The organism is Pseudomonas sp. P1_A1, assembly GCF_056406935.1.
Genome location: NZ_JBFTZE010000024.1, coordinates 1 through 55,797 on the forward strand (window position 1 = coordinate 1; position 55,797 = coordinate 55,797).

General features: G+C 59.8%; 52 protein-coding genes and 1 pseudogene. 24 read left to right on the plus strand and 29 right to left on the minus strand.

Annotated features, from left to right (window positions below):
* Window positions 1-117 precede the first annotated feature (117 nt).
* Window positions 118-1,092 carry a 2-hydroxyacid dehydrogenase gene (locus tag AC1D2Q_RS26450; protein ID WP_477815107.1) on the plus strand — a complete coding sequence of 325 codons (975 nt, stop codon included), beginning with the start codon at window positions 118-120 and terminating at the stop codon, window positions 1,090-1,092.
* Window positions 1,093-1,231: 139 nt separating this feature from the next.
* Entirely contained in the window at window positions 1,232-1,741 is a 510-nt protein-coding gene (locus AC1D2Q_RS26455) for a DUF2165 family protein (RefSeq protein ID WP_477815166.1), read from the plus strand.
* A 28-nt stretch (window positions 1,742-1,769) separates the two neighbouring features.
* Here the strand turns inward: AC1D2Q_RS26455 and AC1D2Q_RS26460 are convergent, their stop codons facing one another.
* Complete coding sequence (locus AC1D2Q_RS26460) at window positions 1,770-2,672, minus strand: DMT family transporter (RefSeq protein WP_477815108.1); 903 nt, start codon at window positions 2,670-2,672, stop codon at window positions 1,770-1,772.
* Window positions 2,673-2,810: 138 nt separating this feature from the next.
* Between AC1D2Q_RS26460 and AC1D2Q_RS26465 the strand changes: the two genes are divergently transcribed.
* On the plus strand, window positions 2,811-3,686 hold the full coding sequence (locus AC1D2Q_RS26465; RefSeq protein ID WP_477815109.1) for a helix-turn-helix domain-containing protein: 876 nt from the start codon (window positions 2,811-2,813) through the stop codon (window positions 3,684-3,686).
* Between the two features lie 107 nt (window positions 3,687-3,793).
* On the opposite strand, the gene AC1D2Q_RS26470 is transcribed toward AC1D2Q_RS26465, so the two are convergent.
* Together AC1D2Q_RS26470 and AC1D2Q_RS26475 are read right to left on the minus strand one after the other, a co-directional pair.
* Window positions 3,794-4,204, minus strand: coding sequence for an HPF/RaiA family ribosome-associated protein (locus AC1D2Q_RS26470; RefSeq protein ID WP_007936360.1), 411 nt, complete (start codon window positions 4,202-4,204; stop codon window positions 3,794-3,796).
* Between the two features lie 199 nt (window positions 4,205-4,403).
* On the minus strand, window positions 4,404-5,366 hold the full coding sequence (locus tag AC1D2Q_RS26475; protein ID WP_477815110.1) for a LysR substrate-binding domain-containing protein: 963 nt from the start codon (window positions 5,364-5,366) through the stop codon (window positions 4,404-4,406).
* A gap of 135 nt (window positions 5,367-5,501) precedes the next feature.
* Between AC1D2Q_RS26475 and AC1D2Q_RS26480 the strand changes: the two genes are divergently transcribed.
* From AC1D2Q_RS26480 to AC1D2Q_RS26490, 3 genes are all read left to right on the plus strand, one after another.
* Window positions 5,502-6,878, plus strand: a complete 1,377-nt coding sequence (locus tag AC1D2Q_RS26480) for an L-serine ammonia-lyase (RefSeq protein WP_477815111.1) — start codon at window positions 5,502-5,504, stop codon at window positions 6,876-6,878.
* 203 nt (window positions 6,879-7,081) lie between these two features.
* The gene (locus AC1D2Q_RS26485) at window positions 7,082-8,383 is read left to right on the plus strand and encodes a serine/threonine transporter (protein WP_477815112.1); all 1,302 of its coding nucleotides are present in this window, start codon (window positions 7,082-7,084) and stop codon (window positions 8,381-8,383) included.
* A gap of 210 nt (window positions 8,384-8,593) precedes the next feature.
* Window positions 8,594-8,911, plus strand: a complete 318-nt coding sequence (locus tag AC1D2Q_RS26490) for a DUF3509 domain-containing protein (protein ID WP_019581133.1) — start codon at window positions 8,594-8,596, stop codon at window positions 8,909-8,911.
* On the opposite strand, the gene AC1D2Q_RS26495 is transcribed toward AC1D2Q_RS26490, so the two are convergent.
* Window positions 8,908-9,408, minus strand: coding sequence for a phosphate-starvation-inducible protein PsiE (locus AC1D2Q_RS26495; protein WP_018927152.1), 501 nt, complete (start codon window positions 9,406-9,408; stop codon window positions 8,908-8,910). The genes AC1D2Q_RS26490 and AC1D2Q_RS26495 overlap by 4 nt on opposite strands.
* Before the next feature lie 316 nt (window positions 9,409-9,724).
* Between AC1D2Q_RS26495 and AC1D2Q_RS26500 the strand changes: the two are divergent.
* Window positions 9,725-9,964 (plus strand): annotated as a pseudogene (locus tag AC1D2Q_RS26500) (YebG family protein); the annotation flags it as partial.
* 172 nt (window positions 9,965-10,136) lie between these two features.
* Here the strand turns inward: AC1D2Q_RS26500 and AC1D2Q_RS26505 are convergent.
* The 4 genes from AC1D2Q_RS26505 to AC1D2Q_RS26520 form a co-directional block, all read right to left on the minus strand.
* Entirely contained in the window at window positions 10,137-11,246 is a 1,110-nt protein-coding gene (locus tag AC1D2Q_RS26505; RefSeq protein WP_477815113.1) for a dihydrolipoamide acetyltransferase family protein, read from the minus strand.
* A gap of 40 nt (window positions 11,247-11,286) precedes the next feature.
* The gene (locus tag AC1D2Q_RS26510; RefSeq protein WP_477815114.1) at window positions 11,287-12,273 is read right to left on the minus strand and encodes an alpha-ketoacid dehydrogenase subunit beta; all 987 of its coding nucleotides are present in this window, start codon (window positions 12,271-12,273) and stop codon (window positions 11,287-11,289) included.
* On the minus strand, window positions 12,266-13,360 hold the full coding sequence (gene pdhA / locus AC1D2Q_RS26515; RefSeq protein WP_477815115.1) for a pyruvate dehydrogenase (acetyl-transferring) E1 component subunit alpha: 1,095 nt from the start codon (window positions 13,358-13,360) through the stop codon (window positions 12,266-12,268). The genes AC1D2Q_RS26510 and pdhA overlap by 8 nt, the downstream gene beginning before the upstream one ends.
* A 122-nt stretch (window positions 13,361-13,482) precedes the next feature.
* Window positions 13,483-14,502: a Glu/Leu/Phe/Val dehydrogenase family protein gene (locus AC1D2Q_RS26520; RefSeq protein ID WP_428633882.1), complete on the minus strand. Its 1,020-nt coding sequence runs from the start codon at window positions 14,500-14,502 to the stop codon at window positions 13,483-13,485.
* 183 nt (window positions 14,503-14,685) lie between these two features.
* Between AC1D2Q_RS26520 and AC1D2Q_RS26525 the strand changes: the two genes are divergently transcribed.
* Window positions 14,686-15,489, plus strand: a complete 804-nt coding sequence (locus AC1D2Q_RS26525; RefSeq protein ID WP_477815116.1) for a SirB1 family protein — start codon at window positions 14,686-14,688, stop codon at window positions 15,487-15,489.
* A gap of 31 nt (window positions 15,490-15,520) precedes the next feature.
* Here AC1D2Q_RS26525 and maiA read toward each other — a convergent pair whose 3' ends face one another.
* The 3 genes from maiA to hmgA are packed head-to-tail and all read right to left on the minus strand — an operon-like array spanning window position 15,521 to window position 18,784.
* Window positions 15,521-16,156, minus strand: a complete 636-nt coding sequence (maiA, locus tag AC1D2Q_RS26530; protein ID WP_477815117.1) for a maleylacetoacetate isomerase — start codon at window positions 16,154-16,156, stop codon at window positions 15,521-15,523.
* 12 nt (window positions 16,157-16,168) lie between these two features.
* Window positions 16,169-17,476: a fumarylacetoacetase gene (gene fahA / locus AC1D2Q_RS26535; RefSeq protein WP_477815118.1), complete on the minus strand. Its 1,308-nt coding sequence runs from the start codon at window positions 17,474-17,476 to the stop codon at window positions 16,169-16,171.
* 3 nt (window positions 17,477-17,479) lie between these two features.
* Window positions 17,480-18,784, minus strand: coding sequence for a homogentisate 1,2-dioxygenase (hmgA, locus tag AC1D2Q_RS26540; RefSeq protein WP_477815119.1), 1,305 nt, complete (start codon window positions 18,782-18,784; stop codon window positions 17,480-17,482).
* 118 nt (window positions 18,785-18,902) lie between these two features.
* On the opposite strand from hmgA, the gene AC1D2Q_RS26545 reads away from it, so the two are divergent.
* Window positions 18,903-19,694: an IclR family transcriptional regulator gene (locus AC1D2Q_RS26545; RefSeq protein WP_477815120.1), complete on the plus strand. Its 792-nt coding sequence runs from the start codon at window positions 18,903-18,905 to the stop codon at window positions 19,692-19,694.
* Window positions 19,695-19,727: 33 nt separating this feature from the next.
* Here AC1D2Q_RS26545 and AC1D2Q_RS26550 read toward each other — a convergent pair whose 3' ends face one another.
* The 8 genes from AC1D2Q_RS26550 to AC1D2Q_RS26585 all read right to left on the minus strand — a co-directional run bounded on the left by AC1D2Q_RS26550 (window position 19,728) and on the right by AC1D2Q_RS26585 (window position 32,091).
* A complete protein-coding gene (locus AC1D2Q_RS26550) occupies window positions 19,728-22,118 on the minus strand; it encodes a dermonecrotic toxin domain-containing protein (protein ID WP_477815121.1) in 2,391 nt (796 codons plus the stop codon).
* A gap of 167 nt (window positions 22,119-22,285) precedes the next feature.
* Window positions 22,286-24,847, minus strand: a complete 2,562-nt coding sequence (locus tag AC1D2Q_RS26555; protein WP_477815122.1) for a LuxR C-terminal-related transcriptional regulator — start codon at window positions 24,845-24,847, stop codon at window positions 22,286-22,288.
* Between the two features lie 140 nt (window positions 24,848-24,987).
* Window positions 24,988-26,355 carry a DUF1329 domain-containing protein gene (locus AC1D2Q_RS26560; RefSeq protein ID WP_477815123.1) on the minus strand — a complete coding sequence of 456 codons (1,368 nt, stop codon included), beginning with the start codon at window positions 26,353-26,355 and terminating at the stop codon, window positions 24,988-24,990.
* Window positions 26,356-26,378: 23 nt separating this feature from the next.
* Window positions 26,379-28,172 carry a DUF1302 domain-containing protein gene (locus AC1D2Q_RS26565; protein ID WP_477815124.1) on the minus strand — a complete coding sequence of 598 codons (1,794 nt, stop codon included), beginning with the start codon at window positions 28,170-28,172 and terminating at the stop codon, window positions 26,379-26,381.
* A gap of 584 nt (window positions 28,173-28,756) precedes the next feature.
* Complete coding sequence (locus tag AC1D2Q_RS26570; protein ID WP_477815125.1) at window positions 28,757-29,668, minus strand: SDR family oxidoreductase; 912 nt, start codon at window positions 29,666-29,668, stop codon at window positions 28,757-28,759.
* A 109-nt stretch (window positions 29,669-29,777) separates the two neighbouring features.
* The gene (locus tag AC1D2Q_RS26575; RefSeq protein WP_477815126.1) at window positions 29,778-30,680 is read right to left on the minus strand and encodes an alpha/beta fold hydrolase; all 903 of its coding nucleotides are present in this window, start codon (window positions 30,678-30,680) and stop codon (window positions 29,778-29,780) included.
* A complete protein-coding gene (locus AC1D2Q_RS26580) occupies window positions 30,681-31,463 on the minus strand; it encodes a class II aldolase/adducin family protein (RefSeq protein ID WP_477815127.1) in 783 nt (260 codons plus the stop codon).
* 172 nt (window positions 31,464-31,635) lie between these two features.
* Complete coding sequence (locus AC1D2Q_RS26585) at window positions 31,636-32,091, minus strand: flavodoxin (protein ID WP_477815128.1); 456 nt, start codon at window positions 32,089-32,091, stop codon at window positions 31,636-31,638.
* Window positions 32,092-32,194: 103 nt separating this feature from the next.
* Here AC1D2Q_RS26585 and AC1D2Q_RS26590 point away from each other — a divergent pair, with 103 nt between their 5' ends.
* The gene (locus tag AC1D2Q_RS26590) at window positions 32,195-32,671 is read left to right on the plus strand and encodes a PAS domain-containing protein (RefSeq protein WP_477815129.1); all 477 of its coding nucleotides are present in this window, start codon (window positions 32,195-32,197) and stop codon (window positions 32,669-32,671) included.
* A gap of 54 nt (window positions 32,672-32,725) precedes the next feature.
* Window positions 32,726-33,331, plus strand: a complete 606-nt coding sequence (locus AC1D2Q_RS26595) for a hypothetical protein (RefSeq protein ID WP_018927173.1) — start codon at window positions 32,726-32,728, stop codon at window positions 33,329-33,331.
* Window positions 33,332-33,334: 3 nt separating this feature from the next.
* Here the strand turns inward: AC1D2Q_RS26595 and AC1D2Q_RS26600 are convergent, their stop codons facing one another.
* Window positions 33,335-34,294, minus strand: coding sequence for a MerR family transcriptional regulator (locus AC1D2Q_RS26600; protein WP_477815130.1), 960 nt, complete (start codon window positions 34,292-34,294; stop codon window positions 33,335-33,337).
* A gap of 210 nt (window positions 34,295-34,504) precedes the next feature.
* On the opposite strand from AC1D2Q_RS26600, the gene AC1D2Q_RS26605 reads away from it, so the two are divergent.
* From AC1D2Q_RS26605 to AC1D2Q_RS26635, 7 genes are all read left to right on the plus strand, one after another.
* Window positions 34,505-35,074 (plus strand): antibiotic biosynthesis monooxygenase, encoded by a 570-nt coding sequence (locus AC1D2Q_RS26605; protein ID WP_019581151.1) that lies wholly within the window; start codon window positions 34,505-34,507, stop codon window positions 35,072-35,074.
* A gap of 72 nt (window positions 35,075-35,146) precedes the next feature.
* Window positions 35,147-35,857 carry a dihydromonapterin reductase gene (folM, locus tag AC1D2Q_RS26610; protein WP_477815131.1) on the plus strand — a complete coding sequence of 237 codons (711 nt, stop codon included), beginning with the start codon at window positions 35,147-35,149 and terminating at the stop codon, window positions 35,855-35,857.
* A gap of 23 nt (window positions 35,858-35,880) precedes the next feature.
* On the plus strand, window positions 35,881-36,456 hold the full coding sequence (gene folE, locus AC1D2Q_RS26615; protein WP_477815132.1) for a GTP cyclohydrolase I FolE: 576 nt from the start codon (window positions 35,881-35,883) through the stop codon (window positions 36,454-36,456).
* Window positions 36,457-36,458: 2 nt separating this feature from the next.
* On the plus strand, window positions 36,459-36,830 hold the full coding sequence (gene folX / locus AC1D2Q_RS26620; RefSeq protein WP_007942179.1) for a dihydroneopterin triphosphate 2'-epimerase: 372 nt from the start codon (window positions 36,459-36,461) through the stop codon (window positions 36,828-36,830).
* A gap of 68 nt (window positions 36,831-36,898) precedes the next feature.
* Entirely contained in the window at window positions 36,899-37,195 is a 297-nt protein-coding gene (locus tag AC1D2Q_RS26625; RefSeq protein WP_018927179.1) for a DUF1244 domain-containing protein, read from the plus strand.
* Window positions 37,188-37,526: a HopJ type III effector protein gene (locus AC1D2Q_RS26630; protein ID WP_477815133.1), complete on the plus strand. Its 339-nt coding sequence runs from the start codon at window positions 37,188-37,190 to the stop codon at window positions 37,524-37,526. The genes AC1D2Q_RS26625 and AC1D2Q_RS26630 overlap by 8 nt, the downstream gene beginning before the upstream one ends.
* 156 nt (window positions 37,527-37,682) lie before the next feature.
* Window positions 37,683-38,933 carry a 2-aminoadipate transaminase gene (locus AC1D2Q_RS26635; protein ID WP_477815134.1) on the plus strand — a complete coding sequence of 417 codons (1,251 nt, stop codon included), beginning with the start codon at window positions 37,683-37,685 and terminating at the stop codon, window positions 38,931-38,933.
* A gap of 60 nt (window positions 38,934-38,993) precedes the next feature.
* Here the strand turns inward: AC1D2Q_RS26635 and trxB are convergent, their stop codons facing one another.
* Entirely contained in the window at window positions 38,994-39,956 is a 963-nt protein-coding gene (gene trxB / locus AC1D2Q_RS26640) for a thioredoxin-disulfide reductase (RefSeq protein ID WP_018927182.1), read from the minus strand.
* Between the two features lie 314 nt (window positions 39,957-40,270).
* Between trxB and cysZ the strand changes: the two genes are divergently transcribed.
* Entirely contained in the window at window positions 40,271-41,026 is a 756-nt protein-coding gene (gene cysZ, locus AC1D2Q_RS26645) for a sulfate transporter CysZ (protein ID WP_477815135.1), read from the plus strand.
* A gap of 40 nt (window positions 41,027-41,066) precedes the next feature.
* Window positions 41,067-42,266, plus strand: a complete 1,200-nt coding sequence (locus AC1D2Q_RS26650) for a glycosyltransferase family 4 protein (protein ID WP_477815136.1) — start codon at window positions 41,067-41,069, stop codon at window positions 42,264-42,266.
* Window positions 42,267-42,392: 126 nt separating this feature from the next.
* On the opposite strand, the gene AC1D2Q_RS26655 is transcribed toward AC1D2Q_RS26650, so the two are convergent.
* The 3 genes from AC1D2Q_RS26655 to AC1D2Q_RS26665 all read right to left on the minus strand — a co-directional run bounded on the left by AC1D2Q_RS26655 (window position 42,393) and on the right by AC1D2Q_RS26665 (window position 44,726).
* On the minus strand, window positions 42,393-43,496 hold the full coding sequence (locus tag AC1D2Q_RS26655; protein ID WP_477815137.1) for an NADH:flavin oxidoreductase: 1,104 nt from the start codon (window positions 43,494-43,496) through the stop codon (window positions 42,393-42,395).
* A gap of 137 nt (window positions 43,497-43,633) precedes the next feature.
* Window positions 43,634-44,116: a glutathione peroxidase gene (locus AC1D2Q_RS26660; protein ID WP_477815138.1), complete on the minus strand. Its 483-nt coding sequence runs from the start codon at window positions 44,114-44,116 to the stop codon at window positions 43,634-43,636.
* Window positions 44,117-44,240: 124 nt separating this feature from the next.
* Window positions 44,241-44,726, minus strand: coding sequence for an FKBP-type peptidyl-prolyl cis-trans isomerase (locus tag AC1D2Q_RS26665; RefSeq protein WP_064620281.1), 486 nt, complete (start codon window positions 44,724-44,726; stop codon window positions 44,241-44,243).
* On the opposite strand from AC1D2Q_RS26665, the gene AC1D2Q_RS26670 reads away from it, so the two are divergent.
* Genes AC1D2Q_RS26670 through AC1D2Q_RS26680 form a run of 3 tightly spaced genes read left to right on the plus strand, consistent with a single transcriptional unit; the run spans window position 44,695 to window position 48,099 of the window.
* Window positions 44,695-45,033 (plus strand): DUF3565 domain-containing protein, encoded by a 339-nt coding sequence (locus AC1D2Q_RS26670; RefSeq protein WP_477815139.1) that lies wholly within the window; start codon window positions 44,695-44,697, stop codon window positions 45,031-45,033. The two genes, AC1D2Q_RS26665 and AC1D2Q_RS26670, sit on opposite strands and share 32 nt — an antisense overlap.
* Window positions 45,034-45,093: 60 nt before the next feature.
* Window positions 45,094-47,193 carry a phosphate acetyltransferase gene (gene pta / locus AC1D2Q_RS26675; protein ID WP_018927188.1) on the plus strand — a complete coding sequence of 700 codons (2,100 nt, stop codon included), beginning with the start codon at window positions 45,094-45,096 and terminating at the stop codon, window positions 47,191-47,193.
* Window positions 47,194-48,099 carry an acyltransferase gene (locus AC1D2Q_RS26680; RefSeq protein WP_477815140.1) on the plus strand — a complete coding sequence of 302 codons (906 nt, stop codon included), beginning with the start codon at window positions 47,194-47,196 and terminating at the stop codon, window positions 48,097-48,099.
* 84 nt (window positions 48,100-48,183) lie between these two features.
* Here AC1D2Q_RS26680 and cysN read toward each other — a convergent pair whose 3' ends face one another.
* The 3 genes from cysN to AC1D2Q_RS26695 all read right to left on the minus strand — a co-directional run bounded on the left by cysN (window position 48,184) and on the right by AC1D2Q_RS26695 (window position 51,914).
* On the minus strand, window positions 48,184-50,082 hold the full coding sequence (gene cysN / locus AC1D2Q_RS26685) for a sulfate adenylyltransferase subunit CysN (RefSeq protein ID WP_477815141.1): 1,899 nt from the start codon (window positions 50,080-50,082) through the stop codon (window positions 48,184-48,186).
* Window positions 50,083-50,091: 9 nt separating this feature from the next.
* Complete coding sequence (gene cysD / locus AC1D2Q_RS26690; RefSeq protein ID WP_477815142.1) at window positions 50,092-51,009, minus strand: sulfate adenylyltransferase subunit CysD; 918 nt, start codon at window positions 51,007-51,009, stop codon at window positions 50,092-50,094.
* A gap of 146 nt (window positions 51,010-51,155) precedes the next feature.
* The gene (locus AC1D2Q_RS26695; RefSeq protein ID WP_007941267.1) at window positions 51,156-51,914 is read right to left on the minus strand and encodes a Nif3-like dinuclear metal center hexameric protein; all 759 of its coding nucleotides are present in this window, start codon (window positions 51,912-51,914) and stop codon (window positions 51,156-51,158) included.
* Window positions 51,915-52,016: 102 nt separating this feature from the next.
* Between AC1D2Q_RS26695 and algW the strand changes: the two genes are divergently transcribed.
* Window positions 52,017-53,174, plus strand: a complete 1,158-nt coding sequence (gene algW / locus AC1D2Q_RS26700; RefSeq protein WP_477815143.1) for a Do family serine endopeptidase AlgW — start codon at window positions 52,017-52,019, stop codon at window positions 53,172-53,174.
* A gap of 119 nt (window positions 53,175-53,293) precedes the next feature.
* Here algW and hisC read toward each other — a convergent pair whose 3' ends face one another.
* Window positions 53,294-54,346, minus strand: coding sequence for a histidinol-phosphate transaminase (hisC, locus tag AC1D2Q_RS26705; RefSeq protein WP_477815144.1), 1,053 nt, complete (start codon window positions 54,344-54,346; stop codon window positions 53,294-53,296).
* Window positions 54,347-54,348: 2 nt separating this feature from the next.
* Window positions 54,349-55,674 carry a histidinol dehydrogenase gene (hisD, locus tag AC1D2Q_RS26710; RefSeq protein WP_477815145.1) on the minus strand — a complete coding sequence of 442 codons (1,326 nt, stop codon included), beginning with the start codon at window positions 55,672-55,674 and terminating at the stop codon, window positions 54,349-54,351.
* Between the last annotated feature and the right edge of the window lie 123 nt (window positions 55,675-55,797).

Here is a 55,797-nt window from a genome sequence, read left to right on the forward strand (position 1 = left end):
CTTTTGATCTTAAAAATCAAGATCAAAAGATCGCAGCCTTCGGCAGCTCCTACGCACAACAGCGAAAAAGAATGTTAGCTTGCTTGGCAATCTCCACGCCCGACGAGCCCCTCTCCAATGAAAAAAACCGTCCTCGCCTTCAGCCGCATCACCCCACCCATGATCGAACGCCTGCAACAAGACTTCGATGTGATCGTGCCGAACCCGAAAAACGGCGACATCAACGCCCAATTCAACGAAGCCCTGCCCCACGCCCACGGCCTGATCGGCGTTGGCCGCAAACTCGGTCGCGCGCAGCTGGAAAACGCCAGCAAACTGGAAGTGGTCTCCAGCGTCTCGGTGGGCTACGACAACTACGACCTCGCCTACCTCAACGAACGCGGGATCATGCTCACCAACACCCCCGACGTACTCACCGAAAGCACCGCCGACCTGGCCTTCGCCTTGCTCATGAGCAGCGCCCGCCGCGTTGCCGAGCTGGACGCCTGGACCAAGGCTGGCCAATGGCAAGCCACCGTCGGTGCACCGTTGTTCGGTAGCGATGTGCATGGCAAAACCTTAGGCATCGTCGGCATGGGCAACATCGGCGCCGCCATCGCCCGTCGTGGTCGACTGGGCTTCAACATGCCGATCATCTACAGCGGCAACAGCCGCAAGACTGCACTGGAGCAGGAGCTCGGTGCGCAGTTCCGCAGCCTGGATCAACTGCTGGCCGAAGCCGATTTCGTCTGCCTGGTGGTGCCGCTCAGCGAAAAGACCAGGCACCTGATCAGCCACCGCGAACTGGCACTGATGAAACCGAGCGCCATTCTGGTGAACATCGCCCGTGGCCCGGTGGTGGACGAACCGGCGCTGGTCGAAGCGCTGCAAAACAACCGGATTCGTGGCGCCGGGCTGGACGTTTACGAGAAAGAACCACTGGCTGAATCACCGCTGTTCCACCTGAAAAACGCCGTGACCTTGCCACACATCGGCTCCGCCACGCATGAAACCCGTGAAGCCATGGCCAACCGTGCACTGGCTAACTTGCGCAGTGCCTTGTTGGGTGAACGACCGCAGGATCTGGTGAACCCACAAGTGTGGAAAGGCTGATCAAAACGGGCAGGTGTTTTAAACGCCTGCCCTTTCGATACATAACTTGCAATTCAGTCTGCCGCCGAAAAACAGATACACACTATACACTCTCCACTACTTAGCTGCTTACGGAGCCTACTTATGGAGAACCCTTATGTTGAAACACCTGACAACCGACCAGATCATCAGATACAGCAAAGTAACACTGATGGCGTATATCAGTTTTTTTGGCCTGCTGGTGATGTATAGCAACTTCACTGACTACGCAACAAACTACGAATATGTCGCCCACGTCCTGAGCATGGACACGACCGAAAACAACGAAAGAACCAGCTATCGGGCCATCACCTCCCCCTTACTTCACCACCGTATCTACTGGCTCATCATTACCCTCGAAGTGACGTATACCGTTTATTGCCTAATGGGTACATATCAGCTTTTTCGGAATGTTGACGCTTCAGCCAAAAAGTTTCACGAGGCTAAAAAATTCTCCATTATCGGCTTATTGATCGGTTTGTTTATTTATTACGTCTGTCTGCAAGTCGTCGGTGTCGAGTGGTTCAATATGGACAAATCACAAACATGGAACGCCAAAGACTGGGCTCGGCATATTGTTGACTTTATGTTGCCACTATTAATGTATGTGGCGCTGAAGATCGAGCGCTGAGGCAGCCCGTGCTCGACCATTATTCAGCTCAAGCCAACTTACCGTTCCCCTGCGCCATCGGTGCCCTGGGCTTACGAAACACCAGCACATTGCCCAACATCACCAGCACCAACCCCAGCAATGCCGGCGCCGTCCATTGATAGCCCTCGGCAAACGCCGACACATTCAGCGCCACCACCGGGAACAACACCGTGCAATACGCCGCCCGCTCCGGCCCCATGCGGCCCACCAGCGTCAGGTAGGCGGTGAAGCCAATCACCGAGCCCGGTATCACCAGGTACAGCAACGAGCCGATGTAACGGGCGTTCCATTCCATGTCGAAGGGGATGCCTTTGACCAGGCACCACACCGACAACATCGCCGCGCCATAAGCCATGCCCCAGGCATTAGTGGTCAGGGGTTTCAGGCCGGCCCTCTGCTGCAGACTCGACAGCATGTTGCCCGCCGAGAAGCACAAGGTTCCGAGCAGCGCCAGGGCCAAGCCGAGCAAGGTTTCCGGGCTGGCGGTATGACCGGCAAGCTCCGGCCAGAACAACAAGCCAAGACCAAGCAAGCCCAACGCGCCGCCCATCAGCACGTTGCGGGCGATTTTCTGGCCGAAGAACACCCGCGCATTGAAGGCGTTCCACAACGTGGCGGTGGAAAACACCACCGCGACCAAACCGCTGGGGATCCACTGGCTGGCGGTGAGGAAGCACATGAAATTGATACAGAACAGGCACAGCCCCTGCGCCAGGCAAATCAGATGCCCGCGACGGTTCATCACTTGCAGGCGCCGGCTAAGCAACAACATCACGAACAGCACCAGCGCGGCGAGGCCGAAGCGATAGACGATCGACACCGGAATCGCCACCACGCCCAATTGCCATTTCAAGGCAATCCAGGTGGTGCCCCAGATCAACACGGTCAGCAGGTATAACGAGAGGTTCATGGTGAAGACTCCTGAATAGGCCTTCAGTGTCCGGCGCGACACCCTTTTGCACTTGCATAAACTTGCGCTTTTATCGGCCGGCGGGCTGGCAGGCCAGCGTCTACGGAGTAGGATGCAAGGCGTTGGAGAGAACCGATCATGGCCGCACTGGAAACGTTGCAAGTCTTCCAAGCCCTCAACCGCTCGCCCAATGCTCGCCTGGAGCACAGCGCCGAGCTCGGTGACGGCATGGCTGCGGCTTTGTGGAACAACCACCACGATGCCCAGGATTACGAGGCGCCGAGCCATCACACTTTGTCGTGCTACATCGCCGGCGGTACCGGCACCTTTCGTCGCGACCAGCCCGGCACCAAGGGCGGCCCGGACAAGCTGTGCATTCTGCCGGCCGACCACCAGTCAGGTTGGGTGATCAACGGCGACATTCGCCTGGCCCACCTGTATTTCAGCCCCGAACAATTTGCCCTTGGCTGCGTCACGCTGCTGGATCGCGAGCCGCGGGAATTGCAGTTGCGCGAGCGCACGTTCCTCGAAGATCCCCGGCAGGCCCGGCGTTTTCGGCAGTTGATCGCGCTCAACTGGGACGAACCGGGCGAACGCCTGCTCACCAGCAGCCTGGCCCACGAGATGCTCAGCCATGCCTTGCTCAGCCAGGTTGGTGTGCGTCAGGGCTTGCGCCTCAAGGGTGGATTGGCGGCGCATCAGCGGCGGCAGTTGGTGGAGTTCATCGACAGTCAGTTGGCGGAGGCGATCAGCCTTGGGCAATTGGCGAGCTTGTGCGCGCTGTCGGAATATCATTTTGCGCGGATGTTTCGCGTGAGCTTCGGCTTACCGCCGCATCAGTATGTGTTGGCGCGGCGTCTGAGCCGCGCGCGGGAGTTGTTGCGCGCATCGTCGCAGCCGTTGGGGGAGATTGCGCTGGCGTGCGGGTTTGCCAGTGCGAGCCATTTCACCAACCGGTTTCGCCAGGCGTTGGGTGGCACGCCTGGGGAGTATCGGCAGGCGTTTTTACGCTAGAACAAAGAGTAAAAGATCACAGCCTTCGGCAGCTCTCGCGCCAGAAACAAAACGGGCCTGCAATCGCAGGCCCGTTTTAATCAGGAAGGTAAAAGGTGAATCAGGCCTCAGCCATTGAGCGCAGCCTGTTCGTTCTCGAGAAACTCATCCTCAAGCAGCGCATCGGCATGAGCGCCCCTATCGAACGGCACCACAGCGGCGCGTGGTTTGCCGCGTAATTTGCCAAACATATGCTCCAGCGCATGTTCAAGTTTTTCGGCTGCCCCGTCGATCGCCAGTTCCAGGGAGGCGGCTTTATGGGTCACGGAAATCGGTTGGTGGCCTTTTGGCCGCGCTTCCAGCTGGCAGCGCATGTCATGGGGACCAGGCTTATCGCCGTTCTCGTCCCGCAGATGGACCTCGACGCGGGTCAGGTCCTCTTCATAACGTTCGAGCGTGCTCTCAATGGTAGTACGTACCCACTCCTCCAGTCGTTTACTGCTTTGAATATGGTTATCGCTATTGACTTGGATTTGCATAGTTCTTCCCTTATTTCAGCTAGCTCGCAAGAGGCGCATCGGCTGGCCCTTGGGCGTCATCACCGCAACCTCTTGGTTACACAATCGGTGTGTGCGCGGAACATTTCAACCCCTAAAAAAAGATAAATATTCATACGCAAAAAAAGCCGGACAACGAGCAAAAGCGCTGTTAATGTCGGGAGTTGGGTCGGCCCTGTCTTCAGTCACAAATGGTCACATCTGCCGCGCCCCCCAGCGGATGCAGGTCACGAAAAATCCCCGCCTCTTCCACCAGCCAGTCATGCACCGCGCGCACGTTCGGATGGCTCAGCGCACCCGGCGCGTAGAGCAGCACGTAGCGCTTGTGATTAGGCACCGCCAGGCCAAACGGCACGATCAGCGTGCCCCGTTCCAGCTCATCGTTAAGCAGCGTTCGCCGCGCAATCGCCACGCCCATCCCGGCAATTGCCGCTTCGATGGTCAGGTGGTTGCGATTGAAGGTATGCCCGCGCCGCACGTCCGCGCCTTCGAAACCGATGGCATTGAGGTAAAACTCCCATTCCGCGTATTCGTAACTGCCGCGCCAGGCGGTGATGTCGTGCAACAACGGAAAGTGCATCAAGTCTGCCGGACCGTGCAGCGGCGGACGCCCTCGCAACAGGCTCGGGGCGCACACCGGAAATATCTGCTCGTCGAGCAAGGCTGTGGATAACAATCCGGGATAGCTGCCGTCATTCAGATCGATCGCCAGGTCGAAATCTCCCTCGTGCAACGGCACGCTGCTGTCCTCCGCCACCAGGCGCAATTGAATGTCCGGAAAGCGCTGCTGCAAACGCGGCAAACGCGGGGTCAGCCATTTGCTCAGGAACGAGGGAATCGAACGCACCCGCAAAATCCCGCTGATCATTCCCGCATCCAGTCGTCGCAATTCTGCGTCGATGCTGCCGTAAGCCTCGTTGACCGTAATGGCCAGGCGCTGGCCTTGCGCACTCAATTCCACGCCACGGGCGCGACGGTGGAACAGGCGAAAACCCAGCCGCTCTTCCAGTTGCCGAATTTGCTGACTGACCGCACCCGGCGTGATGTGCAGTTCTTCGGCACAACGGGTGAACGACAGGTGCCGCGCGGCACAGGAAAACACGTGCAGCCAGACGTAAGTCTGGGCGTGCAATTGACGACTCATCGTTTAGTCCTGCTAAAGGCTGTCTTAGGAAGTTTCGTTGGTCACGTAGGACCGAGGTAGGCAGTATCGCCGACATTGCGCTTGGCCTACAAAAATGGCGGCGATTTCTCTTCCATTGCTTGTATAGGCTTTAGCATGGCTATCAGTGTTTTCGATCTCTTCAAAGTCGGCATCGGTCCGTCCAGTTCCCACACCGTCGGCCCGATGCGCGCTGCAGCGACCTTTGCCCAAGCACTGATTGACCAGCATTTACTGGCCGCCGTCCGTCGGGTCGAAATCCGCCTTTACGGTTCGCTTTCAGCCACCGGCGTCGGCCATGCCACCGACCGCGCCTGTGTCATGGGCCTGATGGGCGAATGGCCGGATAGCATCGACCCGACCACCATCGATTCGCGCATCCTGCACCTGCGGGAAACCGGCAAGCTGTCCCTGGCCGGCAAAGCGACCATCGCCTTCAACTGGCAGCACGATCTTCTGCTGCTCGACGAGAGCCTGCCCTACCACCCTAACGCCATGTCCCTGACAGCCTTCGGCGAAACCGGTGAGCTGTTCGAGCAGACGTACTACTCGGTGGGTGGAGGTTTCATCATCGACGCGGCCGAAGCCGAGTCGGGCATTGCGCCGGCCAGCGACGTCGTGCTGCCGTACGATTTCTCCAGCGCCGCCAAATTGCTCAAGCTCTGCAAACAGCGCGGTCTACGGGTGTCCGAATTGATGATGGCCAATGAATTGGCCTGGCGCAGCGAAGCCGAAGTCCGTCAGGGCCTGTTGCACATCTGGTCGGTGATGCGCGAGTGCGTCGAGCAGGGCTTGCGTCACGAAGGCATCCTTCCCGGCGGTCTGAATGTTCCGCGCCGCGCGGCGAAATTGCATCGCAGCCTGTTGGAAATCGGCAAACCGAACGTCATCAGCTCCACCCTGTCGGCCATGGAGTGGGTGAACCTGTTCGCCCTCGCCGTGAACGAAGAAAACGCCGCGGGCGGACGGATGGTCACCGCACCTACAAACGGGGCGGCGGGGATCATTCCGGCCGTGCTGCACTACTACATGAAATTCAACCCGGACGCGTCGGACGATGACGTCGTGGCGTTCTTTTTGGGCGCGGCCGCCGTCGGCATTCTCTGTAAGAAAAACGCCTCGATCTCTGGCGCCGAAGTCGGCTGCCAGGGCGAGGTCGGCTCCGCCTGTGCCATGGCCGCCGCCGGCTTGGCCGACGTGCTCGGTGCCACCCCGGAACAACTGGAAAACGCCGCTGAAATTGGCCTGGAACACAACCTCGGCCTGACCTGCGACCCGGTCGGCGGTCTGGTGCAAGTGCCGTGCATCGAGCGCAACGCGATTGCCGCGGTGAAGGCGATCAACGCCACGCAAATGGCCCTGCGCGGCGACGGCAAACACTTCATTTCCCTGGACCGGGTGATCCGCACCATGCGCGATACCGGCGCCGACATGCACGACAAATACAAAGAAACTTCACGGGGCGGCCTGGCGGTTAGCTGGGTGGAGTGCTGAGGAGCATTTCCTGACCGTCCCGGCAGGCCGTTTGAAACGTAGCGAGCGAAGACAAGACAAGGCAAAAACAGGCGAGGAAGCGGAGTTTACTGGCTGTAAATGAGCATTCCGAGCCTGTTTTTAACGCAGGATTGTCGAGCGCAGTAGTTTCAAACGGTCTGCCCGCCGTGAGCCCGAGTAAAAACAATAACGAGGCGATACCGATGACCGAAACACGCACATCTGCTGCCGATAATCCCGCTGTAGACCTCACACGCAGTAGCGAAATAACCCACAAAGGCTGGAGTAAACACGATACCACCTGGATGCTTGGCCTCTATGGCACAGCGATTGGCGCCGGCACGCTGTTTTTGCCGATCAACGCCGGCGTGGGTGGTTTCTGGCCGCTGCTGATCCTGGCAGTGCTGGCGTTTCCGATGACATTCTTTGCACACCGCGGCCTGACTCGTTTCGTGCTGTCCGGTCGTTCCGGGGACATCACTGAAGTGGTGGAAGAACACTTCGGCATCGGTGCCGGCAAGCTGATCACGCTGCTGTATTTCTTCGCGATTTTCCCGATTCTGCTGGTGTACAGCGTAGCGCTGACCAATACCCTGAGCAGCCTCATGGAGCACCAGTTGCACATGACGCCACCGCCTCGGGCGATCCTGTCACTGGGGCTGATTCTCGGCCTGATGGCCATCGTCCGTTGTGGTCAGGGCGTCATCGTCAAATGCATGAGTGTGCTGGTTTACCCGTTCGTCGCGGCATTGCTGCTGCTGGGCATCAGCCTGATCCCGAACTGGAACGGCGCGTTCTTCGCCACCGCCAGTGAAGGCATGCCGCTGCCGCTGTTCTTCAAGACCTTGTGGCTGGCGATCCCGGTGATGGTGTTCTCGTTCAACCATTCGCCGATCATTTCGGCCTTCGCCGTCGATCAGAAGCAGCGTTACGGCAAGCAAGCCGAACGCAAAAGCAGCGGCATTCTGGCGATCGCTCACGCCATGATGGTCGTCACGGTGATGTTCTTTTGCTTCAGCTGCGTGCTGGCGTTGTCCCCGGCTGATTTGGCCGCGGCGAAGGCGCAGAACATTTCGATCCTGTCGTACCTGGCCAACCACTTCCAGACACCGGTCATCGCTTACGCCGCGCCGCTGATTGCACTGGTGGCAATTACCAAATCCTTCCTGGGCCATTACATCGGCGCCAGCGAAGGCTTTCAGGGCCTGATCGTGAAAAGCCTGCGTGGCCGTGGTCGAGTCGTCTCTGCCGGCTGGCTGAACCGCCTCACTGCACTGTTCATGATCCTCAGTTGCTGGGCCGTGGCGACCTTCAACCCGAGCATCCTGGGCATGATCGAAACCCTCGGCGGGCCGATCATCGCCTGCCTGTTGTTCCTGATGCCGATGTACGCCATCCGCCGTGTGCCGGCCTTGCGCCAGTACTCGGGCCAGGCCTCGAACGTGTTCGTGGTGTTGGTCGGTCTGATTGCACTGTCTGCGATCATCTATTCATTTATGCCCTGAAACGGGCAGGCAAAAAGAAGGCGGGGCAGAGTGCCCGCCGTTTTTTTGCCGTAAACATTGTCCGACAGTTTTTCCGGCATGCCCCTTGCTATCTCCCTTGTGCGGCACGGAAGAAAGCGCATGAACATGGAAGGCCGGTGGTCTGGTATTGCGAACTAATCCCGATCATGGCCGTCAACAACTGCACGTTCAATCAGGCGGTGACGCATTATGGACAACCCTTTTCAGCTCATTACCGATGCTTTTGCAGCGGATTATCAAATCAACCTGAGCATCCAGGGCCTGGACGGCAGCATCATGCTGACCCTCTCCAACGCTGGCCGCGTGGTGGCCAAACGGATGATCAGCGCCGAACAACGCAATGACCCCAAGCGCCTCAAACGCCTGGTACAAAGCATTCAGTTCGGCATCGCCATCGAACAGGGTGAATGTGCCGTGGCCATCCTCGAAGCCATGACCGACGGCGACAACCGTAAGCTGCCGCCGCCACAGGCCAAAGCCCGGCCCCGACCTGAAATCGGGTTTTAAAGCTCGCCCTTCTCCACTTCGGGATGCTCACCGGAACCCGCACCGATCTTGCGCTGCGGGTGTTCGATCTTCACCGAAGGAAATTGCGACGAGGCATAACGCACCACCAGAATCGAAAACGCCAGCAGCAGGATCCCGCCGCACAGGTAGATGATCCCCAGGTCCGGCGGATTGTGGTGCGAGACGTTGGAGATCAGCAGCCGTGTCAGCGCGGTGATCGCCACGTAGATCAGGAACCGCACCGGCATGTGGTTGGTCTTGAAGTAAATCCCGACCATCGCCCCCAGTTCCAGGTAGATGAACAGCAACAGGATGTCATCGATCTTGATGTGCCCCTGTTCCAGCATCCCGATGAACTCCATGACCGCCGCCCAGGCAGTCACCGCACCGATGGCGAACAGCGCCAGGTAGTGGAAGGTCTCGACGAACAGGTTGCCCAGGGACTCCGCCAGTTGGTGCACGTTCTGCCGCAGGTTCTCGGCCCAGTTGATTTTCACGATGATTGTTCCTTAGCTCGGTTCGAGCGGATGATGCGGGTTGGACGTGACGGTTGTTCTGCATGCAGAAAAAAGGCCAGGGGTTACCTGCCACATGATGGCGAGGTGCTTTAAAACACGCTCCGTGGCGTTTGGTCGCAGGTCAACACCAAACCTGTAGCCGCGAATGGAGCGCCACCGTTCACCTGACAAACCCCGAATCCGGTCTACATTAAAAAGCCACTACCCAAAGCTCAGGGATTCGCTTATCCTTTTCGCTGTATATAGATACAGTAGTCGCAAAGACAACTAAATGTGAAGGCATGTGAGGTGGTGAATGGCCGTCGAAGTGGTATACCGCAGCAGCCGAGATCTGGAGCGCTTGTTCATGGATAAAGCCGAAGCTGACCGTCATGACAAAATGCTCGAACTGGCCGAATTGCTGGCTGAAGTGTTGCAAAAAGCCGTTCCGTCCCTGACCGAACAGCAAGTGGAAGAAGCCGGGATCTATATGGCGAAGAACCGCGATGTGTTCGCCAAGGCGTTCAAGAGCCAGCCGGACGCACTGTCCGAATTGCTCAACGTGCCGGCTGAAGTCGCTAAACCTGTTGAAGTGGCTGCACCTGTTGAAGTGGAGCAAGCTGAGCCGATCAAGCCAGCCAAAGCCGCCAAGACGCCGAAGTAAGCAATGCCCGAATTGAATAGGCCCTGAGTCCAATGGCTCAGGGCCTTTTTCATGCCCGCAAAAATCAGGCGTCAGGTTGCTCCAGCGCTTCGACCAACGCCTTGAAGAACCGCGCCGCCTCGCCGCCGGTGACCACGCGGTGATCGAAGGTCAGGGACAGCGGCAGGATCGGATGCACCGCCACCGCGCCTTCGACCGCCACCGGTTCATCGCGGATCGCCCCGGCGGCGAGAATCGCCACTTGCGGCGGCACCACCACCGGGTTGGCGTAGCGACCGAACAAGGTGCCGAAATTCGACAGGGTCAGGGTCGCGCCCATCATCTCCTTGGGCGGAATCGAGCGCGCCTGCACATCGGCGCGCAGGCGCATCACACCTTCTTTCAAATCCGCCGACGTGCGATTGCCGACATCGCGCAACACCGGCACGAACAAACCGTCCGGTGTATCCACGGCAATGCCCAAGTCGAGCCGATCGTGTTGTTTGAGCGCCAGGGTTTTGCCATCGAAAGCGCTATTGAGCACCGGCTCCACGCCACAGGCGGCCGCCATGGCCTTGGCCAGACGAATCAGCGGCTCCCGTGCCTGCCCCCAACGATGCAGGTCGGCGTCACCGAAAATCGTCACCGGCACCACTTCGGCATGGGACCTGGCCATGTTCAGTGCCATGCTGCGTCGTACACCGCGCAGCTTTTCACCGCCGAAGCGTTCACGTTCCGTCTGGGCCGCATTTTCCACATCGCTGCGGGTGATCAAGCCGTCCTGGCCGGAGCCGACCAAGGCGCTCAGCTCAACGCCAAGCTGCCGAGCCAATTGCCGCACCGCCGGTGTGGCACGGTTCGCCAGGTGTTCGCGGGTCGAAGGCGCGGCGCCGATGAAAAAGGCATCCTCCTGATTCGTGCCGCCGCCCTCAAGCCGTCCGACCACAGTGCCGGCATCCGCTTCGCCCTCGTAACCGAGCAGCGGTTCTCCGACGTGCAGAATGTCGCCCTCGCCGCCGAAGGTTTTCGCCACCACGCCATCGTAAGGCGCGGGAATGTCCACCAGCGCTTTGGCGGTTTCCACCGACACCAGCAGTTGATCGGCCTTCACGGCATCGCCGACCTTGACATGCCAGCGGACGATTTCCGCCTCCTGCAAGCCTTCGCCCAGATCCGGCAGTTTGAAATATTTCATCGCAACCTCCTTGGCCTCTGGTGTCTGTTCAGGGGCTTCTTCAGGCGTGGCGCAGCACGGTGTCGCAGGCGTGCAGAATGTCTTCGACGCCGGGCATGTACAGCGATTCCAGTCGATACAGTGGCGGCGGGATGTCCGGCGCGGTGACTCGCTGGATCGGTGCCTGCAACTCCAGCAACACCCGTTCGTAGAGACTGGCGGCGATTTCCGCGCCGACCCCGCAAGAGCGCGGCGCCTCATGCACGATCACGCAGCGACCGGTCTTGCGCACCGAGGCCTCCATCGTGTCCAGGTCCAGCGGTTTGATGCTGGCGACATCGATCACTTCCGCCGAGATGCCCTGCTCGGCCAACGCTGTGGCAGCTTGCAGGGTTTCCATCACACTGGCGCCCCAACTGATCAAGGTGATGTCGCTGCCTTCGCGCAGGGTGAAACAGCTGTCCAGCGGCAAGCGTTTACCGTCATCCAACAACGCTTGCGGGTTCATGCGATAGAGTCGGGTCGGTTCGAGAAAGATCACCGGGTCCGGGTCGTCGATGGCCGCGAGCAACAAACCATAGGCCCGGGCCGGCGAGGACGGGATCACCACCCGCAACCCCGGAATGTGCGCGAACAGTGCTTCGGTACTTTCGCTGTGATGTTCCGGCGCACGAATCCCGGCGCCCATCGGCGAGCGCAGCACCATCGGGCAAGTGAGCCTCCCGCGCGTGCGATTGCGCATGCGACTGGCGTGGGACACCAGGTGCTCCATGGTGGCGTAGATAAACCCCATGAACTGGATTTCCACCACCGGTTTCAAGCCTTGCGCCGCCATGCCCACTGCCAGCCCGCTGATCATGGTTTCGGCCAGCGGCGAATCGATTACCCGCTTGAAACCAAAGCTGTCGCGCAGGCCCAGCGTGGCGCGAAACACACCGCCGTTCACCCCGACGTCTTCCCCCAGGACGATAACGTTTTCGTCTTCGCGCATGGCCCGATGCAACGCCAGATTCACCGCCTCCAGCAGCGTTACCTTACCGTTACTCATGGCCCGAACCTCCCGTCCGGCGCGCCACTCGTTCGAGGAAGTCTTCACGCTGGTCGGCCAGGGCCGGCGGCCACTGGGCGTAGACATGATCGATCACCGATGCCGGCGCCTGCAGGCCCGCCGCTTCGAAGTTATCCACAGCAACCTGCACCAACCCTTGGCATTCGCTGATCAGCGCCTGCTCGCGGCTTTCATCCCACACGCCCTGCCCGGCCATGAAACGCTGCAGGCGTTTGATCGGTTCTTCGAGCCAGGCCTGCTTGACCTCGTCCGCCGAGCGGTAGCGCGTGGCATCATCGGCAGTGGTGTGATCGCCGAGGCGATAGCTCAAGCATTCAAGCAACACCGGGCCTTTGCCGTGGCGTGCCCGTTCGAGGGCCGCTTGCACGCGGTCATACACGGCGAGTATGTCGTTGCCGTCGACCTGCTCGCCGTGAAACCCGGCGCCAATGGCTTTCTGCGCCAACGTGGGAGCGCCGCACTGAATGCGCCGCGGTACCGAGATCGCCCATTGGTTGTTGTTGACTATAAACACCACCGGCAACTGCCAGGCGCCAGCGACATTGAGGGCCTCGAGAAAATCACCTTTGCTGGTGCCGCCATCGCCGCAGGTGGTGACGGCGACCCGATGCTCGCCACGGATCTTGAATGCGCTGGCAACGCCGCAGGCATGCAGCGCCTGGGTGGCGATCGGCACACATATCGGGAAATCCTGAGCCACCGCCGGGTCGACAAAGTCGCTGCCACGCTCATCGCCGCCCCAATACAACAGGATTTCTTCCATGCGCACGCCACGCATCAGCTGCACGGCGGTGTCGCGGTAATACGGAATCAGCACGTCTTCGGCGTGCATCAGGCTGCCAACTGCGACGCCAATGGCTTCCTGGCCCAAAGTCGGCGCGTAGGTGCCGATGCGCCCGGTGCGTTGCAGGGCGACCGCTTTCTGGTCGAAAAGGCGGGTCAGGACCATCTGCCGATACAGGCGCGTCAACAGATTGAAGTCGTCGGCCCAGGGAGGGAGATCGCAGAGCACCTGGCCGTCAGGGGATAAAAAACGGGTGTAGGGCAGCTCAACCTTGTGAAGCATCACAGGGCTCCTGGCACGCGGGGTCGGCGTGCGATGGTCAGGCCCGACGTTTGTGGCGCAGGGCGCGGGGAGCAAGTTGGCCGGATAGGCGCTCACTCCTTTATCGGTATCGGTTTAACTTTTCACCGGTACAGCACTTTCTCCGCCAATTCATCCGCCACCCTGGCCGGAGAACGTTTTTCCGCCTGAGCATGGGCGAAGACTTCGGTCAGCCGTGAACTGATTTTAGACAGGTGCGCGGTGATGGTCGTCAGCTCTTCCCCACGGTGTTTGAGCGACACGTAGATCAGCCCGCCGGCGTTGATCACGTAATCCGGCGCATACAGAATGCCCCGGCGTTCCAGCTGATCGGCGACTTCCAGATGGGTCAGTTGGTTGTTTGCCGAACCCGCGACCGCCGAGCAGCGCAGCTGCGTCACGCTGGTCCTGTTAAGCACACCGCCCAAGCCACAAGGCGCGAGAATGTCGCAAGGGGTGCTGAGCAGCGCTTCGTTGGCGATCGGATGAGCGCCTAACTGATCCATGGCCAGTTGCACTTTGCCTTGATCGATGTCGCTGACCAACAGCTCGGCGCCGGCAGCGTGCAACTGTTCGGCCAAGGCATAACCGACATTGCCCAGGCCTTGAATGGCAATGCGCAGCCCTTCCAGATTATCGCTGCCCAAACGGGCCATGGCGGTGCTGCGAATGCCGGCGAATACGCCCATTGCGGCATGCGGTGCTGGGTCACCCGCAGCGGTGGTGCTGGTGACGAATTGCGTATGTTGGGCGATGCAGTCCATGTCCGCCACCGAGGTGCCGGCGTCGATGGCGGTGATGTAGCGACCGTCGAGCTGATTGATCCAGCGCCCGAACGCTTCGAACACAGCGGCGCGGTTTTCCACATGGGCCGGGCGAATAATCACCGCAACGCCACCGCCCTGAGCCAGGCCAGCCAGGGCCGCCTTGTAACTCATGCCTTGGGCCAGGCGCACAGCGTCCTCGATCGCGGATTCATCGCTGGGGTAGGCAAGGTAACGACACCCGCCCAAGGCAGGTCCCAGGCGGCTGTTATGGATGGCAATCACCGCCTTCAACCCGGTGACCGGATCGACGCTCAGGTGCAGCGATTCAAGGCGAGTGCTTTGCATGAGAGCGAACATCGTAGGGCTCCCGAATCACTTCTTGTAGTCGCCAGTATAGGCTTGCGCACAAAAATTGCAGAAGCGCGCCGGAATAAGCGGCACCGCTTTAGAGGCTTTTGGACATAACCTGTTACCGCCTGTGTTCAGCACTGGACGAAAGCCTGCGACGGGGCTAAAACGAGGCATTCACCGGAGATTTTGATGACCCCGCGCCAACGCTTTTTCGACTGTCTGCAACGATCACCGCCCGCGCCGTTCGAGGCGGCGTTGTGGATCGCCGCCGAACACGATAAAGAGCTGAATCCCGAAACGGTGCTGGCGGACTTCAAGGACCTGCAACAGCGGGTCAGCTACGGATTACCGATGCTGCCGGTAAATGAGTTGGCGCAACCGTTGTTGCGGCGGATGAATGACCTGGGGTTCGCCCAAGACGACTTCACGCCCTTGCGCCCGCAAGTGGCATTGCTCCATAAAGTGCTGGAACGCCGGCGCGGCCAGCCGCTGGCGCTGGGCCTGATTGCCCTGGAGCTGGCCAGAAAGCTGGAGATTCCCATGGTCGGGGTCAACTTCCCCGGGCATTTCCTGCTGCGGGTGCAAGGCGCCGATCACCTGCTCGACCCGTGCGGCGGGCGCCGGCTGTACCCCAACGATTGCCGTGAACTGCTGCAACGCCAGTACGGCCCGAACATGCAGCTCAGCGCCGAGCATTTGCAGACCGCCGAACCTGCGCAGATGCTGCAACGGCTGTCACGCAACCTGCGTCAGTTGTACCTCACGAACGACGACTACATCGACGCCCTGATCGACGCCGAGCGCGTGCTGGAGCTGGGCAACGCCAACGCCTCCGACTACCTGGCCCGGGCCAGCCTCTATCAACGGCTGGATTGCCCGAATGCCGAGCGTTTTGACCTGGAACACGCGCTGCTGCTCTGTGACGACCCGATTCAGCAGATTCGCCTGACCGAGCGGCTGGGGCACCTTCCGCCCAACGCCATCATCCATTGATCGCCCCCACATTGGGTCGATGTGAAGCCCATTAAGGGGTGTCGGGCTGGTTCGCCGGATGGGCCAGGAAGAAGGCTGGATGTGTCGCCGCAAGCGCCGCCACTCGCCGAATTCGCGGGTAGGCCTCAAGGGAAATATTGAAGCGCTCGGCCGCATACAACTGCGGGATCAAATAGACGTCCGCCAGCCCCGGTTGCTCGCCAAAGCAGTAACCGCTATCACCGATCAACTGCTCCACCGTCGCCAACCCTTGGCTGATCCAGTGACCGATCCACTCCACCACTTGCGGCTCATCGTGCCCCAACTGCCGCAGTTTATTCAGCACGCTGACGTTGTGCAGCGGGTGAACGTCGCAGCCGATCACCGCCGCCACGCCACGCTCGTGGGCGCGGGCGGCGAGGTCTTTGGACAGCAGCGGCACCTGTGGATAACGTTCCTCCAGGTACTCGATGATCGCCGGTGACTGAATCAGCAATTCGCCTTCGTCGGTGCGCAAGGCCGGCACCCGGCCTTGCGGGTTGATGCCCAGGTACGCCGGCTGCCGATGTTCGCCACCTTGCGGCGCGATCAGGTTGATCGGCAGCGCCTGGTAATCCAGCCCCTTCAACGCCAGTGCAATGCGCACCCGGAAAGACGAGGTCGAACGGTAGTAGGTATAGAGTTCCATGACCCGATCCTCTTAACGCGCCGGCAGCACTTTGCCACGGCATTCGCCGAAACCGATGGAGGCAAAACCTTCGCGGCTGCAACGCGCGCGCAGAATGATTTCGTCACCATCCTCGAGGAATTTACGCACCTCGCCCGAGGCCAGTTCGATCGGCTTTTTACCGCCCTCGGTGATTTCCAGCAGGCTGCCGAACTGGCCGCTTTCAGGCCCGGACAGCGTGCCCGAACCGAACAGATCGCCGGCCTGCAATTGGCAACCGTTGACGCTGTGGTGCGCCACCATCTGCGCAACAGTCCAGTACATGTGTTTTGTGTTGCTGAGGGTCAGGCGATGGGCCGGCAGATTTTGTTCGCGCATCGACTCGGTCAACAGCAGCACTTCGAGTTCGATATCGAAGGCACCGGCCGCCTGATCACGTTTGTCGAACAGGTAAGGCAGCGGCTGCGGGTCGCCTTCCGGGCGCGCCGGCTGCGCACGACGGAACGGCTCCAGCGCTTCGGCCGTCACCACCCACGGCGAAATGCTGGTGATGAAACTCTTGGACAGAAACGGCCCCAGCGGCTGGTATTCCCAAGCCTGGATGTCCCGCGCCGACCAATCGTTGAGCAGGCAGAAACCGGCAATGTGATCGGCGGCGTCACCGATGGCGATCGAGTCGCCCATGGCGTTGCCCGGGCCAATCCAGATGCCCAGTTCCAGTTCGTAATCCAGGCGTGCGCACGGGCCAAACGTCGGCTCGGTCTGGCCGGCCGGCAGGGTCTGGCCTTTCGGACGCCGCACGTCGGTGCCGGACGGGCGAATGGTCGAGGCGCGGCCGTGGTAACCGATCGGCACGTACTTGTAGTTCGGCAGCAACGGGTTATCCGGGCGGAACAGTTTGCCGACATTCTGCGCGTGCTCGATGCCGACGTAGAAGTCGGTGTAGTCGTTGATTTTCGCCGGCAGGTGCATCTGGCAATCCGCCGCCAGCGGCAGCAGTTTTGCGCCCTGGGCTTCGATCTTGCCGTGCAGGGTGCTGCCTTCCTTGAACAACTCGATCAAGCGTTCACGCAGGGCGACGCGAGCCTCGCGACCCAGCTCGAAAAATGCATTCAACTGGCCGCCACGGGTGGCTTCGACGGCGGTTCGCGCGGCACCGTCGTCGAACAGCCCGGCATCGAGTGCCGCTCCCAGATCAAAGATATGGTCGCCGATCGCCACGCCACTGCGCGGCGCTCCGCCCTTCACGCCGAACACGCCCAATGGCAGGTTTTGCAGCGGGAAATCCGCGTGGCCGTTGGCGGAGGCAACCCAGCTACGAGTAATGGAAGTCTGAGTCATGGGTTATCTCCGGGTCGGGTCGAAAGTGGCGGGCAACGAAGCCCAGCAGGCGTCGTAATCGTTTTGCAGCTGTGGGCAATCCAGGGCGAACCGGCTCGGGCGCAGCACCTGGCTGGTCTCGAACATGAAAGCCATGGTGTTGTCGATCTTAGCCGGCGCCAGTTCAGCGTTGATCGCCTTGGTGCAGGTCTCGCCATCGGGGCCGTGAGCACTCATGCAGCTGTGCAACGAGGCGCCGCCCGGCACGAAACCTTCGGCTTTGGCATCGTACTCGCCCTTGATCAGGCCCATGTATTCGTTCATCAGGTTGCGGTGGAACCACGGCGGACGGAAGGTTTTCTCGGCCACCATCCAGCGTGGCGGGAAGATCACGAAGTCGAGGTTGGCCAGGCCGTGCACGCTGGTCGGCGAGGTCAGGACGGTGAAAATCGACGGATCCGGGTGATCGAAACTCACCGTGCCAATGGTGTTGAAGCGACGCAGGTCATATTTGTACGGCACGTTATTGCCGTGCCAGGCGACCACGTTCAGCGGCGAATGATCGAGCTCGCAGCCCCACAACTGGCCGAGGAATTTCTGCACCAGGGTGGTCGGTTGCTTGAGGTTTTCGTAATGCGCCACCGGGGTCAGGAAGTCGCGAGGGTTGGCCAGGCCGTTGCTGCCGATCGGCCCCAGGTCCGGCAGGCGCAGTGGCGCGCCGTGGTTTTCGGCCACATAGCCCCGCGCTTGCGGGTCGAGCAGTTCGATGCGGAATTTCAGCCCGCGAGGCAGCACGGCGATTTCCAGCGGCTCCAGTTCCAGCACGCCCAGTTCGGTGGCGATGCGCAGGCGGCCCAGTTCCGGTACCAGCAGCAGTTCGCCGTCGGCGTTGAAGAACACCCGCTCCATGGAACGGTTGGCGCGGTAGTTGTAGATGCTGATCCCGGCCGGTTTATCCGGGCCCGAATTGGCGGCCATGCTCACCAGCCCGTCGATGAAATCGGTGGGCTCGGTCGGAATGTCCAAGGGGTTCCAGCGCAGGCGATTGGGGGTCACTTCACCCAACGGACCACCGGCCAGTTGCCGATCCAGTTTGACGAATGCCGGGTGATTGGCCGACGGCTGAATGCGGTACATCCAGGTCCGGCGTGCTTCGCTGCGGGCCATGGTGAACGCGGTACCGGAGAACAGCTCGGTGTACAGGCCGTAAGGAGCTTTTTGCGGGGAGTTCTGGCCGACAGGCAGTGCGCCGGGCAATGCTTCGCTGCTGAATTCGTTGCCAAAGCCTGACTGATAAGCCAGCGCTGGCGCCGTTGAATCGAGGTTCATGGAGCCTCCTGAACGGGAAGTTATTTTTATCGTAATTCAATTACGCATAACGTAATTTGATTGGTATTGACCGTCAAGCTATAAAGACGCCCATTCGTCCCGGGATCACACCGCCTCCATGACCAGCGAAAGCAACGGTAAACAGAAAGTCCGCTCGGCCGAGGTCGGCACCGACATCCTCAAGGCGCTCGCCGAGCTGTCGCCCTCGACCTCGTTGTCGCGCTTGGCCGAACACGTGCAGATGCCGGCGAGCAAGGTTCACCGTTATCTACAGGCGCTGATCGCCAGCGGTTTTGCCGAGCAGAACACCGCCACCAACCATTACGGCCTCGGTCGTGAAGCGCTTAGGGTCGGCCTGGCTGCTCTGAACAGTATGGACGTGCTGAAAGTCGCCGCCCTGCCCTTGGCCGAACTGCGCGACGATCTGAACGAAACCTGTTTTTTGGCGGTGTGGGGCAATCAGGGCGCGACGGTGGTGCACATCGAGCCGGCAGTGCGAGCGGTGACGGTGGTCACGCAATTGGGCTCGGTCTTGCCATTGCTAAGCTCATCCACTGGCCTGGTCTTTGGCGCTTATCTACCGAAGCGGGAAACCGTGGACTTGCGCGATCAGGAGCTTCACAGCGCCACTGACCACGTCTTGGCGGACGATCAGACCTATGCGGCCTTATGCGAACAGATCCGCGAACGCGGCCTGCATCATGTGCATGGGTTGCTGATGCCGGGAGTGGATGCGTTGTCGGCACCAGTATTCAACGCGGTAGGGAATGTAGCGGCGGTCATGACCATCGTCGGTCCGACCTCACTGTTTCACGCTGACGAAAACGGCCCGGCGGCGCAGCGATTACTGGCAGCGACGCGGGCCGTGAGTTGGCGGATGGGGTATCAGCCCGCCGATGTCAGTCGCTGAACCAGACGCGATACCTGTGCTCAGCCATTGTCCTTACCCGATCGTGGTTTTGCTCGTGATGCTCTCTGGGTCGTCGAGAACCTCCTGAATGACCTCCAGCGCCCGCTCATGCAATCGAGGCTGCCCGGATATTTCGGCAAACAGTTTTTCCACGGTATACACATCACCCAGCAGACCGATCAGGTCTTTCTGCAACTTGGTAACCTGCGACAGTCCTCGAATTCCCTTGGCTAGGGAAGCCAGCTCAATCACCGCCTTGACGTAATGCTTCAGGGCCTTGGTCCGATTGCCCTCGGTATAGGCATGAACACCTTGCACCAGATTCTGAGTAAACAAGGCGACGCTCAATGCGATACCGACGGGGGCATAGACAATGGAGATGACACTCACTGCCGAAACGACGGCGCTGTTCACCAGGCTGATGATGATCTCTTCAAGACTTTGCGTTTTCTCGTCGACGTCAGAGATGACCTTGGTCAACACGTCGTAATAGCACCAATACAAATCCGTGACCCGACTGTTCTTCTCCAATATTGGCGCCTCGGTGAAGTTGGCGACCTGCTCGAGATCCGTCAGGTAAGTACCGACCTGCGGCTGGTATTTCCCAAATGCCCGATTATAGAAGTAATCACCGAGGCCACGGGTTTTCACCGCACTCACGAAATCCTTGAACGGCCGCAGCTCACGTCCATCCGGTGCATCCGGGGTATACAGATACTCCTCGATCTTCCCGGCAACGTGCAGCCTGAAGACGAACGCCCCGACAATCAGGCGCCCCTTGAGATGGAGTTTGAACAAAGCACTGTGTCGCACATTGGCAGGCGATTCGCCCACAGGCCAGTCCGGTTGCGGAGAGTCAAACGCCGTGACAACTTTCATCAACTCATCGAAGTGTTCCCGAACCAGACGGCCTGTGAATAGCGCCTGCAGGATTGCCACACTCATCTGGCGCTGCATGATCCCCATGTATAACCGCTGCTTGAAAAAGCCTTTGGGACGGTCGATGTGCGTTGCACGCAACATGTCGATGTACTTTTCACCCGGGCGCAACGTTCGCGACCAAGCGGCAATGTCGTGAATGGAGAGTTTGGTGAGGAGTGGATGGTCAGTGGCCTCTGTAAAACGCGGGACACCATCGCGGGCTGCGTTGTCAGAATAAAAATGTACCTCGTCGGCGATCAGTCGGGTCAGTGTTATCTGTTGACCCCGTTCGTATTCCACGAAAATCCGGTCAGGGTTGATAGCGACTTTTTCGCCTCTGGACAGTAGAACTTCTTCAATCCGCTGTTTGATCAGTTGATGGCAAAAACGCTCATAACTGATGAACCCGCCTTCACGCACTTCAATGGTTTTCATTGCCCGCAATTCACAGTTCATCCGGGTGAAGTGCTGGCGCTGCTGTGTAGCGGTCCGATAACCATAGGGGGTGTGGCTTTCTTCCTGAGCCACGAGCCAGGCCCGATGATTGAAAACAACGGAGTTCAGCACTTCGGCCCCAGTGTAGGGGGTCGGCGCAAGAGCCACGCCGCGCCACAGATTGGGCAGTTTGGAAACCTGGTTCATGTAGCCGCTGATGGCCTCACGATCCAGCGCGTGGGAATGCCATAGCAGATAGTCGCTCCCCTCGGACGTTGCCGTCCAACCACCGATTTCAAAGCTCAATTGCCTAAGGGAGGGCAATTGATACCAATCCTGACCGCCAGGCGAATCGGGAGCATACAGCAGCCAGTCGTCCAGGCTGGGGCTGCGGCTGCCAATGGCAACCAGTTCCAGGAGTGGGCGAGTATCGTCACGCAGCTGTAAGGGCGCGATCACCAGGTTCGCATTCCCGTCCACCGCCTGTTGCACCCGTTGGAGACTGGTGTCGTCGAGATGCCCCTGTAGCTTCGCGCCAAAGGCACTCAGCAACAATTGATCCCGGGTGATACGGACCATGGTGGTGACCACCTCACTGCGCTGGAACACAGACCGGTATGCAGCACCGTAGGCGGCGCGCACGTCCTCGTTCATCACTTCCTCCAACCATTGCTGGTTTAATCCAGAAGGAAGGCCTTCACCTTCAAACGTGATCGATCCCCGCCGCCCCTCCTCGTGCAGGCCGCACAGCAGCAAATCCGTCAGAGAACGCCTGTCTTCTTGCGTGATTCGCTTCCCGGCCACATCGAAGACGTAACGGCTGATGGTCATCAGGTTGTCGGGGTCCAGCGTGCTGCCAAGCTCCAACTGCAACAACTGGCTGGCCACGCTTTTTGCGTAAGCCTGCACACTGGCATGACTTCCTAGTTGGTTGTCCAGATCGGTTTGACTTGCGATTAACTGTTGTTCCAGTTCGCCAAAGTGCAGTTGTTCGTTAACGCTGGCACGCTCAAGCCATTGCGGACGATTGCCGACATCAATAGGCAGATATTTATTCATCATATTCATGATGTTGTCCTTGGTGATTTGAATAACGTAGAAAAATTTACGCCAGCAAAAGTAGCCCAAGACAACAACGCACCAAAGCAGTTAAGCAATACCAACTATTTACAACTTAAACCCAATGTAACACCGAAACTTTTATAGCAACTTTACTGATCACCTCATTATCAGATTCAATCCCACAACCCTAACAGCTTGGCCTTGGCCACCGCCTGCGTCCTGCGTTCGACCCGCAGTTTTCCGTGTATGCGCCGAGCGTGGGTTTTAACGGTATGTAATGAAATAAACAATGAGTCGGCAATTTCTTGATTGGAATGACCGAGTGCAATCAGCTTCAGCACTTGCAGTTCACGCTGGCTTAATATTTCTGTTGCATCCGCACGATTGCAAAGTTGATCACAAGACAAGAGAGAAGCCTGCGCGTCGCGTAACAATAACGGCTGACGCTGGCGCAACTCACTTAGCACTTGAAGTGTCTGATACCGCGCAACGTTGCGAAGGCCCTCCTGCAACACATCAATGGCCTTCGTAGTGTGACCGTCACACCACAGTACTTCGGCCAGGGCCAGTTGCAATTCGGTGGCGAGCGCGAACATTCCACGCGCCTGCGCCTGTTTTATCAACGCCTCAAGTTGTGGTGCAGCATCGATGGCATCCGGCTCTGCCCGATGCCTGGCAATGATCAACAAATATTCAATGCGCGGAATCAGCTCCAGAGTGGCCGGGGGGGCCTGTCGCGCTTGCGGCCCGCGATAGTGATTGAGCACTCGGCTCAAGGCCTCGCATGCCAGTTCGGCACGCCCCTGTTGCAACCAGAAATGACTGCTGACTTGTAACAGTACGCCACGGTAAACAGTGTCTGGAATCTGCCGCTGTTGCATCAATCGCTCGGCATCGCGCAGCCGGACAAAGGCTTGCCCATAGTCCCCCTGATTGGCCGCCAGTTGTGCTTGACCGAGAAACCCGTAAAGCACACGTTTGTCATGGCTGCGCAGGCAATCCTCCAGCCCGGCCTGGAAGAATTCGGCGGCACGCTCATCTTGCCCCCGGCAAAGGGCCAGCCGACCCCGACGCAACGCGATTCGCCCCAGCAACGGGACCGGCCGCTCAGAACGCTGACATAGCAGCTCATGGATATTGGCGAGCAGGCTTTCCGCGCGCAGGGGAGCGCCGCGCTGCTCCAGCAATTGCGCATGATCAAGCTCCAGCAGCCCTTCTAGCACCAGCGAGCCTTGTGCTCGCGCCAGACACAGCGCCTCACGGTTCAGCGACTGCGCGACATCAAGCTCGCCCCGGAGCAGTGCCTGTTGAGTCAAACCCGACAGGCACATCAAGCGTACGGTCCAGAGGTCAGGACCGAGCTCGCTCAGGGCGTCGAGAAAATGCGCGCGCGAGATTTCCATACGCCCTTGCAAGTGCAGTAACCAGCCTTGCTGAGCCTGCCAGCGGGCAATCAGTTGCCGCTGCAAGAACGCCGACGGTTGAGGGGTAAATCGCGACAGGTGTTCGATGCAATCGGCCGCTTGCTCAAACCGCCCCGCAAACAGCGATGCCGCCGTGATTAGCCCGATCAGTTGCGGCGAGCCGAGCATCAGCTCCTCGCCTTGTTGCTCATGCAGACGCAACAACAGCACCACGGTCTGCTCCTCGAACAGATGCTCGAAACTGAAGTGCTGCAACAGGCTGACCGCCACTTCGTATTCCTCGGCGAGCAATGCCTGTTCGAAGGCGGATTTCCAGTCCTGCTCGGCGCAGAACCACTGGCAGGCACGCCGATGCCAGGAGCGTCCGGCCGGCCATTGCTCATCGCGCAGCAATTGGGTGAACGGGGTGAAAACCTGCAGCCAGTCGGTGGAGTCGCGCCAGGGTTCGATAAAACAACCCAGTGCTTGCAAGGTCCTCAGGTACTGCGCGCCCTCCCCGGCCCCAAACAGGTGATCGCACAGTCGGGCATTGAAGCGTGGCAAGTGGGCCAGCACGCGCCAGGCCTCGCTCAACTCAGGCGTCAGCGAGCTGAACAACTCGTGCTCCAGATAATCGAGCAAGGTGTCCGCCCGTCCCAGGGGTTTGTCCTGACGCGACCAGTCGCACTTGTGCAGCAACGCAATCCGCACACCGGCACACCAGCCGCCGGTGCGCTGGATGATCCGACTGGCCACCTTGTTGGCCTGATCCGGCACCCAGGGACGCAACAGCTGCTCCACTTCACCTGAAGTAAAAGCCAGCGAAGCGCTCTCGCAATCGTACAATTCATCATCAAGCAACAGCCGTGGCCAGTTGCATTGCGGCCGGCGGCGAGTGCCGAGCCACCAGGTCAGCATCGGGCTGCCGATCGCCAACATGCGATCCAGCAACGAGTCCAGCTCGGGGTTCGGCAGACGGCAGTAGTCATCGAGAAACAGCCAGGTTGGCGTCTGCAATCGCGCCAGATAGCTGAGTAGTTCGGTTTCGCCCGACGAGGCCAGCTCCAGCGCCTCAGCCAGACGATGACGAAAATCGGCCACGCTCGACGCTGCGCCAGACAAGGGCAACCAATGCACCCGGCACTGATTCGGCGCCTGCAACAGACACTCGGCGAGCAGCGCACTCTTGCCACTGCCGGCGGGGGCGCAGAGCAATTTCACCCGAGCCGTGGAGGCCAGTAACGGCTCGCTCAAGCGAGCCCGCGACAGGTGATGCGAGGACAGGCGGGGCAGGAATCCAGAACGGTCCAGACACGGGGTCATGGCGGTCATTGCAGCGTGCCTTTTTATAATTGTCCGACAACCCTAACCCTCTCCCACCCGCTTGTTGAGAGGTATTCAGCGCGCTGATTGGCGCCCATAAAAAAGGCGACCCACAGGTCGCCTTTCGTGATGCCAATGTATCAAAACCCTTACCGAACGCCCTCGGCGCGCAGGGCCGACGGTGTGTAGTCGGCAGCCTTGGCGTCGAAGCCAAATACGAAGCTGTGCTTCTCTTCGTTCTTCATTCCCAGGGCAATGTATCGGCCAGCGATGATGTCGTAGAGCGCCTCGAGGGTGTAGGCCGGAGTCTGGTGATCGTAGTAGTACTGGGCGTGACCTTCGGCCACTCGCCACAGTTGGCCGCGACCGTCGTAGTGGTCCACCAGCGCCACTTGCCAGCTGTCTTCGTCAAGGTACATGTGGCGTTTGGCGTAGATGTGCCGCTCACTCGGCTTGACCGTGCCGACCACTTCCCAGACCCGGTGCAACTCGTAGCGGGTCAGGTCCTGGTTGATGTGCCCGGCTTTCACCACGTCATCATACTTGAGGCTCGGCGAGTCGAGTTTGTAGCTGTTGTAGGGAATGTACATTTCCTTTTTGCCGATCAGTTTCCAGTCGTAGCGATCTGGCGCACCCGAGAACATGTCGAAGTTATCCGAAGTCCGCAGGCCGTCAGCGGCGGTGCCCGGTCCGTCGTAGGCCACTTGCGGTGCACGGCGCACACGACGTTGACCAGCGTTGTAGATCCAAGCCAGTCGTGGCTCTTTCACCTGGTCGAGGGTTTCATGCACCAGCAATACGTTACCCGCCAGCCGCGCCGGCGCGGTCACCGACTGCTTGAAGAAGGTCAGCACGTTGGCGGCTTTGTCCGGGTCCAGGTCCTTCATCAGTTGCGGTACGGCGATCTCTTCCTCGAAGCGAATCGGTGTGTAGCTGCCGTTGGTCTGCGGGGTCACCTGGGTGATGATGCGTCGCAGATTACCGCCGTGGTAACGGGTGATGTGGTTCCACAGCACCTCGACGCCATTCTTCGGAATCGGGAACGCGTAGTAGCGATTGCCGGTGAAATTGGCCAGACCGTTACCGTCGTTGATGCTGGTCACGTTCAGCGCGCTGCGCTTGGCCGACTCGTAGATTTCCGACGGCACGGCCACGGTGCGGTGGGTTGGGTAGACCGGAATCTTGTAGGTTTCCGGGTAGCGCTTGAACATCGCCACCTGACCGTCCGAAAGCTTGTCCTTGTATTTATCGACCGTGGCGGCGGTGATGGTGAACAGCGGTTTTTCACTGGCGAACGGGTCGGCCAGGAAGCCTTTGCTGTCGACCGCACCGGCGTTTTTCGGGATGCCACCGGTCCAGGCCGGGATCGAACCATCGGCGTTGCCGGCCTTCTCGGCGCCCAGCGGCGTGAGGGTGGTGCCGAGCTTATTGGCCTCTTCCGGCGAGACTGCAGCCATCACGTTGGCGGCCAGCAGGCTCAGGGCCAGGGCGCCGCATTGCAGAATCATCTTGCGCATTAACATCATCCTTCTCAGCCAGATCAGAAGTTCACGCCGAAGCTCAGCGCCAGGAAGTCGCGGTCGGTCAGGGTGTTGTAATTCCCGCCGAAAAAGTCGGTGTAACTCAAGCTTGCGGTATAGGTGTTGCGGTAGTCGGCATCGACACCGACGCTGATGGCCTTGGCGCCCTCGTTGAACAGCCCGTTGGGGCCGTAGCCGGCGACGTCATGGGACCAGGACAGGTTGGGTTTGAGGTTGATCCCGCCGATCACGTTGGCGTAATCGAGGATCGCCCGGGCGCGGTAGCCCCAGGAGGTCGAGGTGACGAAGCCGTCGGTATCGCCACCGAAACCGTATTGGCCATAGACCGAATCACGGCCGTAACGCAGTTTGCTCCGCGACTCCAGACCACCGACATGGACCATCGCCGCTTCACCGACCAGGGTCAGCCGTTGGGCGCCCAGCACTTGGTCGAAGAAATGCGTCAGGGTGCTTTGCACCTGGGTCACTTCCTTGCGGCGGTAACCGGTATTGTCGGCGCCAGGCCGGGTCGCAACAGGCGATGCCGCGCCGCCGGCGATCGGGTTGAGCAACGCCAGGGTCAGGTCGTTGGTGTTGACCTGCACCGGAGCGTTAGGCCGGTAGCTGATTTCGCCAGTCCAGGCAGTGCCGGTGGGCAACGTGGTGGAGAAACTCGCACCGTACAGGCGAATGTCTTCCGGGTATTCGAGGTAGTACTGGCCGCGCCCGAGCATCACGCTTTGCGCCAGGCCCGAACCGCTGCCCGGGGCCAGACGGTTGGCAGTGCTGACCATGCCCGGCAGGCTGGCCAATGTGGACAGCCCGGCGGTGGTGGTGCCGACGGTCGGTGTGCGACTGTGATAGTTCATGAAGTAGAGGCCGTATTCGGTGTCGTCACCGAGCCAGCGCAAAGCCGCGCCCCACTGCCCCGAATCCCGGGCATCGCGGTCACCGCCACGGGGAACGACCACGCCCTCGCGGGTCACCTGGATCGGTTGACCGAAGGCCGATGCCAAGGGCGCCAGCGGGGCAATCGCCGGACTGCCGACGGTGTAGTTGTTGTTGCAACCGTCCGCCACCACGTCGTTACCGAAGAAGGTGCCGCAGTTGTCGACGACGGTCTGGTCCCATTCCAGTTGGTAGAAACCTTCCACCGTGAGTTGATCGGTCAAGCCCTGGGAAGCGAACAACATGTTGACCGGAATCAGCCCTTCCTTGATCTCGGCGCCGGGGCGACGGAACGCGGAGACGTCGATCGGGTTGATGCTGTTGATCGAATTACCGATGAAGGTACTTTCACCCCAACTGACTACTTGCTTGCCTGCGCGCACGGTGCCCGGCAAGTCGGCGATGGAATAGTTGTGATAAACGAAGGCATCGAGAAGCTCCGCCCCGGAAGACTTGGCGCCTTCCTTGCGACCGCTGTCGCTGATCTGCTTGAACTCCCGGTCTTCGTCCTTCAACTCGAAGTCGTACCAGTACTTGCCACGGACGAACACACCCGTGTCGCCGTACTTCAATTCGAGGTCGTGGATGCCCTTGAAGATCTTGGAGAAGGTTTCGCCTTTCTTGAAGTTCAGGCGTCCGTCATCACCGGTCGAAGACTGGCCTGTCCCGCCATTGACGGTACCCACCAGCGACTTGTCGGCGTCGCGCATGCCCCAGCTCGCGCCGACGGACAGCGAGGAATCGAACTGCCCCTCGATTTCGCCGATGTTGAATGAAACAGCCTGCGCCTGGGCACAGCAGCCCAAGGCCACCGCAGCGGCCAGCGCTTGCGGTTTGAAGATGGCGCGCATTGTTGTTTTTGTCATGCGTCTTCCCCGGTGAGTGACAGAAGGCCCCACCCTACTGCCGCTCGCCGGGAGCGATAAGCGCACCAAGGAGGTATTCGCGATGTACCTCCAAAGGATGAAAGCCCGCATGGGGCGGGGTTTTGCGCGGGGTATGGATGGGCTGGATGAAGGGTTATCAGTGCAGTGCATGGGACATGGTTGAAGTTAGATGTGTAACAGCGCGCAGCCTGCGGCAGCTGTTACAAAAGGTCAGCCGAAGACTGTTGCCAAGACTGTAACAGTGCATGTCTGAAATCGCTATTTTTCCTTTGCGATCAAGACCTTATTCTTGCCTGGCTTTCACGGCAAACGGCCCGAAAGCACAAAGAACGGGGATGATAGACCACCCCGTTGGCGACAGAATCCAGATGATTTGAAGCGTATTTTTTCGACTCATCGCCCTGTGTTCACTGACGTTGATTTGTAGCTCCTGGATCCACGTCTTACTTTGGCCGCTGCGTTTGCAGCGGCCTTTTTTATGGGCGAAAGGTTTTCAGGCAGGGAGTAGTCGGGAGGAGATGACGGGGCTCAGGCAAGCCACGCCAGATGTCGCGCAATCAGCGTCAGAGGGAATGCTTCTGCAAGTTCTCCATCATTTCCTTCAGCGCCTCAATGTTGTCCTTCGGATGCGCCGCGCCTTCGAAATCACAAATCTGCTGCCAATGCGCCGCCACATCCTCCGGCGAGAAACCGACCCGCGGATCGAACCCGGCGCCCAGGCTGCGCTCCCAGCGCACCTTGCCCATCCAGCCACCACCGACCTCGAACAGACCCGACGTTTCCTGGCAATGCTCGCTGGCCAGGTACACCACCAACGGGCTGACCAGTTCCGGTTTGAGTTGCTCGAATACTTGCGGCGGGATCAGGCCTTCGGTCATGCGGGTGCCACCCGTGGGGGCGATGGCGTTGACCAGGATGTTGTTCTTGCGGCCCTCGATGGCCAGTGTGCGGGTCAGGCCGTATAGGCCGAGCTTGGCCATGCCGTAGTTGGACTGGCCGAAGTTGCCATAGATGCCCGAGGTCGACGCGGTGAAGATCACGCGGCCATAGTTTTGCTCACGCATGTGTGGCCAGGCGGCGCGAGTGACCTTGTAGGCGCCTTCGACGTGAACGCGGTAAACCAGGTCCCAATCGCTGTCGTCCATTTTGTGAAAGGTCTTGTCCCGCAGGATGCCGGCGTTGTTCACCACCACATCGATACGACCGAACGTGTCGAGGGCGTGCTGGACGATTTTGTCACCGTCGGTGACGGAGTCATGGTTTGCCTCGGCAATGCCGCCCGCTTCACGAATTTCCGCCACCACCCGATCGGCCGCCGACGCATTGGCGCCTTCACCCTGAGCCGAGCCGCCGAGATCATTGACCAGCACCCTGGCGCCCTGTTTGGCGAACAGCAATGCATGCGCTCGCCCCAAGCCGCCGCCCGCACCGGTGACGATCACGACTTTATCTTCGAAGCGCACAGACTCATTCATGGGGAACTCCAGCAGGCCAGGGACTATTAGTGCGAGTGTCGGGCACGGGGCTGCCAGTCACAATGAACACGGGGGCGGCTGAATGGTGTGCGATAACGCAGCGGGATAGTCAGGAGCACGCCAACTTGAGCGGCGGCGAAATCAACTGATCGCGAAATTCCAGATAGTGCTTGAGCACCTGCGCCGGCGCTTCGATCTGTGGGTAATGGCCGATCTCGGGCAGCAGGACGGTGTCCGGGGCGGGAATCACTTGCCGATAGCGCGCCACCATGTGCGCACCGGAAACCGGATCGACCTCACCATCGATAACGCGCAGCGGCACCTCGCCACGCTGCATGGCGCTGACCCAACGCTCACGCTGGACCCGTCGCTGCGGGATATAACCGATCAATTTATGCATGATCCGCTGCCCGTGATTACTGTCGACCAGGCTCCAGAAATCATCCAGTTCACTTTCGCTGGGCCGGGTCTGCGGACCGAAGACCTGCTTGAAACTCTTCACCAGAGCGTCACGGGTAAAAGCCAGCCCGATCATCCAGCCCAAGGGGCTGAGCAGGAGTTTTTGCATCAACACCGGGCGATGGGTTTCGGGAAACAGTCCACCATTGAGGAACACGCAACTGGCGATATGAGCGCGCGCTTCATAGTGCCGGGCCAAAAGTTCCTGGGCCACGCTGTCGCCATAATCGTGTGCCAACACGTGAACGGGTTGCTCGACGTTCAAGTGCGCCAATAACGCTTGTTGCAAATCGGCCTGCTCCAGCAGGCTGTAGTCGTAATTCAGCGGCTTGGCCGAATCGCCGAAGCCGAGCATGTCGCAGGCAATCACCCGATAGCGCTGCGCCAGCGGCTGCCACAGGTAATGCCAGTCCCAACTGGCGGTCGGGAAGCCATGGATCAGCAACAGCGGCTCGCCCTGCCCCGCTGCCCAATAGCGGATGGTCTGACCGCGGAAGACGAACGTCTGGCCGCGTTTACGCCAGACACACAGAGGAATTTCGGCGAGTGCCATTTAGAGTTTATAACCCGGGTCTTGTTTATCGAGTTTGCGCAGCAGCGCCGGCCAGGCCAGCGCGCCACCCATCCCTTGAGCACTTTTGGTGACGCCGGCGATCATCGCCTTGGCGCCCGCCAGAATCTGCGGTTCGATGGCGATCAGCTCCGCGCCACCGTTCTGCGCCAGCACCTGAATCTCGCAGGCACGCTGGAAGGTAAACATCATCAGGAACGTGTCGGCGATGGTGCCACCACAGGTCAGCAAACCGTGGTTGTGCAGCATCAGGAAATTGTTTTCACCCAGGTCGGCTTGCAGCCGCGCCTTCTCTTCATGGTTCAGCGCCACGCCTTCGTAGGCGTGATAAGCCAGGCTGGACAGGACGAACAATGACTGCTGACTGATCGGCAAAATGCCCTGTTTCTGCGCTGATACAGCCACGCCCGCCGCCGTGTGGGTATGCAGTACACACACGACGTCATGCCGGACTTCATGCACCGCGCTGTGGATGGTGTAACCCGCCGGATTGATTTCGTAGGGGCTGTCCATCAACTTGTTACCGGCCTGATCGACCTTGACCAGGCTCGACGCGGTGATTTCATGGAACATCAGCCCGAACGGGTTGATCAGGAAATCTTCAGTGCCCGGCACCTTGGCCGAAATGTGCGTGAAGATCAGATCGTCCCAGCCGTGCAGGGCGACCAGACGATAACAGGCCGCCAGGTCGACGCGGGTCTGCCACTCGGCGGCACTGACTTTATCCTGGAGACTGTGTGGCGACTGGATGGGGGTTACGCTCACGGCAAGGATCTCTTTTTATTGTTCTGGGTTCTTAATGTTCACTGACGTTACAGCAGTCTAGTCAGCCCCCGGAGATCGGCTAGTTGCATTGGCAGCCAGCTTGGTGGCCGAGCGAGTCAGTGCGCGGGGGAGCCTGGATCCATGTCAGAACACTGCCGCCAATAAAAGCCGGTCAGCCCCGCAGAGCGCTTACCAGATTCGCCAGCCAAGGCTCGGCGTCGGTTTCCGGCGTTACGGTTTCACTGGCGTCCAGACGCAACATCGGCAGCACTTCACGCACGCCCAGTTCGCCGAACAATTCACGCATTTGCTCACCGCCACCGCAGAACGTATCGCCGTAACTCGAGTCGCCCAACCCGATAACGGCACCCGGCAAGCCACGCCAGGCGGCGGGCAATTGATCGCGGATCATCGAATACAATGGTTGCAGGTTGTCCGGCAGCTCGCCCATGCCGGTGGTCGAAGTCACCGCCAGAAAGGCTTCCGGGCCAAAGACCTGAACATCGGCAAGTGTCGCGCGCGGGTTGTGCCAGGTTTCAAAACCGGCGGCGTTCAATAGACTTGCGGCGTGGCGGGCGACTTCTTCAGCCGTGCCGTACACCGAGCCGGAAAGGATGACGACTTTCATCAATTTGATCCTGAAGCTGAGTAAAAGGCCAAGATATTAACAGCACAGCCCTCATTGATCTTTTAGAATGCAGCGTACCCATCAATACGCAAAGGACTCTGCGATGATCAATGCCTCACTGTTGCAAATGGTAATCGAGGCGTCCAACGACGGCATCGTGATTGCCGAAAAGGAAGGCGAACAGGACAACATCCTGATTTACGTAAACCCGGCGTTCGAACACCTGACGGGCTATACCAGCGAAGAAATCCTCTACCAGGATTGCCGTTTTTTGCAGGCAGGAGACCGGGATCAGCCCACCCTCGCATTGATTCGCCAGGCGTTGGGCAATGGCGGTTCCTGCCGGGAAATTCTCAGGAATTACCGCAAGGACGGCACCCCGTTCTGGAACGAACTGTCGCTTTCCACGGTAAAAAACCCGCACGACGGACAAACCTATTTTGTCGGTGTGCAGAAAGACGTCACGGTTCAGGTCAGGGCACAGCAGCGAGTTGCACAGCTGGAAGCGCAATTGGCCGAGGTACAGGCAGAACTTGCTGATCTCAAATCGACGAACGGATCAAACCAATCTGAGAATTAGTGGTCATTTACTACAATCACCGATGACTTTGTAATTATTTCTTTCGAGCAAATCATGCAGCGCGACGCACTCCTGACCCAGGATGAGCTGGACTTTATCCAGACCATGCAACACAACCCGCAACTCAATGTGCGGGATGCGACGTCGAGTTTGCTGGTCAACGGCGGCTCGCAGATCCGTGATTTGCTCACACGCCTGGCCGCTCATGAGCAAGTCACCATCCAGGCCACTTTCGAAAATCAGCAAATGACCTTCCCGCTGCACCTGGTGGAAGATGAGTTTCACGCAATGCATCTACGCCTCGGTGTCCCCAGCATTTATGAAGACGGGCCAATGATTCGGCCATGGCGCCTGGCGCTCGAAGAGCCGGTGGCGCTGGAAAATGCCAAGGGGCAACCCGGCACAATGTGGGTGCACGAAATATCGTTCAAAGGGGTTTTGCTGGAAGTTCGCAACAAGACCAAAGCGCCAAAGCACTTCGCGTTGTGGTTCAGCCCGTCAGGCTATGAGCGGATTGCGTTGCGCGGCACCCTGGAGCGTGAGACCGAGCAAGGTTTCTACGCCTACGAGTTGAGCCAGAGTGACAAGGACGAAACCGAGCGTCTGCGTCAGTACATCCTTCAGCAACATCGCCTGACCCATCCTGCTTTGCATATTTGAATCTCAGGTATCCAGGTTTCCCGCCAGGAACTGTTTCAGACGCTGGCGCATCACCCCCCCCTCGTTTCCAAGGCAACCCACCGACGACCCGGCCAGACTTTCTTGCGCCAGGTCGGACGCATCCCCAGCCAGAAACAGCTGACAGTCCAGGCCCATGGCCAGACGGTTCAAACGTCGAGGCAGTTCGGCAGCCGGCGCGTGATTGGAAATCAGCACCAGCGCCCTGGGCTTGATCTTCTCACAGACCAGGATCAACTCGTCGAAGGGCTGCCCGATCGCCAACAATTGAATAGCCGAATCGACGCTACTCAGATACAGCGCCGTGACCAACACTTCGAGCTCACGACATTGGTCGGCCAAAGCGCAGACAATCACTTGTCGCGGTTGCATGACACGCACCAGCAGCAGGCGTTGCAATACTCGAGACCGCAGAAAGCCATCCAGAAAAAGCCACTCGCTGGTCTGACCGAACGCATCATGGCGTTGTAGCAATAGCTTCCAGATCGGAATCAGGATGTCCTGGAACACAACTGTCAGCGGATAACTGGAAAAGATCTGACCGTAGACGTGTTCCAGCTGAACTTCGTCAAAAACACGCACTGCCGCCTTGACCTGCTGCCGCCATTGGCTGTAGTCGGCTTGAACGAGCTCGTCGGGAATGATCCGCTCCAGCACCTGGAGCGGTTCGGTCTTGGCCAGTATCTTGCCAACCTTGCTGACCGCGACACCGCGCTCGATCCAGCCGAGGATGCTGCGGACACGCTCGATATCGATCATCGAATACAAACGGTGCCCACTTTCGGTGCGGGTGGGCTGTATCAGCCCGTAGCGTCGCTCCCAGGCTCGAAGCGTAACCGGGTTGACCCCTGTCATGCGCGCGACCTCACGAATCGGGAACAGCTCTTCTCGAATCAGGGAGGTGCCGGAGGACAAGCCAGGCGCACGGTCAGTTAGCACAGGCATCTTTGGATTTACGTCCATGTAAAATATTGGATCCCATTCTAACTCTCCTGCCCCGGCAGTATTCAACACGCCGTTGATTTAATTAGCACTGACGTCCAAGACATAATCAGGAATAATCCTTGCTTGTCCCGAGACGCAGCCCACCACCCCGGCGCTGTGCCTGGCGAAACTCCTATCCGGAGCGACGCGTTTGCCCTACGGAGATACACAATGTCTACTTCCCCCGTCACGCTGATGGTCGCGCGTCGCGTCGCCGACGGGCGTTATCAGGACCTGATGGCCTGGTTGCGCGAAGGCGAACAACTGGCCACCGACTTCCCCGGCTATCTCGGTTCTGGCGTGCTCGCTCCGCCGCCCGAGGATGACGAATTCCAGATTATTTTCCGCTTCGCCGACGAGCAGACCTTGCACGCCTGGGAGCATTCCGCGTCGCGTACCGCTTGGCTGGGACGCGGCAGCAATCTGTTTGCCCATCCTTCGGAGCATCGGGTCAGTGGCATCGATGGCTGGTTCGGTGCGGCCGGGCAACGCCCGCCACGCTGGAAGCAGGCCGTGGCGATCTGGCTGGCGTTCTTTCCGGTGTCCCTGCTGTTCAACTTTGTGCTGGGACCGTTATTGGCTGAAACGGGATTGCTGGCCCGGGTGTTCGTCAGCACTCTGTGCCTGACGCCGTTGATGGTTTATTTCTTCATTCCATTGTCGACCCATCTGTTGGCCGGCTGGTTGAACACCGCACCGCAACAACCGTTGCCCGCAACGCCTACTACCCAAAATCAGTAACTCTTGCAGGAGCGTAGGTGCACGACTCCCGTCGCTGGTATAGTTTTGCTCTAACCGCGACGCGAGCCGTTCATGACCTCTTCCGCAGCCCCCATCCTCATCACCGGTGCCGGCCAGCGTGTCGGCCTGCACTGTGCGCAGCGTTTGCTCGAAGACGGCCATCCGGTCATTTTCAGTTACCGCAGCGAACGCCCCGGCGTAAAGACCCTGCGCGATCTGGGAGCAACAGCGGTGTTCGCGGACTTTTCCAGCGAGGCCGGGATTCTCACATTCATCGGCGAACTGAAGAACCACACCGACAGCCTTCGGGCGATTGTCCATAATGCCTCCGAATGGCTGGCCGAAACCCCGGGCGCCGAAGCCGATGCCTTCACCCGCATGTTCAGCGTGCACATGCTGGCGCCCTACCTGATCAACCTGCACTGTGCCGATTTACTCAGACACTCAAGCCCCGCCGACATCGTGCACATCAGCGATGACGTGACCCGCAAGGGCAGCAGCAAGCACATCGGCTACTGCGCCAGCAAAGCCGGGCTCGACAGCCTGACCCTGTCCTTTGCCGCGAAGTACGCGCCAGACATCAAGGTCAACGGTATCGCCCCAGCCCTGCTACTGTTCAAGCCCGACGACGATGCGGCGTACCGCGCCAGGGTCCTGGCCAAATCCGCACTGGGCATCGAGCCCGGCAGCGAAGTGATCTACCAGAGCCTGCGCTATTTGCTCGACAACCCTTATGTCACCGGCACGACCCTGACCGTCAATGGCGGACGGCACGTCAAATAAGCCGCCCCCGCGAGGATGTCCCCATGACGTTATCCCTGCCCCAGAACGCCCTGTCCCAGAGCTATCGGGAGATCCTCATCGGCCTCGGTGAAAACCCCGACCGCGAAGGGCTGCAAGACACCCCGGTGCGCGCCGCCAAGGCGATGCAATACCTGTGTCATGGCTATGAACAGAGTGTCGAAGAGATCGTCAACGGCGCGCTGTTCGCCTCCGACAACGATGAAATGATCATTGTCGACAACATCGAGTTGTACTCGCTGTGTGAACATCACATGCTGCCCTTCATCGGCAAGGCGCATGTGGCTTATATTCCAACGGGCAAGGTGCTCGGCCTGTCGAAGATCGCACGGCTTGTGGATATGTTCGCCCGCCGCCTGCAAATCCAGGAGAACCTCACCCGGCAAATCGCCGAAGCCGTGCAGCAAGTGACCGATGCCGCCGGTGTCGCGGTGGTCATCGAAGCCCAGCACATGTGCATGATGATGCGCGGCGTCGAGAAACAGAATTCGACCATGAACACCTCGGTGATGCTCGGCGCCTTCCGCGAGTCGAGCAACACCCGCCAGGAGTTCCTGCAATTGATTGGACGGAGCAAGTAGCAATGCCACAACTTCAACCAGGAATGGCACGCATCCGGGTCAAGGACCTGTGTTTGCGAACTTTCATCGGGATCAACGAGGACGAAATCCTCAACAAGCAGGATGTGCTGATCAACCTGACCATCCTGTATGCCGCCCAGGACGCCGTGCGTGACAACGACATCGATCACGCGCTGAACTACCGCACCATCACCAAGGCGATCATTGCCCACGTGGAAGGCAATCGCTTTGCCCTGCTCGAGCGCCTGACCCAGGAGCTGCTGGACCTGATCATGGCCAACGAGTCGGTGCTGTATGCCGAAGTCGAAGTCGACAAGCCCCACGCCCTGCGCTTCGCCGAGTCGGTGTCGATTACCCTGGCCGCGAGCCGCTGACCGCGTCTGGCGTATCGCTCGCCAGGCTTTTATCATCCGCGCCACGAATTGATTGCACAGAGCCCATCATGAACGATCAACAACGCCTGGAACTTGAAGCCGCCGCCTTTCGCCGGCTGGTTGCCCACCTGGACAGCCGCAAGGACGTGCAGAACATCGACCTGATGAACCTCTCGGGTTTCTGCCGCAACTGCCTGTCCAAGTGGTACAAGGCCGCCGCCGACGAACGCCAGATCGACGTCAGCCTCGACGAAGCCCGCGAAGTGGTTTACGGCATGCCGTACGCCGAGTGGAAAGCCCAATACCAGAAAGAAGCCAGCGCCGACCAACAAGCGGCGTTCGCCAAAGGAAAACCCAATGAGTGATTTGAACACCCTGCGCGCCAGCCTCAAGAGTGGCGAACACGTTTTCGCCGACACCCTGGCGTTCATTGCCGCCGATTATGACTACCAGCCCCAGGCTTTCAACAACGGTGGCGTGGAAAACGCAGCCGGGCAGAACGAAGGCTCGTGCAAGACCCTGGGCCTGGCGCTGCTGGAAGGTCTGAGCGATGAAGAAGCACTATTGGCGTTTGGCGAGCATTATCGCTCGGTGGTGGCTACGCCCGAAGGCAGCGACCACGGCAATATCCGGGCGTTGATTGCCCATGGCTTGGCGGGTGTGAAGTTCGCTCAGCAGCCACTGACTCGTCGCTGATTCACGAAAGATCAAAATCAAAAGATCTTTAGCCATTCATCTCTTACCGCACATCCCGACTTTTAATATTGACCCGGCAACTTTATTTCGTTTGCCGGGCACCTCTGCTCGCGGCTTAGATAAAAAGAAGCATCCCTTCTTCAGAGTCCGCCATCCATGCGCAGCGAAACCATCAGCCAGTCGATTTCCATTGTTCACCCCATCCGTCTCAGCCACGGCAAAAATGCCGAAGTCTGGGACACCGATGGCAAGCGCTACATCGACTTTGTCGGAGGTATCGGCGTACTGAACCTCGGCCATTGCCATCCGCGCATCGTCGAGGCCATTCGTGAACAAGCCACCCGCCTGACCCACTACGCGTTCAACGCGGCTCCCCATGTGCCTTACATCGAACTCATGGATCGCCTGGCTGCGTTTATTCCGGTGGATTACCCGGTCAGTGGCATGCTCACCAACAGCGGCGCGGAAGCGGCGGAAAACGCCCTGAAGATCGTCCGTGGCGCCACCGGCCGCACCGCGATCATTGCCTTTGACGGCGCCTTCCACGGCCGCACGCTGGCCACCCTCAACCTCAACGGCAAGGTCGCGCCTTACAAGCAGAAAGTCGGCGTGCTGCCGGGGCCGGTGTACCACCTGCCCTTCCCCAGCAAAGACAATGACGTGACCTGCGCCGAGGCCCTGAAGGCGATGGATCGGCTGTTCAGCGTCGAGATCGACGTGAATGACGTGGCCTGTTTTATCGTCGAACCGGTGCAAGGCGAAGGTGGGTTTCTGGCGATGGATGTGGAATTCGCCCAGGCGCTGCGGCGTTTCTGTGATGACAAAGGCATTTTGCTGATTGCCGATGAAATCCAGTCCGGCTTCGGCCGCACCGGCCAGCGGTTTGCGTTCTCGCGACTGGGCATTGAGCCGGACCTGATTCTGTTGGGAAAAAGCATTGCCGGTGGCGTGCCGCTGGGTGCGGTTGTCGGGCGCAAATCGCTAGTCGACAACTTGCCCAAGGGCGGATTGGGCGGCACCTACTCAGGCAATCCCATCGCCTGCGCCGCCGCGTTGGCGACCCTGGACGAAATGAGTGATGCACACCTGCATGCCTGGGGCACGCAGCAGGAAGAAGCGATTGTCAGCCGCTACGAAGCCTGGCGAGCACGCGGACTGTCACCGTACCTGGGCCGTTTGACCGGCGTGGGTGCGATGCGCGGCATTGAGTTGATCAACTCCGACGGCACACCGGCTTCGGCGCAACTGACACAACTGCTGGCCCTGGCGCGAGAGTCGGGTTTGCTGCTGATGCCCAGCGGCAAGTCGCGCCACATTGTTCGGCTACTGGCGCCTTTGACGACAGAGGCCGCAGTGCTGGAGGAAGGGCTGAATGTTCTTGAGGCGTGCCTTGCGAAATTGTCCTGAGGCAGAATCGTCTGCCCACAAAAAAACCGGCCAAGGCCGGTTTTTTTGTTTTCTACGGAATCAGAACGAAACGTTCTGCAGACCGTCGAGGTAACGCTCGGTGTCCAGTGCCGCCATGCAGCCGGCGCCGGCCGAGGTGATGGCTTGACGGTAAACGTGGTCGGCCACGTCACCGGCAGCAAAGATACCTTCGACGCTGGTGGCAGTGGCGTTGCCGTCACGGCCGCCCTGTACAACCAGGTAGCCGTCTTTCAACGTCAGCTGACCTTCGAACAACGACGTGTTCGGGGTGTGGCCGATGGCGATGAACACGCCGTCGACTTTGATTTCGTCGAAGCTGCCATCGTTGTTCTTCAGGCGAGCACCGGTCACGCCCATGTTGTCGCCCAACACTTCGTCCAGGGTCGCGTTCAGCTTCAGGATGATCTTGCCTTCGGCAACCCGGGCATTGAGCTTGTCGATCAGGATCTTCTCGGCGCGGAACGTTTCGCGACGGTGAATCAGGGTCACGGTGCTGGCGATGTTGGCCAGGTACAGCGCTTCTTCGACAGCGGTATTACCGCCACCGACCACAGCCACTGGCTTGTTGCGATAGAAGAAACCGTCACAGGTTGCGCAGGCCGAAACGCCTTTGCCCATGAACGTTTCTTCCGACGGCAGGCCCAGGTAACGAGCGCTGGCACCGGTAGCGATGATCAGGGCATCGCAGGTGTAAGTCGCGCTGTCGCCAATCAGGGTGTACGGCTTGGCGGCGAAGTCCACGGCATTGATGTGATCAAACACGATCTCGGTTTCAAAGCGTTCGGCGTGCTCTTTCATGCGTTCCATCAGCGCCGGGCCGGTCAGGCCGTGGACGTCGCCCGGCCAGTTGTCGACTTCGGTGGTGGTGGTCAGTTGACCGCCGGCTTGCATGCCGGTGATCAGCAGTGGCTTGAGGTTGGCACGGGCCGCATAGACAGCAGCGCTGTAACCGGCAGGGCCGGAACCGAGAATAATCACTCGCGAATGACGAACTTCAGACATGACCTGCTCCTGTTGACCGGCCCGAAACACTGGGCGCGGAACGCCGGATTGCCGGCGGGAATAAAAAAGGACCGTTGAAAGCACTTGGGGAAGGCTTGGGCTCGACAGTCCTGTAAAAGAATGGGTGCAGCGTATCGAGGGGGCGAAGATTAAGGAAATACGGTTTAACAATCCAGCTCATAGGCGGTCTCTATTCCGTTGCAGTGAATGTATAGACGCCTTTGTTACAGTTAATGTCGATGCCGCTACCGCGCTTTCGCACCTCAGGCAAAGCCGGTAAGGTCGGCGCGTTTCCCTCTTGTTCGGAGCTCGTTATGCCCGCCCCCGTTCTGTCCGGCCCGCAATACCTGCGCGAAGGCCTCAATCTGGTCCTGAGCCCAAGTCTGCGTCTGTTCGTGTTGCTGCCGCTGGCGATCAACCTGGTGCTGTTCGTCGGATTGATCTATCTGGCTGGCCATCAGTTCAGTATGTGGGTCGATACGCTGATGCCGTCCCTGCCCGACTGGCTGAGCTTCCTCAGCTACATCCTCTGGCCGCTATTCGTGGTATTGGTGGTGTTGATGGTGTTCTTCACCTTCACCCTGCTCGCCAACGTCATCGCCGCGCCGTTCAATGGCTTCCTCGCGGAGAAAGTCGAAGTGGTGGTGCGCGGCACCGACGATTTCCCGACCTTCAGCTGGGGCGAACTGATCGCCATGATCCCCCGTACCCTGACCCGGGAAATGCGCAAGCTCGGCTACTTCCTGCCAAGGGCCATCGGGCTGTTCATCCTGTCGTTCATCCCGGTGGTCAACATCATTGCCGCACCGCTGTGGCTGCTGTTCGGGGTATGGATGATGGCGATCCAGTACATCGACTACCCGGCGGACAACCACAAACTGGGCTGGAACGAGATGCTCGCCTGGCTGCGGAAGAAGCGCTGGCAGAGCATGAGTTTTGGCGGGATCGTTTATCTGGCGTTGCTGATTCCGGTGGTGAACATTTTGATGATGCCGGCGGCCGTGGCCGGGGCGACGCTGTTTTGGGTCCGTGAGCGTGGCGCGGAGAATCTGGTGGCAGAACGCCGTTAATCGCGTCACATATCCATCATCCCACCGTCACAATGACGACATGGCCTCAGCCGACACTGAGGTCATGACGACAGCTCTGCATATCACTCTGATCACCGAAACCTTCCCCCCGGAAATCAACGGCGTGGCCAATACCCTTGGCCGCTTGTTCGACGGTTTGCGTGCGCGCGGGCATCAGGTCGAATTGGTGCGGCCACGTCAGGGTGGCGACCCGTTGATGGGCAGCAACGATGAGTTGCTGCTGTGTCGGGGTTGGCCGCTGCCGGGTTATCCCGGCCTGCAATGGGGGCAGTCGTCGATGCACAAGTTGCTGCGGCGCTGGAAGCGCCATCGCCCGGACGTGCTGTACATCGCCACCGAAGGACCGCTGGGGTTGTCGGCGTTACGCGCGGCACGGCGTTTGGGGATTTCGGTGGTCAGCGGCTTTCATACCAATTTTCAGCAGTATTCCAGCCAGTATGGGCTCGGGTTGCTGACGCGCTTGCTGACCCACTACCTGCGCTGGTTTCACAATCGCTCGACCCTGACCCTGGTGCCCAGCGCCAGCCAGCGACTGGAGCTGGAGCGGCGTAGTTTCGAGCGTCTGGCGTTGCTCTCTCGAGGCGTCGACAGCCAGTTGTTTCATCCGGTCAAACGACTGAAACCGCTGCGTGAGCAATGGGGACTGGCCGAGGATGACATCGCCTTCATCCACGTAGGACGCCTGGCCCAGGAGAAGAATCTTGGCCTGCTCAAGCGCAGTTTCGACACGCTGAAAACCACTTATCCACAGCGGAACATGAAATTGATTGTGGTCGGTGACGGTCCGCTAAGATCGGCGCTGGAAAAGGAATTGCCCGAGGCGATTTTTTGCGGCTCACAACGCGGCGAAGCGCTGGCCAGTCACTATGCGTCAGGGGATGTGTTTCTGTTTCCGAGCCTGACCGAAACCTTCGGCAATGTGGTGCTTGAGGCATTGGCCTCAGGGCTGGGGGTGGTGGCGTACGATCAGGCGGCGGCGGCTCAGCATATTCGCCATGGCTACAACGGCGTATTGGCCATGCCCGGGGATGAAGAGGCGTTCTGCGATGCGGCACGCTGGCTGCTTGAGGAGCGCGAAACCTTGCGCTGCGTGCGGCTTAATGCCCGTCAGCATGCGAGCCGTCAGGGCTGGGCGGCGATTATCGAGCAGTTCGAGGGGCAGTTGCGGGGGGCTTGTGTTGGGGAGCAGGTGGTACCGAATGCACCGACCATGCCCTGAATGTTTGGTGAAATTGAATCAGTCTTCGCGAGCAGGCTCGCTCCCACATTCAACCGTGTTTCCCTGAAAAAAATCGGTCACCTGTGGGAGCGCGYCTGCTCGCGATAGCGTCAGTGCAGTCGCCGCTTAAACCAGCGTCATCAACGCCTCACGGCTGAACGGCAGAATGTCCTGCTCACGACCGTCACGCACTTTCTGCRCCCAGTCCGGGTCCACCAACAACGCACGACCCACCGCCACCAGGTCAAACTCATCGTTATTCAACCGCTCCAGCAGTTTTTCCAGGCTGGCCGGCTGTGCGATCTTGTCGGTGTTGACCATGAACTGCAGGAACTCGCCATCCAGGCCGACGCTGCCGACGGTGATGGTCGGCTTGCCGGTGAGCTTGCGGGTCCAGCCGGCCAGGTTCAGTTCGGAACCGTCGAACTCCGGCTCCCAGAAACGCCGCGTCGAGCAGTGGAAAATATCCACGCCGGCGTCGGACAACGGCTTGAGAAATTCGCCCAACGCTTCTGGCGTCTGCACCAGACGCGCGGTGTAGTCCTGCTGCTTCCACTGGGAGAAACGGAAGATGATCGGGAATCCCTCGCCGACCGCTGCGCGCACCGCCTGAATCAGTTCGATGGCGAAGCGCGAACGGTTGGCCAGGCTGCCACCGTATTCGTCGGTGCGCTGGTTGCTGCCTTCCCAGAAGAACTGGTCCACCAGATAACCATGGGCACCGTGGATTTCCACGCCGTCCATGCCAATGCTCTGGGCGTCCTTGGCGGCTTGGGCGAACGCAGCGATCACCTCCTGGATATCCTGGCGGGTCATGCCGTGAACCACGACCTCTCCGTCTTTCAATTTTTCCGACGGACCGTAACCCGGCACGCTGGCATCCGGCTCGGTGCCGATGCGGCGCACACTGCCCACATGCCACAGCTGCGGAACGATCTTGCCGCCTTCGGCATGTACCGCGTCGACGACTTTCTTCCAGCCGGCCAGTGCGGCTTCACCGTAGAAGTGCGGCACGTTCGGGTAACCGTTGGAGGCCTTGTGACCGACGGTGGTGCCTTCGGTGATGATCAGGCCCACTCCGGCGGCAGCGCGGCGACGGTAGTATTCGATCACTTTAGAGTTGGGCACGCCGCCCGGCGAAAACGAGCGGGTCATCGGTGCCATGACGACGCGGGTCGGCAGTTCGAGAGCGCCGAGGTGAAAAGGCTTGAACAGGGCTTTGACGGGCATGGGACGCTCCACGGGACATAGACTTTATGACGGCGATAATATGGAGAGCCGCAAGCGTTGCACAGCACTATTGATTTGAGTGATTAAGGATCAAAAGACAGTAGGAGCGAAGCTTGCTCGCTCCTACTGAGGGGGGGTCAGCTCAACGCTTTTTCAATCGCCTGGATAACAGAAGGATCATCCGGCGCCGTACGCGGCGAGAATCGCGCCAATACGCGACCGTCCTTGCCCAACAGGAATTTTTCGAAGTTCCAGGTGATGTCGCCCGGAAACTCCGCGCCCTCGCCCGCCAACAGGCGGTACAGCTGATGACGATCGTGACCGTTGACTTCCAGCTTGCTGGACAACGGAAAGGTCACGCCATAGTTGAGGCTGCAGAACGCCTGGATCTCCTGCTCTGTGCCCGGTTCCTGCCCGGCAAACTGGTTGCACGGCAAGCCCAGCACGCTGAAACCCTTGTCCTTGTATTGCTGGTAGAGGTTTTCCAGAGCAGCGTACTGTGGGGTCAAGCCACATTTGGAGGCGACGTTGACCACCAGCACGACACGCCCCTTGAAGGGCGCCAGAGGTAGCTCCTGACCATCCAGGGCTGTCAGTTTAAGGTCGTGAAAAGCACTCATGACGGACTCCAAATTTCCCGTGTTCTTCTCGAAACAGCCACTTGGTCATGTCGCCAAGGACAGCCGCGGACTAAAAAGGCGCCCTCGGGCGCCTCTCCAGTTCTCGAAAGCTTAGCGCAGAAAATCAGTGGTGATGGCCACCTTCGCCATGGACGTGACCATGAGCGATTTCTTCCTGGCTGGCATCACGGATGGCAACGATCTTGACCTGGAAATTCAGGCGCTGACCGGCCAGCGGGTGGTTGCCGTCGACGGTGACATCGTCGCCGTCCAGATCGCGAATGGTGACGATCTGCATCTGGCCGTCCGGAGCGGAAGCGTGGAACTGCATGCCCACTTCCAGTTCGTCGACGCCTTCGAACATGCTGCGGCTCAGGGTGCTGACCAGTTCGGCAGCGTATTCGCCGTAGGCATCTTCAGGTTCTACGGAGACTTTCAGTTCGTCACCGACTGCTTTACCTTCCAGCGCCTTTTCCAGGCCCGGAATGATGTTACCTGCGCCTTGCAGGTAGACCAGCGGCGCGCCGCCGGCGGAGCTGTCGATGACCTCACCAGCGTCGTTGGTCAGGGTATAGTCGATGGAGACAGCCTTATTGGCGGCGATCAGCATGGGGCGAGACCTTTTGCATAAGAAAGATGAATGTCCAAGTTTAGCGAAGCAATCGCCCGAAAGCGAACACAACCCAGACAGACGGGGTGCAATGAAAGCCTCGACCATTACAGGTTTTCATCAGGACGAGGACGGGCACTGGGTGGCCGAGCTGTCCTGCGGCCATACCCAACACCTGCGGCACCAGCCGCCGTGGCAATCCCGGGCCTGGGTGCTGGACCCTGCGCTGCGCAATGAAAAAATAGGCCAGCCCTTTGATTGCGGTTGGTGCGCACAAGGCTCGGTTAGCGATAACCTTGACCACTGAATATCGGTAGAACGCCAGCCATAGGCGTTCACCATTGCCATGCACCCTTAGAGAATCCGCATGCAAACTTTTTTTATCGCGCCCACCGATTTCGGTGTGGGTCTGACCTCCATCAGCCTCGGGCTGGTGCGTACCCTTGAGCGGGCCGGCCTCAAAGTCGGCTTTTTCAAACCGATTGCCCAACCGCACCCGGGCGACACCGGCCCTGAACGCTCCACCGAACTGGTGGCCCGCACCCACGGCTTGAAACCGCCTCAGCCGCTGGGCCTGGCCCATGTCGAGCGGATGCTCGGCGACGGTCAGCTGGACGAATTGCTCGAAGAAATCATCACCCTTTACCAGCAAGCCGCGATCGGCAAGGACGTGCTGATTGTCGAAGGCATGGTCCCGACCCGCAGCGCCAGCTACGCCGCGCGGGTCAACCTGCACTTGGCCAAGAGCCTCGACGCCGATGTGATTCTGGTTTCGGCGCCGGAAAACGAAGTGCTGACCGAATTGTCCGGCCGGGTGGAGTTGCAGGCGCAATTGTTCGGCGGGCCGAAAGACCCGAAAGTGCTGGGCGTGATCCTCAACAAGGTCAAGACCGACGAAAGCATGGACGTCTTCGCCTCGCGCCTGAGAGAGCACTCGCCGTTGCTGCGCAGTGGCGACTTCCGTCTGCTCGGTTGCATCCCGTTTCAACCGGAGCTGAACGCGCCGCGCACCCGTGACGTGGCCGAGCTGATGGGCGCTCAGGTGCTCAATGCCGGTGACTACGAAACCCGGCGCATGACCAAAATCATCATTTGCGCCCGCACCGTGCGCAATACCGTGGAGCTGCTCAAGCCCGGCGTGCTGGTGGTGACCCCCGGTGATCGCGACGACATCATCCTCGCGGTCAGCCTCGCGGCGATGAACGGTGTGCCTCTGGCCGGCCTGCTGCTGACCAGCGACACCCTGCCCGACCCGCGCATCATGGAGCTGTGCCGTGGCGCCTTGCAGGCCGGCCTGCCGGTGTTGTCGGTGAGCACCGGTTCCTACGACACCGCCAACCAGTTGAACGGTTTGAACAAGGAAATCCCGATCGACGACCGCGAGCGCGCGGAGATCATCACCGACTTCGTCGCCAGCCACCTCGACGCCAACTGGCTGCACCAGCGCTGTGGCACGCCACGGGAAATGCGTCTGTCGCCCGCAGTGTTCCGCTATCAACTGATCCAGCGCGCCCAGGCCGCCAACAAGCGCATCGTGTTGCCCGAGGGCAGCGAGCCGCTGACCGTGCAGGCTGCCGCGATCTGCCAGGCACGGGGCATCGCGCGTTGCGTGTTGCTGGCCAAGCCGGCAGACGTCGAGGCGGTCGCCCGCGCCCAAGGCATCGAGTTGCCACCGGGGCTGGAGATCCTCGACCCGGACCTGATCCGCGAGCGTTATGTCGAGCCGATGGTCGCGCTGCGCAAGACCAAAAGCCTCAACGCGCCGATGGCCGAGCAGCAACTGGAAGACACCGTGGTGATCGGCACCATGATGCTGGCGCTGGATGAAGTCGACGGGCTGGTGTCCGGGGTCATTCACTCCACCGCCAACACCATCCGCCCGGCCCTGCAACTGATCAAGACCGCGCCGGGTTGCACCCTGGTGTCGTCGGTATTCTTCATGCTGTTTCCCGAAGAAGTGCTGGTCTACGGCGACTGCGTGATGAACCCGCACCCGAGTGCCAGCGAACTGGCCGAGATCGCCTTGCAAAGCGCCGATTCGGCAGCGGCGTTCGGCATTACTCCACGGGTGGCGATGATCAGCTACTCCAGCGGTGAATCGGCCAGCGGCGAAGAAGTCGAGAAGGTTCGCGAGGCCACCTTGCTCGCCCACGAACAGCAACACTCACTGTTGATCGACGGCCCGTTGCAATACGACGCCGCCGCCAACGAAACCGTGGCCCGGCAACTGGCGCCGAACAGTCAGGTGGCCGGTCGTGCCACGGTGTTCGTGTTCCCCGACCTGAACACCGGCAACACCACCCACAAAGCCGTGCAACGCAGCGCCGACTGCGTCAGCCTCGGGCCGATGCTGCAAGGCCTGCGCAAACCGGTGAACGACCTGCCGCGTGGCGCGCAAGTCGACGACATCGTGTACACCATCGCGTTGACCGCGATTCAAGCGGCCAACCGACCTATGGATATTTAAATGCTGGATTTTCTACCTGCACCCGTGCGCGGCGTGATCGCCTCGCTGCTGTTGGCGCTGAATACGATTCTGCTCTGCTCGTTTCTGTTCTGTGTGGCGCTGTTCAAAGTGTTGCCGTTCGCCCTCACCCAACGTTTCGCGCGCTGGCTGATGAGTCATACCCACGAAGCGTGGATCAGTAACAACAAGGGCTGGATGAATCTGGTTTACCGTACACGCTGGCACCTCAGCGGTTTGCAAGACCTGGACTATCGGCACTCCTATCTGATCACCAGCAACCACCAGAGCTGGGTCGACATCATGGTGTTGCAGTACGTGCTCAACCGTCGCATCCGCCCGCTGAAGTTCTTCCTCAAACAGGAACTGATCTGGGTGCCGGTGATTGGCCTGGCATGGTGGGCGTTGGGTTTTCCGTTCATGAAGCGTTACTCCAAGGCCTATCTGGAAAAGCATCCAGAGAAGAAAGGCAAAGACCTGGAGACCACCCGCAAGACCTGCGACAAGTTCCGCAATAACCCGGTGGGGATTTTCAACTTCGTCGAAGGCACGCGCTTCACCGAGGGCAAGCACACCCAGCAGAGTTCACCGTTCCGCTACCTGCTCAAACCGAAAGCGGGCGGCATTGCCTTCGTGCTGGATGCCATGGGCGAACAGCTGGAAGCCATCGTCAACGTGACCATCCACTACCCGACCGGGCGTCCGGGTTACTGGGATTTGCTCTGCGGCAAGGTGAAAGACGTGGTGGTGCACTTTCAGGAGCTGAAGATTCCGCCGCAGTTCGTTGGCAAGAACTACGACCAGGATGGGGTGTATCGCCTGGAGTTTCAGGGCTGGATCAATCAATTGTGGCAGGACAAGGATGCGCTGCTGGGGCAGATGCACCGTGAGTATCCAGTGAATTCTTGAGGTGCCCGCGAAGGTGTCCTCCCGGACACAAAAAAGCCCGCAGACAATCACTCATCTGCGGGCTTTTTTGTTTTCAGCTAATGCTTAGATCGCGCCACGTTTACGCAGCAGATCCAGCACTTGCTTGACGCTTTCTTCCAGCGACAGCGACTGGGTGTCGATCACCAGATCGGCATTCAGCGGCACGTCGTACGGGAAGGATTCGCCCGGGATGTTGTCGCCACCCGCCGCGTACAGGCCTTGCGGATCGCGTTCGGCGCAGACCGTCGGCGAGGCCTGGACGTAGACCGTCAACAGACGCTCCTTGCCGATCAGGTCCTTGGCCTGCTCACGACCTTCGGCACTCGGGGCAACGAACGCCGCCAGTGTCAGCAGGCCGGCTTCGTTGAACTGACGCGCAACGTGCGCCGCACGACGCCAATTCTCGGTGCGCCCGGCACGATCATTCGGCAGGCCTTTGTTCAGGTCGTGGCGCAGGTTCTGGCCATCGAGCACAAACACCGCGCGGCCCATGTCGAACAACTTGCGTTCAACCGCATAGGCCAGGGTGCTTTTGCCCGCGCCCGACAGGCCGCTGAACAACACGGTGGCCGGTTGCTGGCCGAAGCGCTGGGAGCGTTCTTCGGTGGCTACATGCGCCAGTTTGCCGTGGTGGGAGCTGCTGCCATGCGCCAGCGGCTGAGCGATGATCATGCCGGCTGCGACGGTGCCGTTGGTCAAACGGTCGATGACGATGAACGAACCCGTGGTGCGGTTGCTGTCGTAACCGTCCAGCGCGATGGCCGCGTCGAGGCTGATCTTGACCCGACCGATCTCGTTCAACTGCAACGAGCTGGCAGGGCCTTCGGCCAAGGTGTTCACGTCCACGCGATTGACGATGCTGGTGATCGAGCCCGGCACGTAAGTCGTGGCGCGCTTGATGTCATATTTCTTGCCCGGCAGCATCGGCTCTTCGGCCATCCACACCAGCATGGCGTCGAAGGCGTCGGTCACTTGCGGCTGGTTATCGGCGTGCACCAGCAAGTCGCCACGGGAAATGTCGATCTCGTCTTCCATGGTCAGCGTCACCGCTTGACCAGGACCGGCGTGCTCCAGTTCACCTTCGAAGGTGACAATGGATTTCACGCGGCTGCTCTTGCCCGACGGCAACACAACGACTTCGTCGCCCTTGTGCACGATGCCGCTGGCCAGGGTGCCGGCGAAACCACGGAAGTTCAGGTTCGGACGGTTGACGTACTGCACCGGGAAACGCAGGTCGGTGTAGTTGCGGTCACTGGCGATTTCGACGGTTTCGAGGATTTCCATCAGCGACTGGCCGGTGTACCACGGCGAGCGCTCGGATTTGTTCACCACGTTGTCGCCCTTGAGCGCGGACATCGGCACGAACGCCATGGTGCTCGGCTTGAACGCGATGCCTTCGGCGAACTTCAGGTAATCGGCCTTGATCGACTCAAATACGCTTTCGTCGAAGCCGTTGAGGTCCATCTTGTTGATGGCGACCACGATGTGCTTGATGCCGAGCAACGAGGCGATAAAGCTGTGGCGACGAGTCTGGGTCTGCACGCCGTAACGGGCGTCGACCAGGATGATCGCCAGGTCACAGGTGGATGCACCGGTGGCCATGTTGCGGGTGTACTGCTCATGGCCGGGGGTATCGGCGATGATGAATTTGCGCTTGGCGGTAGAGAAATAGCGGTAGGCGACATCGATGGTGATGCCCTGCTCACGCTCGGCCTGCAAGCCGTCGACCAGCAACGCCAGGTCGATGTCTTCGCCGGTGGTGCCGACTTTTTTCGAGTCGCGGGTAATGGCTTCCAGATGATCTTCGTAGATCATTTTGGAGTCGTGCAGCAGGCGCCCGATCAGGGTGCTCTTGCCGTCGTCGACGTTGCCACAAGTCAGAAAGCGCAGCATTTCCTTGCGTTCATGCTGGCCCAGGTAGGCGAGGATGTCCTCGCTGATCAAATCAGATGCGTGCGACATGACAACCCCTTAGAAATAACCCTGACGTTTCTTTTCTTCCATGGAACCGGCGCCATCGTGATCGATGACTCGGCCCTGGCGTTCGGAAGTTCGCGTCAGGAGCATTTCCTGAATGATGTCGGTCAGGCTGGTGGCCTCGGACTCGACAGCACCGGTCAACGGGTAGTCGCCCAGTGTACGGAAACGGACCTTCTTCTTGACGATGCGCGCCTTGTCTTCGTCGCTCAGGTGATTGAGCAGGCGTTCGTCGTCGATCATGATCCAGGTGCCGTTCATCTCGATGACATCACGCTCGGCAGCGAAGTACAGCGGCACGATCGGGATGCCTTCCAGGTAGATGTACTGCCAGATGTCCAGTTCGGTCCAGTTCGACAACGGGAATACGCGGATCGATTCGCCCTTGTTGACCTTGCCGTTGTAGACGTTCCACAGCTCCGGGCGCTGGTTCTTCGGGTCCCAGCGGTGCTTGCTGTCACGGAACGAATACACGCGTTCTTTGGCACGCGACTTCTCTTCGTCGCGACGGGCGCCACCGAATGCGGCGTCGAAGCCGTGCTTGTCGAGGGCCTGCTTGAGGCCTTCGGTCTTCATGATGTCGGTGTGCTTGGCACTGCCGTGGGTCAGCGGGTTGATACCCTGCGCTACGCCATCGGGGTTGACGTGTACCAGCAGGTCCAGGCCGAGCTCTTCGACCATGCGGTCGCGGAACGCGTACATTTCCTTGAACTTCCACTGGGTGTCGACGTGCATCACCGGAAACGGAAGTTTGCCCGGGAAGAATGCCTTGCGCGCAAGGTGCAGCATCACGGCGGAGTCTTTACCGACGGAGTACAGCATCACCGGGTTATCGAACTCGGCGGCGACCTCGCGGATGATGTGGATGCTTTCGGCCTCCAGCTGTTTCAGATGCGTCAGTTTGTCGACCATGGCTACTCACGAAAACGATCTTATGGACGGCCTGCGGGCCGTGTTCGAGCGGGGAATCCTAGCACAGCGCCCTCTTCTAATCAGGACGGCGGCTAGATCGAAAGGGTATATGAATATACCCCCTCGTTTGGGCTCCAGCCCTGTAGTCAAATCGGGTTCGGGCAATCGATGAAGATGTGCTCGAGGGCGAAACGTCGTGCCAGGTAATCGCCCAAAGCCTGCACACCGTAACGCTCGGTGGCGTGGTGGCCGGCGGCGATGAAACTGATGTCGTTTTCCCGGGCGCTGTGGAACGTCTGTTCGGAGGCTTCGCCGCTGAGGTACAGATCGACGCCGGCCAACACCGCCTGGTCAATGTAACCCTGGCCGCCACCGGTGCACCAGCCGACCCGACGAATCATCTCGCTGCCTTCGATCAGCAGCGGCTCGCGCCCCATGACTTCCTGTACCCGACGGGCAAAATCGCGGGGAGTCATCGGTTCGCTCAACGAGCCAACCAACCCGACGATTTTCAGGTTGTCCGGATCCAGCGGGCCTTCGACGGTAATGTCCAATTGCCGGGCGAGCTGCACGTTGTTCCCGACTTCCGGGTGCAGGTCCAGCGGCAAGTGATAGGACAGCAGGCTGATGTCGTGCTTGAGCAGGGTTTTCAACCGGCGCTGCTTCATGCCGGTGATGCACGGGTTCTCGCCTTTCCAGAAATAGCCGTGATGCACCAGCACCAGATCGGCCTGGGCCTCCACCGCGGCGTCCAGCAGTGCCTGGCTGGCGGTGACACCGCTGACGATGCGCATCACTTGCGGCCGGCCTTCGACCTGCAAGCCGTTGGGGCAGTAATCGGCGATCTTCGAACTTGCCAGGTAACGGTCGGCTTCTTCGACCAGGGTGCTCAGGGCGACGGCCATAAAAGACTCCTAAATATCCCGTTCAGAGGCGCGCGCGGCCTCGTATAATGCGCGACATTATGGGCGGTCTCATACCGCCTGCAACCTCTCAGGACGTGCTTAATGCTCAAGGCGCTGCGTTTTTCYGGCTGGCCGCTGTTGGCCGGCGTGCTTGTCGCTCTACTGATTATTCAGCGTTACCCGCAGTGGGTCGGGCTGCCAAGCCTCGACGTCAATCTGCAACAAGCCCCGCAAACCCTTGGTGTGCAGCAGGGCCCGGTGTCCTATGCCGATGCGGTGACCACGGCTGCGCCGTCGGTAGTCAACCTTTACACCACCAAAGTGGTCAACAAACCCAGCCATCCGCTGTTTGAAGATCCGCAGTTCCGCCGCTTCTTCGGCGACAACTCGCCCAAGCAGAAGCGCATGGAGTCGAGCCTCGGTTCGGGCGTGATCATGAGCCCGGAAGGTTACCTGCTGACCAATAACCACGTGACCAGCGGTGCCGACCAGATCGTGGTGGCGCTCAAGGATGGTCGTGAAACCCTGGCCCGGGTCATCGGCAGCGACCCGGAAACCGACCTCGCGGTATTGAAGATAGACCTGAAAAACCTGCCGTCGATCACCGTCGGCCGCTCCGACAACCTGCGCATTGGCGACGTGGCCCTGGCCATCGGCAACCCGTTCGGCGTCGGCCAGACCGTGACCATGGGTATCATCAGTGCCACCGGGCGCAATCAGTTGGGCCTGAACAACTACGAAGACTTCATCCAGACCGACGCCGCGATCAACCCCGGCAACTCCGGCGGTGCGCTGGTGGATGCCAACGGCAACCTGACCGGCATCAACACGGCGATCTTCTCCAAGTCCGGTGGCTCGCAAGGCATCGGCTTCGCGATCCCGGTCAAACTGGCGATGGAAGTGATGAAGTCGATCATCGAACACGGCCAGGTGATTCGCGGCTGGCTCGGCATCGAAGTGCAACCGTTGAGTCAGGAACTGGCGGAATCGTTTGGCCTGTCGGGACGCCCGGGAATTGTGGTCGCGGGGATATTCCGTGACGGCCCGGCGCAGAAGGCCGGCCTGCAATTGGGCGACGTGATCCTCAGCATCGACGGTGAACCGGCTGGCGATGGTCGCAAGTCAATGAACCAGGTGGCGCGCATCAAGCCGACCGACAAGGTCACGATTCAGGTGATGCGCAACGGCAAAGAGCTCAAGCTCACCGCAGAAATCGGCCTGCGTCCGCCGCCGGCACCGATCCAGGAAAAAGAAGAGTAAGCAGACAACACCGCCCCTGCGTGCGAGCCTGCTCGCGATGAGGCCGTAACATTCAGCATTGCAGTTGAATGCCAAGCCGCCATCGCAAGCAGGCTCTCGCCCACAGGATCAGCAGTGGTTCAGAGACCGTCGAGGCCGTCGATCAGTGCCTGATTCTGCTCCGGCGTGCCGATGGAAATCCGCAGGAACTGGGCAATCCGCTCTTGCTTGAAGTGCCGAACAATCACGCCCTGTTCGCGCAACTTCGCGGCCAGCCCCGCCGCATCGTGCTTCGGGTGACGGGCGAAAATGAAGTTCGCCGCCGACGGCAACACTTCAAACCCCTTCGCCTCCAGTTGCGCGACCACTTGCTCGCGACTCTCGATGACCAACCGGCAAGTCTTGTCGAAATACTCGCGATCTTCGAACGCCGCCGCAGCCCCCACAATCGCCAGGCGATCAAGCGGGTAGGAGTTGAAGCTGTTCTTGATCCGCTCCAGTGCCTCGATCAGGTCCGGGTGCCCCACGGCCAGGCCAACCCGCAGGCCGGCCAGGGAACGGGACTTGGACAGGGTCTGCGTCACCAACAGGTTCGGATAACGGTCCACCAGCGTGATCGCCGTTTCCCCACCGAAATCGATGTAAGCCTCATCCACCACGACCACCGAATCCGGGCTGGCCTTGAGGATTTGCTCAACAGCGTCCAGTGCCAACAGGCAACCGGTCGGCGCATTCGGGTTCGGGAAGATGATCCCGCCGTTCGGCTTGGCATAGTCCGCCGGGTTGATCTGGAACTGTTCGTCCAGCGCAACCGCATCGAACTTGATGCCATACAACCCGCAGTAAACCGGGTAGAAGCTGTAGCTGATGTCCGGGAACAGCAGCGGTTTATCGTGCTGCAGCAAACCGTGAAAGATGTGCGCCAGGACTTCATCGGAACCGTTACCGAGGAACACCTGATTGCCCTGCACGCCGTAGTACTTGGCAACGGCTTGCTTGAGCAGGTCGCTGTTCGAGTCCGGGTACAGACGCAGGTTGTCGTTCAGTTCGGTCTGCATTGCCGCCAGGGCTTTTGGCGATGGACCGTACGGGTTTTCGTTGGTGTTGAGCTTCACCAGTTTCGCCAGTTTCGGCTGCTCGCCCGGCACGTAAGGCACCAGATTCTTGACGAACGGGCTCCAGAATTTACTCATGTTCAGTTCCCCTGCTTGTCATCAAGAATGCGGTATTCAGCACTGCGGGCGTGAGCGCTCAGCGATTCGCCACGGGCCAGTACGGAGGCGGTCTTGCCCAGTTCGGAGGCACCCTGCTCGGAGCAGAAGATGATCGACGAACGTTTCTGGAAGTCGTAAACACCCAGCGGCGAGGAGAAGCGCGCAGTGCCGGAGGTCGGCAATACGTGGTTCGGACCTGCGCAGTAGTCGCCCAGGGCTTCGGAAGTGTGGCGGCCCATGAAGATCGCGCCGGCGTGACGGATCTGCGGCAGCCAGGCCTGCGGATCGGCGACCGATAACTCCAGGTGCTCCGGGGCGATGCGGTTGACCACTTCGATGGCTTGATCCATGTCGCGAACCTTGATCAGCGCACCACGGCCATTGATCGAGGTTTCGATGATCTCGGCGCGTTCCATGGTCGGCAGCAGTTTGGCGATGCTGGCGGCCACCTTGTCGAGGAACTCAGCGTCCGGGCTGACCAGAATCGCCTGGGCGTCTTCGTCGTGTTCGGCTTGGGAGAACAGGTCCATGGCGATCCAGTCCGGATCGGTCTGGCCGTCACACACCACCAGAATCTCCGACGGGCCGGCGATCATGTCGATGCCGACCTGGCCGAACACGTGGCGCTTGGCGGTAGCGACATAGATGTTGCCAGGCCCCACCACTTTGTCGACCTTCGGCACGCTTTCGGTGCCGTAGGCCAGCGCCGCAACTGCCTGGGCGCCGCCGATGGTGAACACCCGGTCGACGCCGGCGATGCAGGCTGCGGCCAGCACCAGTTCGTTGACTTCACCGCGCGGGGTCGGCACGACCATGACCACTTCGGTCACGCCCGCCACCTTGGCCGGAATCGCGTTCATCAACACCGAGGATGGGTAGGACGCCTTGCCGCCCGGCACGTACAGACCGGCGCGATCCAGTGGCGTGACCTTCTGGCCCAGCACCGTGCCATCGGCTTCGGTGTAGCTCCAGGAATCCTGTTTCTGCTTTTCGTGGTAGCTGCGCACACGGGCCGCGGCCTTTTCCAGGGCTTCGCGCTGAGGCACGGTAATGCGGGTCAGTGCCAGTTCCAGGCGTTCGCGCGGCAGGATCAAGTCCGCCATGGACGCTACTTGCAGGCCGTCGAACTTCTGGGTGAACTCAACCACTGCGGCATCGCCACGCTCACGCACGGCCTTGATGATGTCCAGCACCCGCTGATTGACCGAGTCGTCAGACACACTTTCCCAGCTCAGCAGATGATCCAGATGATGTGCGAAATCCGGGTCAGCAGCGTTGAGTCGGCGAATTGCAGTCGGTGCGGTCATAGCGAGAGCCTCATAGGATTGGCAAAAACTCAGGCGCCCGAAGCTAACATTCGATCCGCTTGGGCACCTGAGAATTCTGGCTATGAGGCGGATAGACGGCGCGACTCAAGGTCGCGCAGGTGA

What these genes read in the sequence shown, in the direction of transcription:
- AC1D2Q_RS26450 (WP_477815107.1), top strand. Translation starts at nt 118, where the DNA reads ATGAAAAAAACCGTCCTCGCCTTCAGCCGCATCACCCCACCCATGATC.
- AC1D2Q_RS26460 (WP_477815108.1), bottom strand. Translation starts at nt 2,672, where the DNA reads ATGAACCTCTCGTTATACCTGCTGACCGTGTTGATCTGGGGCACCACC.
- AC1D2Q_RS26465 (WP_477815109.1), top strand. Translation starts at nt 2,811, where the DNA reads ATGGCCGCACTGGAAACGTTGCAAGTCTTCCAAGCCCTCAACCGCTCG.
- AC1D2Q_RS26470 (WP_007936360.1), bottom strand. Translation starts at nt 4,204, where the DNA reads ATGCAAATCCAAGTCAATAGCGATAACCATATTCAAAGCAGTAAACGA.
- AC1D2Q_RS26475 (WP_477815110.1), bottom strand. Translation starts at nt 5,366, where the DNA reads ATGAGTCGTCAATTGCACGCCCAGACTTACGTCTGGCTGCACGTGTTT.
- AC1D2Q_RS26480 (WP_477815111.1), top strand. Translation starts at nt 5,502, where the DNA reads ATGGCTATCAGTGTTTTCGATCTCTTCAAAGTCGGCATCGGTCCGTCC.
- AC1D2Q_RS26485 (WP_477815112.1), top strand. Translation starts at nt 7,082, where the DNA reads ATGACCGAAACACGCACATCTGCTGCCGATAATCCCGCTGTAGACCTC.
- AC1D2Q_RS26490 (WP_019581133.1), top strand. Translation starts at nt 8,594, where the DNA reads ATGGACAACCCTTTTCAGCTCATTACCGATGCTTTTGCAGCGGATTAT.
- AC1D2Q_RS26505 (WP_477815113.1), bottom strand. Translation starts at nt 11,246, where the DNA reads ATGAAATATTTCAAACTGCCGGATCTGGGCGAAGGCTTGCAGGAGGCG.
- AC1D2Q_RS26510 (WP_477815114.1), bottom strand. Translation starts at nt 12,273, where the DNA reads ATGAGTAACGGTAAGGTAACGCTGCTGGAGGCGGTGAATCTGGCGTTG.
- pdhA (WP_477815115.1), bottom strand. Translation starts at nt 13,360, where the DNA reads ATGCTTCACAAGGTTGAGCTGCCCTACACCCGTTTTTTATCCCCTGAC.
- AC1D2Q_RS26520 (WP_428633882.1), bottom strand. Translation starts at nt 14,502, where the DNA reads ATGTTCGCTCTCATGCAAAGCACTCGCCTTGAATCGCTGCACCTGAGC.
- AC1D2Q_RS26525 (WP_477815116.1), top strand. Translation starts at nt 14,686, where the DNA reads ATGACCCCGCGCCAACGCTTTTTCGACTGTCTGCAACGATCACCGCCC.
- maiA (WP_477815117.1), bottom strand. Translation starts at nt 16,156, where the DNA reads ATGGAACTCTATACCTACTACCGTTCGACCTCGTCTTTCCGGGTGCGC.
- fahA (WP_477815118.1), bottom strand. Translation starts at nt 17,476, where the DNA reads ATGACTCAGACTTCCATTACTCGTAGCTGGGTTGCCTCCGCCAACGGC.
- hmgA (WP_477815119.1), bottom strand. Translation starts at nt 18,784, where the DNA reads ATGAACCTCGATTCAACGGCGCCAGCGCTGGCTTATCAGTCAGGCTTT.
- AC1D2Q_RS26545 (WP_477815120.1), top strand. Translation starts at nt 18,903, where the DNA reads ATGACCAGCGAAAGCAACGGTAAACAGAAAGTCCGCTCGGCCGAGGTC.
- AC1D2Q_RS26550 (WP_477815121.1), bottom strand. Translation starts at nt 22,118, where the DNA reads ATGAATATGATGAATAAATATCTGCCTATTGATGTCGGCAATCGTCCG.
- AC1D2Q_RS26555 (WP_477815122.1), bottom strand. Translation starts at nt 24,847, where the DNA reads ATGACCGCCATGACCCCGTGTCTGGACCGTTCTGGATTCCTGCCCCGC.
- AC1D2Q_RS26560 (WP_477815123.1), bottom strand. Translation starts at nt 26,355, where the DNA reads ATGCGCAAGATGATTCTGCAATGCGGCGCCCTGGCCCTGAGCCTGCTG.
- AC1D2Q_RS26565 (WP_477815124.1), bottom strand. Translation starts at nt 28,172, where the DNA reads ATGACAAAAACAACAATGCGCGCCATCTTCAAACCGCAAGCGCTGGCC.
- AC1D2Q_RS26570 (WP_477815125.1), bottom strand. Translation starts at nt 29,668, where the DNA reads ATGAATGAGTCTGTGCGCTTCGAAGATAAAGTCGTGATCGTCACCGGT.
- AC1D2Q_RS26575 (WP_477815126.1), bottom strand. Translation starts at nt 30,680, where the DNA reads ATGGCACTCGCCGAAATTCCTCTGTGTGTCTGGCGTAAACGCGGCCAG.
- AC1D2Q_RS26585 (WP_477815128.1), bottom strand. Translation starts at nt 32,091, where the DNA reads ATGAAAGTCGTCATCCTTTCCGGCTCGGTGTACGGCACGGCTGAAGAA.
- AC1D2Q_RS26590 (WP_477815129.1), top strand. Translation starts at nt 32,195, where the DNA reads ATGATCAATGCCTCACTGTTGCAAATGGTAATCGAGGCGTCCAACGAC.
- AC1D2Q_RS26595 (WP_018927173.1), top strand. Translation starts at nt 32,726, where the DNA reads ATGCAGCGCGACGCACTCCTGACCCAGGATGAGCTGGACTTTATCCAG.
- AC1D2Q_RS26600 (WP_477815130.1), bottom strand. Translation starts at nt 34,294, where the DNA reads ATGCCTGTGCTAACTGACCGTGCGCCTGGCTTGTCCTCCGGCACCTCC.
- AC1D2Q_RS26605 (WP_019581151.1), top strand. Translation starts at nt 34,505, where the DNA reads ATGTCTACTTCCCCCGTCACGCTGATGGTCGCGCGTCGCGTCGCCGAC.
- folM (WP_477815131.1), top strand. Translation starts at nt 35,147, where the DNA reads ATGACCTCTTCCGCAGCCCCCATCCTCATCACCGGTGCCGGCCAGCGT.
- folE (WP_477815132.1), top strand. Translation starts at nt 35,881, where the DNA reads ATGACGTTATCCCTGCCCCAGAACGCCCTGTCCCAGAGCTATCGGGAG.
- folX (WP_007942179.1), top strand. Translation starts at nt 36,459, where the DNA reads ATGCCACAACTTCAACCAGGAATGGCACGCATCCGGGTCAAGGACCTG.
- AC1D2Q_RS26625 (WP_018927179.1), top strand. Translation starts at nt 36,899, where the DNA reads ATGAACGATCAACAACGCCTGGAACTTGAAGCCGCCGCCTTTCGCCGG.
- AC1D2Q_RS26630 (WP_477815133.1), top strand. Translation starts at nt 37,188, where the DNA reads ATGAGTGATTTGAACACCCTGCGCGCCAGCCTCAAGAGTGGCGAACAC.
- AC1D2Q_RS26635 (WP_477815134.1), top strand. Translation starts at nt 37,683, where the DNA reads ATGCGCAGCGAAACCATCAGCCAGTCGATTTCCATTGTTCACCCCATC.
- trxB (WP_018927182.1), bottom strand. Translation starts at nt 39,956, where the DNA reads ATGTCTGAAGTTCGTCATTCGCGAGTGATTATTCTCGGTTCCGGCCCT.
- cysZ (WP_477815135.1), top strand. Translation starts at nt 40,271, where the DNA reads ATGCCCGCCCCCGTTCTGTCCGGCCCGCAATACCTGCGCGAAGGCCTC.
- AC1D2Q_RS26650 (WP_477815136.1), top strand. Translation starts at nt 41,067, where the DNA reads ATGGCCTCAGCCGACACTGAGGTCATGACGACAGCTCTGCATATCACT.
- AC1D2Q_RS26660 (WP_477815138.1), bottom strand. Translation starts at nt 44,116, where the DNA reads ATGAGTGCTTTTCACGACCTTAAACTGACAGCCCTGGATGGTCAGGAG.
- AC1D2Q_RS26670 (WP_477815139.1), top strand. Translation starts at nt 44,695, where the DNA reads ATGGAGACAGCCTTATTGGCGGCGATCAGCATGGGGCGAGACCTTTTG.
- AC1D2Q_RS26665 (WP_064620281.1), bottom strand. Translation starts at nt 44,726, where the DNA reads ATGCTGATCGCCGCCAATAAGGCTGTCTCCATCGACTATACCCTGACC.
- pta (WP_018927188.1), top strand. Translation starts at nt 45,094, where the DNA reads ATGCAAACTTTTTTTATCGCGCCCACCGATTTCGGTGTGGGTCTGACC.
- AC1D2Q_RS26680 (WP_477815140.1), top strand. Translation starts at nt 47,194, where the DNA reads ATGCTGGATTTTCTACCTGCACCCGTGCGCGGCGTGATCGCCTCGCTG.
- cysN (WP_477815141.1), bottom strand. Translation starts at nt 50,082, where the DNA reads ATGTCGCACGCATCTGATTTGATCAGCGAGGACATCCTCGCCTACCTG.
- cysD (WP_477815142.1), bottom strand. Translation starts at nt 51,009, where the DNA reads ATGGTCGACAAACTGACGCATCTGAAACAGCTGGAGGCCGAAAGCATC.
- AC1D2Q_RS26695 (WP_007941267.1), bottom strand. Translation starts at nt 51,914, where the DNA reads ATGGCCGTCGCCCTGAGCACCCTGGTCGAAGAAGCCGACCGTTACCTG.
- hisC (WP_477815144.1), bottom strand. Translation starts at nt 54,346, where the DNA reads ATGAGTAAATTCTGGAGCCCGTTCGTCAAGAATCTGGTGCCTTACGTG.
- hisD (WP_477815145.1), bottom strand. Translation starts at nt 55,674, where the DNA reads ATGACCGCACCGACTGCAATTCGCCGACTCAACGCTGCTGACCCGGAT.